Annotated in this window: 55 protein-coding genes (2 of these 55 only partly in view); 32 read left to right on the top strand and 23 right to left on the bottom strand. The window is 73.2% G+C overall.

The features are described from left to right. Positions 1–255, bottom strand: the 5' portion of a protein-coding gene (locus tag IEY98_RS21595; protein WP_189212373.1) for a hypothetical protein. It extends 93 nt beyond the left edge of the window; only the first 255 of its 348 coding nucleotides appear in the window; it begins with the start codon at positions 253–255; the stop codon falls past the left edge of the window. Between the two features lie 70 nt (positions 256–325). Beyond that, the gene (locus IEY98_RS21590) at positions 326–1,930 is read right to left on the bottom strand and encodes a peptide chain release factor 3 (protein WP_189212372.1); all 1,605 of its coding nucleotides are present in this window, start codon (positions 1,928–1,930) and stop codon (positions 326–328) included. Positions 1,931–2,050: 120 nt separating this feature from the next. Here IEY98_RS21590 and IEY98_RS21585 point away from each other — a divergent pair, with 120 nt between their 5' ends. Further along, a complete protein-coding gene (locus IEY98_RS21585) occupies positions 2,051–2,995 on the top strand; it encodes a helix-turn-helix transcriptional regulator (RefSeq protein WP_189212371.1) in 945 nt (314 codons plus the stop codon). A 60-nt stretch (positions 2,996–3,055) separates the two neighbouring features. Here the strand turns inward: IEY98_RS21585 and IEY98_RS21580 are convergent, their stop codons facing one another. After that, a complete protein-coding gene (locus tag IEY98_RS21580) occupies positions 3,056–5,038 on the bottom strand; it encodes a S8 family serine peptidase (RefSeq protein ID WP_189212370.1) in 1,983 nt (660 codons plus the stop codon). 197 nt (positions 5,039–5,235) lie between these two features. Between IEY98_RS21580 and murJ the strand changes: the two genes are divergently transcribed. Together murJ and IEY98_RS21570 are read left to right on the top strand one after the other, a co-directional pair. Continuing rightward, a complete protein-coding gene (gene murJ, locus IEY98_RS21575; protein WP_189212369.1) occupies positions 5,236–6,753 on the top strand; it encodes a murein biosynthesis integral membrane protein MurJ in 1,518 nt (505 codons plus the stop codon). Positions 6,754–6,810: 57 nt separating this feature from the next. Beyond that, positions 6,811–7,239 carry an uL11 family ribosomal protein gene (locus IEY98_RS21570; protein WP_189212368.1) on the top strand — a complete coding sequence of 143 codons (429 nt, stop codon included), beginning with the start codon at positions 6,811–6,813 and terminating at the stop codon, positions 7,237–7,239. A 52-nt stretch (positions 7,240–7,291) separates the two neighbouring features. Here IEY98_RS21570 and IEY98_RS21565 read toward each other — a convergent pair whose 3' ends face one another. After that, entirely contained in the window at positions 7,292–8,089 is a 798-nt protein-coding gene (locus IEY98_RS21565; protein ID WP_189212367.1) for an MOSC domain-containing protein, read from the bottom strand. 23 nt (positions 8,090–8,112) lie between these two features. Here IEY98_RS21565 and IEY98_RS21560 point away from each other — a divergent pair, with 23 nt between their 5' ends. Further along, positions 8,113–8,955 (top strand): class I SAM-dependent methyltransferase, encoded by an 843-nt coding sequence (locus IEY98_RS21560; RefSeq protein WP_229787148.1) that lies wholly within the window; start codon positions 8,113–8,115, stop codon positions 8,953–8,955. Here IEY98_RS21560 and IEY98_RS21555 read toward each other — a convergent pair. Then, positions 8,906–9,331 carry a MarR family winged helix-turn-helix transcriptional regulator gene (locus IEY98_RS21555; RefSeq protein ID WP_189212366.1) on the bottom strand — a complete coding sequence of 142 codons (426 nt, stop codon included), beginning with the start codon at positions 9,329–9,331 and terminating at the stop codon, positions 8,906–8,908. The two genes, IEY98_RS21560 and IEY98_RS21555, sit on opposite strands and share 50 nt — an antisense overlap. A gap of 65 nt (positions 9,332–9,396) precedes the next feature. Here IEY98_RS21555 and IEY98_RS21550 point away from each other — a divergent pair, with 65 nt between their 5' ends. Next, positions 9,397–9,807, top strand: coding sequence for a PaaI family thioesterase (locus IEY98_RS21550; protein ID WP_189212365.1), 411 nt, complete (start codon positions 9,397–9,399; stop codon positions 9,805–9,807). On the opposite strand, the gene IEY98_RS33160 is transcribed toward IEY98_RS21550, so the two are convergent. The 6 genes from IEY98_RS33160 to IEY98_RS21520 all read right to left on the bottom strand — a co-directional run bounded on the left by IEY98_RS33160 (position 9,769) and on the right by IEY98_RS21520 (position 15,886). Further along, positions 9,769–11,259, bottom strand: a complete 1,491-nt coding sequence (locus IEY98_RS33160; protein WP_189212364.1) for a flavin-containing monooxygenase — start codon at positions 11,257–11,259, stop codon at positions 9,769–9,771. The two genes, IEY98_RS21550 and IEY98_RS33160, sit on opposite strands and share 39 nt — an antisense overlap. Continuing rightward, positions 11,256–12,143 carry a patatin-like phospholipase family protein gene (locus tag IEY98_RS21540; RefSeq protein ID WP_189212363.1) on the bottom strand — a complete coding sequence of 296 codons (888 nt, stop codon included), beginning with the start codon at positions 12,141–12,143 and terminating at the stop codon, positions 11,256–11,258. Before IEY98_RS21540 ends, IEY98_RS33160 begins: the two co-directional genes overlap by 4 nt. A gap of 62 nt (positions 12,144–12,205) precedes the next feature. Further along, the gene (locus tag IEY98_RS21535) at positions 12,206–13,342 is read right to left on the bottom strand and encodes a glycosyltransferase (RefSeq protein WP_189212362.1); all 1,137 of its coding nucleotides are present in this window, start codon (positions 13,340–13,342) and stop codon (positions 12,206–12,208) included. A 41-nt stretch (positions 13,343–13,383) separates the two neighbouring features. Then, entirely contained in the window at positions 13,384–13,818 is a 435-nt protein-coding gene (locus IEY98_RS21530; protein ID WP_189212361.1) for a YiiD C-terminal domain-containing protein, read from the bottom strand. After that, the gene (gene idi, locus IEY98_RS21525) at positions 13,815–14,435 is read right to left on the bottom strand and encodes an isopentenyl-diphosphate Delta-isomerase (RefSeq protein ID WP_189212511.1); all 621 of its coding nucleotides are present in this window, start codon (positions 14,433–14,435) and stop codon (positions 13,815–13,817) included. Before idi ends, IEY98_RS21530 begins: the two co-directional genes overlap by 4 nt. A 56-nt stretch (positions 14,436–14,491) precedes the next feature. Further along, positions 14,492–15,886, bottom strand: coding sequence for an aminotransferase-like domain-containing protein (locus IEY98_RS21520; RefSeq protein ID WP_189212360.1), 1,395 nt, complete (start codon positions 15,884–15,886; stop codon positions 14,492–14,494). An 82-nt stretch (positions 15,887–15,968) separates the two neighbouring features. Here IEY98_RS21520 and IEY98_RS21515 point away from each other — a divergent pair, with 82 nt between their 5' ends. The 10 genes from IEY98_RS21515 (at position 15,969) to IEY98_RS21470 (ending at position 26,774) form a co-directional block, all read left to right on the top strand. Continuing rightward, positions 15,969–17,108: an aminotransferase class V-fold PLP-dependent enzyme gene (locus tag IEY98_RS21515; protein WP_229787146.1), complete on the top strand. Its 1,140-nt coding sequence runs from the start codon at positions 15,969–15,971 to the stop codon at positions 17,106–17,108. Between the two features lie 330 nt (positions 17,109–17,438). Continuing rightward, a complete protein-coding gene (locus tag IEY98_RS21510; protein ID WP_189212358.1) occupies positions 17,439–18,764 on the top strand; it encodes a glutamine synthetase family protein in 1,326 nt (441 codons plus the stop codon). Continuing rightward, positions 18,745–19,473: a gamma-glutamyl-gamma-aminobutyrate hydrolase family protein gene (locus IEY98_RS21505; protein ID WP_189212357.1), complete on the top strand. Its 729-nt coding sequence runs from the start codon at positions 18,745–18,747 to the stop codon at positions 19,471–19,473. The genes IEY98_RS21510 and IEY98_RS21505 overlap by 20 nt, the downstream gene beginning before the upstream one ends. Then, on the top strand, positions 19,470–20,831 hold the full coding sequence (locus tag IEY98_RS21500) for an aldehyde dehydrogenase family protein (RefSeq protein WP_189212510.1): 1,362 nt from the start codon (positions 19,470–19,472) through the stop codon (positions 20,829–20,831). Before IEY98_RS21505 ends, IEY98_RS21500 begins: the two co-directional genes overlap by 4 nt. Continuing rightward, entirely contained in the window at positions 20,832–21,596 is a 765-nt protein-coding gene (locus IEY98_RS21495; RefSeq protein ID WP_189212356.1) for a 3-oxoacyl-ACP reductase, read from the top strand. Next, the gene (locus IEY98_RS21490) at positions 21,580–22,302 is read left to right on the top strand and encodes a FadR/GntR family transcriptional regulator (RefSeq protein WP_189212355.1); all 723 of its coding nucleotides are present in this window, start codon (positions 21,580–21,582) and stop codon (positions 22,300–22,302) included. The genes IEY98_RS21495 and IEY98_RS21490 overlap by 17 nt, the downstream gene beginning before the upstream one ends. Before the next feature lie 1,117 nt (positions 22,303–23,419). Next, complete coding sequence (locus IEY98_RS21485) at positions 23,420–24,472, top strand: class E sortase (protein WP_229787144.1); 1,053 nt, start codon at positions 23,420–23,422, stop codon at positions 24,470–24,472. Further along, positions 24,469–25,155, top strand: coding sequence for an SDR family NAD(P)-dependent oxidoreductase (locus IEY98_RS21480; RefSeq protein WP_189212353.1), 687 nt, complete (start codon positions 24,469–24,471; stop codon positions 25,153–25,155). Before IEY98_RS21485 ends, IEY98_RS21480 begins: the two co-directional genes overlap by 4 nt. A 155-nt stretch (positions 25,156–25,310) precedes the next feature. After that, positions 25,311–26,027 carry a class I SAM-dependent methyltransferase gene (locus IEY98_RS21475; protein WP_189212352.1) on the top strand — a complete coding sequence of 239 codons (717 nt, stop codon included), beginning with the start codon at positions 25,311–25,313 and terminating at the stop codon, positions 26,025–26,027. 93 nt (positions 26,028–26,120) lie between these two features. Further along, entirely contained in the window at positions 26,121–26,774 is a 654-nt protein-coding gene (locus IEY98_RS21470) for a 4'-phosphopantetheinyl transferase family protein (protein ID WP_189212351.1), read from the top strand. On the opposite strand, the gene IEY98_RS21465 is transcribed toward IEY98_RS21470, so the two are convergent. The 5 genes from IEY98_RS21465 to IEY98_RS21445 all read right to left on the bottom strand — a co-directional run bounded on the left by IEY98_RS21465 (position 26,771) and on the right by IEY98_RS21445 (position 31,978). Next, entirely contained in the window at positions 26,771–27,274 is a 504-nt protein-coding gene (locus IEY98_RS21465; RefSeq protein WP_189212350.1) for a methylated-DNA--[protein]-cysteine S-methyltransferase, read from the bottom strand. The two genes, IEY98_RS21470 and IEY98_RS21465, sit on opposite strands and share 4 nt — an antisense overlap. Positions 27,275–27,304: 30 nt before the next feature. Then, a complete protein-coding gene (eda, locus tag IEY98_RS21460; protein ID WP_189212349.1) occupies positions 27,305–27,889 on the bottom strand; it encodes a bifunctional 4-hydroxy-2-oxoglutarate aldolase/2-dehydro-3-deoxy-phosphogluconate aldolase in 585 nt (194 codons plus the stop codon). After that, complete coding sequence (gene edd / locus IEY98_RS21455; protein WP_373292420.1) at positions 27,886–29,754, bottom strand: phosphogluconate dehydratase; 1,869 nt, start codon at positions 29,752–29,754, stop codon at positions 27,886–27,888. Before edd ends, eda begins: the two co-directional genes overlap by 4 nt. Before the next feature lie 203 nt (positions 29,755–29,957). After that, a complete protein-coding gene (locus IEY98_RS21450; protein WP_189212347.1) occupies positions 29,958–31,217 on the bottom strand; it encodes a DUF6923 family protein in 1,260 nt (419 codons plus the stop codon). Then, positions 31,214–31,978, bottom strand: a complete 765-nt coding sequence (locus IEY98_RS21445) for a bestrophin-like domain (protein WP_189212346.1) — start codon at positions 31,976–31,978, stop codon at positions 31,214–31,216. The genes IEY98_RS21450 and IEY98_RS21445 overlap by 4 nt, the downstream gene beginning before the upstream one ends. A 184-nt stretch (positions 31,979–32,162) precedes the next feature. Here IEY98_RS21445 and IEY98_RS21440 point away from each other — a divergent pair, with 184 nt between their 5' ends. The 10 genes from IEY98_RS21440 (at position 32,163) to IEY98_RS21395 (ending at position 39,080) form a co-directional block, all read left to right on the top strand. Then, a complete protein-coding gene (locus IEY98_RS21440) occupies positions 32,163–33,215 on the top strand; it encodes a hypothetical protein (RefSeq protein ID WP_189212345.1) in 1,053 nt (350 codons plus the stop codon). Between the two features lie 181 nt (positions 33,216–33,396). Next, a complete protein-coding gene (locus IEY98_RS21435; RefSeq protein WP_189212344.1) occupies positions 33,397–33,855 on the top strand; it encodes a winged helix-turn-helix domain-containing protein in 459 nt (152 codons plus the stop codon). A gap of 74 nt (positions 33,856–33,929) precedes the next feature. Then, positions 33,930–34,385, top strand: a complete 456-nt coding sequence (locus tag IEY98_RS21430) for a rhodanese-like domain-containing protein (RefSeq protein ID WP_229787142.1) — start codon at positions 33,930–33,932, stop codon at positions 34,383–34,385. 98 nt (positions 34,386–34,483) lie between these two features. Next, entirely contained in the window at positions 34,484–35,365 is an 882-nt protein-coding gene (locus tag IEY98_RS21425; RefSeq protein ID WP_189212342.1) for an SIS domain-containing protein, read from the top strand. After that, entirely contained in the window at positions 35,365–36,201 is an 837-nt protein-coding gene (locus IEY98_RS21420; protein WP_189212341.1) for a class II fructose-bisphosphate aldolase, read from the top strand. Before IEY98_RS21425 ends, IEY98_RS21420 begins: the two co-directional genes overlap by 1 nt. Continuing rightward, entirely contained in the window at positions 36,198–37,112 is a 915-nt protein-coding gene (locus tag IEY98_RS21415; protein ID WP_189212340.1) for a 1-phosphofructokinase family hexose kinase, read from the top strand. The genes IEY98_RS21420 and IEY98_RS21415 overlap by 4 nt, the downstream gene beginning before the upstream one ends. Positions 37,113–37,266: 154 nt before the next feature. Continuing rightward, positions 37,267–37,593 carry a YidH family protein gene (locus IEY98_RS21410; protein WP_189212339.1) on the top strand — a complete coding sequence of 109 codons (327 nt, stop codon included), beginning with the start codon at positions 37,267–37,269 and terminating at the stop codon, positions 37,591–37,593. Continuing rightward, positions 37,590–37,850 carry a DUF202 domain-containing protein gene (locus IEY98_RS21405; RefSeq protein ID WP_189212338.1) on the top strand — a complete coding sequence of 87 codons (261 nt, stop codon included), beginning with the start codon at positions 37,590–37,592 and terminating at the stop codon, positions 37,848–37,850. The genes IEY98_RS21410 and IEY98_RS21405 overlap by 4 nt, the downstream gene beginning before the upstream one ends. Positions 37,851–38,195: 345 nt before the next feature. Further along, a complete protein-coding gene (locus IEY98_RS21400) occupies positions 38,196–38,651 on the top strand; it encodes a helix-turn-helix domain-containing protein (RefSeq protein ID WP_189212337.1) in 456 nt (151 codons plus the stop codon). An 81-nt stretch (positions 38,652–38,732) separates the two neighbouring features. Next, the gene (locus tag IEY98_RS21395) at positions 38,733–39,080 is read left to right on the top strand and encodes an STAS domain-containing protein (RefSeq protein ID WP_189212336.1); all 348 of its coding nucleotides are present in this window, start codon (positions 38,733–38,735) and stop codon (positions 39,078–39,080) included. A 677-nt stretch (positions 39,081–39,757) separates the two neighbouring features. Here the strand turns inward: IEY98_RS21395 and IEY98_RS21390 are convergent. From IEY98_RS21390 to IEY98_RS21380, 3 genes are all read right to left on the bottom strand, one after another. Further along, on the bottom strand, positions 39,758–42,307 hold the full coding sequence (locus IEY98_RS21390; protein WP_189212335.1) for a Tex family protein: 2,550 nt from the start codon (positions 42,305–42,307) through the stop codon (positions 39,758–39,760). A 93-nt stretch (positions 42,308–42,400) separates the two neighbouring features. Beyond that, positions 42,401–42,607 (bottom strand): cold-shock protein, encoded by a 207-nt coding sequence (locus tag IEY98_RS21385; protein ID WP_189212334.1) that lies wholly within the window; start codon positions 42,605–42,607, stop codon positions 42,401–42,403. 153 nt (positions 42,608–42,760) lie between these two features. Continuing rightward, on the bottom strand, positions 42,761–43,333 hold the full coding sequence (locus tag IEY98_RS21380) for a TetR/AcrR family transcriptional regulator (RefSeq protein WP_189212333.1): 573 nt from the start codon (positions 43,331–43,333) through the stop codon (positions 42,761–42,763). A 45-nt stretch (positions 43,334–43,378) separates the two neighbouring features. Between IEY98_RS21380 and IEY98_RS21375 the strand changes: the two genes are divergently transcribed. From IEY98_RS21375 to IEY98_RS21345, 7 genes are all read left to right on the top strand, one after another. Beyond that, positions 43,379–44,476: an FAD-dependent oxidoreductase gene (locus IEY98_RS21375; RefSeq protein WP_189212332.1), complete on the top strand. Its 1,098-nt coding sequence runs from the start codon at positions 43,379–43,381 to the stop codon at positions 44,474–44,476. Further along, positions 44,446–45,162 (top strand): M50 family metallopeptidase, encoded by a 717-nt coding sequence (locus IEY98_RS21370; RefSeq protein WP_373292419.1) that lies wholly within the window; start codon positions 44,446–44,448, stop codon positions 45,160–45,162. Before IEY98_RS21375 ends, IEY98_RS21370 begins: the two co-directional genes overlap by 31 nt. 13 nt (positions 45,163–45,175) lie before the next feature. Then, on the top strand, positions 45,176–45,775 hold the full coding sequence (locus IEY98_RS21365) for a TetR/AcrR family transcriptional regulator (RefSeq protein WP_189212331.1): 600 nt from the start codon (positions 45,176–45,178) through the stop codon (positions 45,773–45,775). A gap of 51 nt (positions 45,776–45,826) precedes the next feature. Then, positions 45,827–47,071: an aldehyde dehydrogenase family protein gene (locus tag IEY98_RS21360; protein ID WP_229787140.1), complete on the top strand. Its 1,245-nt coding sequence runs from the start codon at positions 45,827–45,829 to the stop codon at positions 47,069–47,071. A gap of 139 nt (positions 47,072–47,210) precedes the next feature. Beyond that, positions 47,211–48,983 (top strand): aa3-type cytochrome oxidase subunit I, encoded by a 1,773-nt coding sequence (gene ctaD / locus IEY98_RS21355; protein WP_189212330.1) that lies wholly within the window; start codon positions 47,211–47,213, stop codon positions 48,981–48,983. A gap of 449 nt (positions 48,984–49,432) precedes the next feature. Beyond that, a complete protein-coding gene (serB, locus tag IEY98_RS21350) occupies positions 49,433–50,650 on the top strand; it encodes a phosphoserine phosphatase SerB (RefSeq protein WP_189212329.1) in 1,218 nt (405 codons plus the stop codon). 56 nt (positions 50,651–50,706) lie between these two features. Then, the gene (locus tag IEY98_RS21345; RefSeq protein ID WP_229787212.1) at positions 50,707–51,333 is read left to right on the top strand and encodes a peptidyl-tRNA hydrolase; all 627 of its coding nucleotides are present in this window, start codon (positions 50,707–50,709) and stop codon (positions 51,331–51,333) included. Positions 51,334–51,917: 584 nt separating this feature from the next. Here the strand turns inward: IEY98_RS21345 and IEY98_RS21340 are convergent. The 4 genes from IEY98_RS21340 to IEY98_RS21320 all read right to left on the bottom strand — a co-directional run. Beyond that, positions 51,918–52,244, bottom strand: a complete 327-nt coding sequence (locus tag IEY98_RS21340; protein WP_189212327.1) for a YciI family protein — start codon at positions 52,242–52,244, stop codon at positions 51,918–51,920. 423 nt (positions 52,245–52,667) lie between these two features. Then, positions 52,668–53,978, bottom strand: coding sequence for a family 2B encapsulin nanocompartment shell protein (locus tag IEY98_RS21330; RefSeq protein ID WP_189212507.1), 1,311 nt, complete (start codon positions 53,976–53,978; stop codon positions 52,668–52,670). A 34-nt stretch (positions 53,979–54,012) separates the two neighbouring features. Next, a complete protein-coding gene (locus IEY98_RS21325; RefSeq protein ID WP_189212326.1) occupies positions 54,013–55,431 on the bottom strand; it encodes a family 2B encapsulin nanocompartment shell protein in 1,419 nt (472 codons plus the stop codon). Between the two features lie 192 nt (positions 55,432–55,623). Next, positions 55,624–56,122 carry the 3' portion of an ATP-dependent DNA helicase gene (locus IEY98_RS21320; protein ID WP_189212325.1) on the bottom strand. Its footprint extends 1,517 nt past the window's final position, so only the last 499 of its 2,016 coding nucleotides appear in the window; its start codon lies off the right edge, out of view — the gene reads right to left on this strand; it ends in the stop codon at positions 55,624–55,626.

Genomic DNA, 56,122 nt, shown 5'->3' with positions numbered 1-56,122 from the left:
TGCGGCCGGGTCGTCCCGGGCGGCCTCCCACTCCGCGCGCAGGGCGTCGGCGAACTCCGGGTCGTCGGCCTCGGCCCTGGCCAGCTCCTCGGCCAGGGCCGCCACCTCGGGGGAGTCGGGCGCGGCGCCCTCGGCGGCCTCCAGCACGTCGGCCTGGCGGCCGCCGCGGGTGAACCAGGCCTTGACCGTGTCGTAGAGCGAGGTGGCCGAGCGGGCCGCGAGGGCGGCGGCGACATCGACCAGGATCGGGTCCATGGAGGGCTCCCCGCGACGGTGTGCTGGTGATCCAACGGTAGCAGGGTGGTCGCTGCGGGTCCCGTGATCGTCACGCTTGGTCGTCGGCGTTGTCCACCAGGCTGTCGTCGAGGGCGAGGTCCGGGTTGAGCCTGCGCGCCATGCCGAGGGAGATCTCGTCGAGGAACAGCGCCAGCAGCGTGCCGTCGGCGCGGACCAGGACCTCGCTGCGGGTGCCGGTGTTCAGGATCGGCGCCTGCGCCGGGTCCAGCAGCCGCCGGACGGTGCGGTACGGCAGGTGGTCCAGCCGGATCGGGGAGTTGAACTCCGCGTCCATCCGGTGCGCGGCGACCTCGAACTGCATCGGGCCGACGGCGGCGAACACCGGCGCGGCGTCGCCCCTGCGGTCGGAGGTCAGCACCTGCACCACGCCCTCGGCGCCGAGCTGCTCGACGCCCCTGCGGAACTGCTTGGCCTTGCCCAGGTCCGTCGGCCGGGCCACGGCGAACGCCGTCGGGGTGAAGGTCGGCAGCCTCGGGTACCGCACCGCGGGCTTGCCCGCGTACAGCGTGTCGCCCACCCGCAGCGCGGTCGCGTTGACCAGGCCGATGACGTCGCCGGGGTACGCGGTGTCCACCGTGGAGCGTTCGCGGCCGAACATCTGCTGGGTGTACTTGGTGGCGAACGGCCGCCCGGTGGTGGCGTTGGTGACGACCATGCCCCGCTCGAACACCCCGGAGCACACCCGCGCGAAGGCGACCTGGTCGCGGTGCGCGCGGTCCATGCCGGTCTGGACCTTGAACACGAACCCGGAGAACGGCGCGTCGACGGGGCGCTCGTCGCCAGCGGCGTCCGGCCGCGCCGACGGCGGCGGGGCCAGCGACACCAGCAGGTCCAGCAGGTGCCGGACGCCGAAGTTGAGCACGGCGGCGCCGAACAGCACCGGCGTCGCGCTCGCCTTGAGGTAGCGCTCGCGGTCGAACTCGCCGCCGGACATGGCCAGCAGCTCGGCCTCCTCGACCGCGCGCGTCCACTCCGGACCGACCTCGGCCAGCGCCCGCTCGGCGTCCAGGTGCTCCTCGGCGGCTGCGGTCGCCCCGCCCGCCGTGCGCTCGTAGCGGACGAACTCGCCGGTGACCAGGTCGACCACGCCGCGGAAGTGCCCGGCCTCGCCGACCGGCCAGGTCAGCGGCATGGGCTGCAGGCCGATGCGTTCCACCAGCTCGTCGCACAGCGCGAGCGCGTCGCGGCCGGGGCGGTCCCACTTGTTGATGAAGGTGATGACCGGGATGTCGCGGTGGCGGCAGACCTCGAAGAGCTTGAGCGTCTGCGGCTCCAGGCCCTTGGCGGCGTCGAGCAGCATGACCGCGCTGTCGACGGCGGTGAGGACGCGGTAGGTGTCCTCGGAGAAGTCGGCGTGGCCGGGGGTGTCGAGCAGGTTCACCACGCAGTCGCGGTAGCCGAACTGCAGCGCGGCCGAGGTGATCGAGATGCCGCGGGCCTGCTCCATCTCCATCCAGTCGGACACCACGCCCCGGCGGCCCGCCTTGCCGTGCACCGCGCCCGCCTCGGAGATGACCTTCGCGTGCAGGGCCAGCGCCTCGGTGAGCGTGGACTTGCCTGCGTCGGGATGGCTGATCACCGCGAAGGTGCGCCGCCGTCCCGCGGTCGCAAGCACATCTGTGTCGACGGCCACACACCCTCCTCGCCGAAACCGCCCGGACCCGCGAGTTTAGCCGCGCCCCGCTCACCCCCTCCGGGGAGGCGAGCGTGTCAAACGGGCCCGCGCGGCCTCGTCACTGGCAGGAGGTGCGCCATGTTCCTGTTGGAGCCCGTCGGTCTCGGCCGCGCCGAGAACGACGTCTACCTCGCCCTGCTCGACGCCCACCGGGCGACTGTGGACGAACTCGCCGCCCGGGTGGGCGGCAGCGGACCCGCGGTGCTGGCCACGCTCGCCCGGCTGAGCGCCACCGGCCTGGTGAACCGGGTCGGCCCCGCCGAGTACATGGCGGTCTCGCCGGAGGTGTCGGTGGCCGCCCTGGTCCGCCGCCGCAAGAGCGACCTCGCCCGGCTGCAGGAGCGCATCGACGACCTGGCCAGGCTGCGCCCGCGCGGCCCGGTCGACGGCGGCGGCTGCGTGGAGCTGCTCGACGGCGACGACGCGGTGCTCACCGGCATCAGCAGGCTGCAGTTCGCCGCCAAGTCCGAGGTGCTGGTCGTCGACGCCCCGCCGTACCTGGGCGGGGCGTGCAGCCCCAACATCGCCGAGCTGGCCCAGCTCGCCTCGGGCATCCGCTACCGGGTCGTCTACGCCCCGGAGGCGCTGGCCACCGCGGAGGACGCCGACCACATGCGCCGCTGCGCCGAGGCCGGGGAACAGGCCAGGGTGCTGGCCGACGGCGCCATGAAGATGGCCATCGCCGACCGGTCGATGGCGATCCTGCCCTGCTCCTACAGCCACCCCGACCCGAGCAGACGCTGGCTCGTGCGGCCCTCCGCGCTGCTGGACGCGGTCGTCGCCTGCTTCGAGTCGCAGTGGGCGCGGGCGGTGCCGATCAGCGCGCCCGCCGCCGAGGTGTCCGACCGCGACCGCGAGCTGCTGGCGCTGCTGTCCTCGGGCATGAAGGACCGCACGATCGCCAGGGCCATGGGGATCACCGACCGGACCGTCGGCAGGCGGGTCACCGAGCTGATGCGCCTGCTCGGCGCGGAGACCCGGTTCCAGGCGGGCGTGCTGGCCGCCCGCCGAGGCTGGCTCTGAGGACACGGCGAGGCCGGGCGGCTGCGCCCGCCCGGCCTCGTGTCCCCCCACCGCGGGGTTCTAGAAGACGTACCAGGTGAAGGTCGTCTTGCCCGACGCGCCGCCCGCGTTGGTCGCGGTGACGGTCACCGAGTACACGCCGGAGCGCGACGGGACGCCGCTGATGACCCCGGTCGAGGAGTTGACGGACAGACCCGGCGGCAGGCCCGCTGCCTGGTAGGTCAGCGCGGAGCCGTCCGACGACGACGCCTGGATCCGCAGCGCGGTGAACCAGCCGCGGAAGTCCAGCTGGTAGCCCGGGTCGGCCACGGTGACCGTGCCGCCGCCGTTGGCCGCGGTGACGGTCCAGGTGAACTGGGCCGTGCCGCGCTTGCCCGCGCTGTCGGTGACGGTGACGGTCACGTTCGACGTGCCCGCCGCGGTCGGCGTGCCGGAGATCAGGCCGCTGGCGGAGTTGACGGACAGCCCGGCGGGCAGGCCGGACGCCGCGTGCGACAGGGTCGCTTCCGGCGTGCTGGCGGTGGCCTTGACCTGCAGCGACACCGCGACGCCGACCTTGCCGGACTGGTTGCCCGGGTTGACGACCTCGACCTCGCCCGCCGGGGGCTCCTCGCCGCCGTCGACGGCCGCCACGGTCTTGACGGTGTCCACCAGGCCGGTGCCGCAGCCGCCGGAGCACGTCCCGGGCAGCGGGCGGGTGTTCTCCTTGAGCAGGGTCTCCACCTGCGCCGGGGTCAGCTCCGCGTTCCTCGCCACCATCAGCGCGGCGACGCCCGCCACGTGCGGGGCGGCCATGCTCGTGCCCATGTACGGCTCGTAGTTCTCCGAGCCGGGCGCGCGGTCGCCGGTGTTCAGCGTCGACCAGATGCCGTTCTCCGGGGTGGTGATGCTGCCCGGCGGGTCGCTCGCGCGGCGCACCTCGCCGCCCGGGGCGGCCACGTCGATCTTGGCGCCGTAGTTGGAGTAGAACGCCCGGTCGCCCACGCGGTTGCTCGACGCGACCGCGACGACGTTGTCGCAGTTGGCCGGGGTGAAGCCGGAGACGTCCATGTTGGAGTTGCCCGCGGCGATGACCACCGTGCTGCCGCGCCGGACCGCGCCGTTGATGGCGTTCTGGTAGGTCGACAGGCACGCCGACTGCCCGCCCAGGCTCAGGTTCAGCACCTTCGCCGGGTTCTGGTTGGCCGGGACGCCCGGCACGGCGCCGCCGGAGGCCCAGGTGATGGCGTCGGCGATGTCGGAGGTCATGCCGCCGCACTTGCCGAGCACGCGGATCGGCTGGATCTTGGCGTCGTAGGCGATGCCCGCCACGCCCTTGCCGTTGCCGGTCTGCGCGGCGATGGTGCCCGCCACGTGGGTGCCGTGCCAGGAGCTGTTGGTGTCGGCGGGCGGGACCGGCCTGCCGAGGTTGTCGGTGCCGCACTCGCCGCGGGTCAGCCAGTCGCCCGGGTCGGCGGGGTCGCTGTCGCGCCCGTCGCCGTCGTTGGCCACGGAGGTGTTGGAGATGAAGTCGTAGCCCGGGACCATCTGCGCGGCCAGGTCGGAGTGGCGCACGTACCCGGTGTCGATGACGGCGACGGTGACGCCCGCGCCGGTGGACTGCGCCCACGCGCCCGGCACGTTCATGCCCGCCTTGGCCTCGAACAGGTCCCACTGCTTGGCGTACTCGGGGTCGTTCGGCTCGGCCTGGCGCTGCACCATCAGGTCCGGCTCGGCGTAGGCGACCGACGGGTCGGCCCGGAACGCGGCCAGGGCGGCGTCGAGGTCCGCGCCCGCGCCGAGGTCGACCAGCGACGCGCCGGTGCCCAGCCTGCGCACGAGCCTGCCGTCGGTCTTGGCGTCGGCGTCGGCCGCGGCGGCGCTGAACGAGGTGGCCTCGGCCGCGCCCGCCTTGTAGCCGACGATGATCCGGGTGGCCTGCTGCTGGCCCGCTTGCGCCGGGGCGGGCGGGGCCGCGATCGCCGACTGGGCGACCACCACCCCGGTCGTCACCGAGGCGCAGGCGGCGAGTGCCGCGAGCACCTTCTTCCGCTTGGCTTCCACGTGCTGGAGTCCTTCCTGACTGCAGGGGTCAGGACGCGCGCCCTCGCGTCGTCCGGTCGCCGACGGCGGGATGTCGCAGGGGCAACGCCGTCGGCGGTGGCGGGACGCTAATCCGGTGAAATGGGCTCCGACCAGGGCGAAAGACGACAATGTCGGGTATCGGACAGCGTTATGGGCGGCCGCAATAGGGTGGCGGCGTGGGGGTTCGGCGCGCGGCGCTGCTGACCGCGGGGCTGACGCTGGCAGGCTCGGCGCTCGGCCTGGTCCGGGACGTGGTCATCGCCGCCGTGTTCGGCGCCGGGCCCGCGGTCGACGCGTTCCTGGTCGCGCAGGGCCTCATGAACCTCGTGCTCGGCCTGGTCGCGGGCGCGCTGGCCAAGGCGGCGATCCCGGTGGTCGCCCGGGCGGCGGCCGCGGGCCGCGCGGCCGACGGCGTGGCGAGCGTGCGGGCGGCGCTGGGGCTCTCCGGGGTGGTGCTGCTGCTCGGCGGTGTGGCCATGTGGATCGGCGCGCCCGCGGTCGTGGCGGTCCTCGCGCCCGGGTTCGACGCGGGCACGGCGGCGGTCGCGGTGGACCTGACCCGGGTCGTGCTCGTCGCCACCGTGTTGATCAGCGCGACCAACCTGCTGGCCGGGGCCGGGCAGGCGCTGGGCCGGTTCGCGCCCGCCGCCGTGCAGGGCCTGGGGTTCAACGTCGTGATGATCGCCGCCGCCGGGCTCGCCGGGCCGGTGTTCGGCGTGACCGCGCTGGCGTGGGGGTTCGTCCTGGGGTCCGCAGTGCGGCTGGTGATCCAGATCCCCGCGGTGCGGGGGGTCGTGGCCCGGCCGTGGCCGACCCTGCGCCTGCGCGATCCCGGACTGCGCGAGATGCTCCGGCTGCTGCCCGCGCTGCTGGTCGGCAGCGCCGCGGCCAACGTCAACTCCCTGGTCGACCGCGCGGTGGCCTCGACGGTCTCCGACGGCGCGATCGCCGCGGTCAACTTCGCCGCCCGGCTGGTGGCCACTGTGGACATGCTGGTGGTGGCGACCCTGCTGGCCGCGCTGTACCCGAGGCTGTCGGCCGCGGTGTCGGCGGAGCGGCGCGCCGAGTTGCGCGGGCTCGTGGAACGCGGCATGGGCGCGCTGACGGCCGTGCTGGTGCCGGTCGCTGTGGTGCTCTCGGTGGTGTCGACCGAGGTCGTGTCGCTGGTGTTCGGCCGGGGCGAGTTCGACGCCGCCGCGGTCGCGACGACGGGCTCGGTGGCCGCGGTGCTCGCCGTCGGGCTGCCGGTCCTGGCCGTGCGCGAGGTCGCGGCGCGCACCGCGTACGCGTTGGGCGACGGCCGGATCGCCGTGCGCTCGGCGCTCGCGGCGATGGCGGTCAACGTGGCTGGCGACCTCGCGCTGGCCCCGGCGTTCGGCGTGACCGGCATCGCGGCGGCGACGGTGGCCAGCGGCGTGGTCGGGACGGTGGTCGCGGTGCACGGCCTGGCAGGCAGGCATCAGGCCGTGCCGTCGGTGCCGGGGACGCTGGGCGGGGTGCTCGCGGCGGGTCTCGCGGCCGCGGCGCTGGCCGCGGGGACCCGCGCGCTGCTGGCCGGGGCGGGCGATACCCTGGTGGTCGCGGTTGTGGGGCTGATCACGCTGACCGGTTACCTGGTGGCGCTGCGGTTCACCGCGCCCAGGCAGTTCCGGCTGCTGGCGGACGTCCCGCGGGAGGTGCTGCGCGGGCGCTGATGGGCGGCAGGGTACCCTTGACCGGTTGGGTCCGTCGTAGAGAGAAGATATCGGGAAATGCCACCGAAGCAGAAGAAGACGTTCGAGGCGACGCTCGAACTCGAAGCGGGCAACGCCGCCATGGTCGACCTGGGCAAGATGCTCGGCCCGACCGGCGCCAACACGCGTGCGATCAAGCTGGAGTACGACGAGGCCACCGCCGCCCAGCGCGGCGACATCGTCCCGGTCGTGGTGACCGTCTTCGAGGACCGCAGCCACAAGCTGCGGCTGAAGACCCCGCCGACCTCCTTCCTGATCCGCAAGGCCCTGGGCGCCAAGTCCGGCTCGGCCACCCCCGGCCACAAGTCCGGCGGCACGCTGACCGCCGCGCAGGCGCGCGAGATCGCCGAGCGCAAGATGCCCGACCTGAACGCCACCACCATCGAGGCCGCCCTCAAGGTCGTCGCTGGCACCGCCCGCTCGATGGGCGTCACCGTCACCGACTGACCAGGGTTCTTCGACGGACTTCAGGGGCGCCCCCGCACGGGGGCGCCCCTCGTCATGCCCAGGCGGTGACGGTGAAGGCGTCGCCCACGGCCAGCGTCCCGGGGCGCGTCACCGAGAACTTGGCGCCGAACGCGACCCCGCCGCTCTCGTGGCGGCGGTATCCCGCCAGTGTGCGCAAGGGCTCCTTGCCGGTCTTCACCCCGGTCTCCTGGTCCACGACGGTGACCACGCACCGGATGGCGGGCTTGCAGAACGCGACCGCCGCCGTGCCCACCTCCGCGGCGAGCACGCGGTCCTCGCCGTGGGGGCCCGCGACGTCGTCGACGACGATGTTCGGCCGGAACCGCGCCATGGGCAGCGGCTCGGCCAGCCTGGCGTTGAGATCGGCCAGCGACGACTCGGCCAGCACGTGCAGCGCGGCGCTGTCCGCCCAGCCGGACGTGCCGGGCGTCGCGCCGCTGACGACCCGGTCGTGCTCCGGCGGCACCCGCACCAGCCTGCTCGGCACGCCCAACACCGTCGACAGCCACTCCGCGGCCTCCGCGCCCTGGTCGATGCCCAGGAAGTCCGCGGAGAACAGCCGCACGGACCGCCGTGGCCCCACGGTGTCCACGGGGACGGCCACCGGCTCGATCCCCGGCGCCCGCAGCCGCAGCTCGTCGCCGCGCACCTCGGGCCGGATCAGCGCGAGCCGGGGGTCCCGCCGCTGGCTGCGGAACACCCCGTCCGGCCCGGTGACCATGAACTCCCGGTCGTGGCGCAGCCCCGCGGGCGTCAGCTCGCCGTCGTCCAACGCCACCGGGGCGCAGCCCTTGATCGGATAGGTGAACAAGCCCACGACGCTGCCCATGCGCAGAAGCTAGCCTGGGCGGGGTGGAGGACGCGCGGGCATTGCGGGCGAGGATGTACGGCGAGGACGACCTCAGCTCGGTCCCCGTCTTCGCCGGGGGGTTCATCAACTACGGCTACTGGCGCGGCATCCCGGTCGACCGGCCGATCAGCGAGGCGGACCGCGTCAGGAGCCAGCTGGCGCTCTACCGGCTGGTCTACGCCGACCTAGCGGGCCGCAGGGTGCTGGAGGTCGGTCCGGGCACGGGTGTCGGCCCCGGCTGGGCCTTCGCCGAGTGCGGGCCGGCCGAGCTGCACGGCGTCGACCTGCACCCCGAGCAGGTCCAGCGCTGCGCCGAACGCAACGCCGCGGCTATCGCGGCGGCGGGCGGCCGGTTCACCTTCCGCCAGGGCGCGGCCGACGCGCTGCCGTTCCCGGACGCGGCCGTGGACGCGGTGGTCTCCGTCGAGGCCGCGCAGCACTTCGACGACCTCGCGGGCTTCGCCCGCGAGGCCCACCGGGTGCTGGTCGACGGCGGCGTGCTCAAGGTGGCGACGTTCTTCGTCCCGGACGCGGCCACCGTCGGTTCGCTGCCGAGGCTGCTGGAGCCCTTCGCCGAGGGCGTCGACCGCGAGCACCCGCTGCCCGCGTTCCTCGACGACCTGGCCGCCGCCGGGTTCGCCGACATCGCGGCGGAGTCCATCGGCGAGCACGTCTGGCCCGGCCTGGACGCCTGGGTCGCCCAGCTCGGCCAACCCGAGGGCACCTGGCCGCGCCGGTACCTCACGGCGTGGCGTGACGGGCTGCTGGACTACTTCGTGGTGACCGCCAGCAAGCTCACCCCTGCCAGTGCGCCAGCCGATGGAGCGCGTCCGCGGTCTGGCTGAACCCGCGCTCGCCCAGCAGGGCGCGCAGGTCGGCGTTGAAGCGGTCGATCTCGGGGCGGACGGCGTCGAGCGCGGCGACGCCCTTCTCGGACAGCTCCAGCACCACCGCGCGGTGCTCGCGCGGGTGGGCGGCGCGGGTGACGAGCCCGGCCGCGCTGATCCGGCCGACGAGCGCGGTGACCGCCGACTCGCGCAGCCCGAGCGCGCCCGCCAGCTCCCGCTGGGTGATCCCCGGCCGCTCCCGGACCGCGAACAGCGCCCCGACCTGGGCGGTGGTGACGCCCGCCGCCGCGACGCACCGGCGGTCCGCGGCGACGCGCAGGGTGTGGGCGGCGCGCTGGAGCAGGAAGAACAGGCGCTGGTCTGGTTCGGCCACCCCGTGATGTTGACAGCAGCCGGGCCCGCGCGCCATTCTCACTTCACTATCGAAGTGAGGTGGGGATGCAGACGCTCGACCTGTCCTTGGCCCAGGACGTCCTGGCGGCGCAGCCGTTCAGCAGGCTGCTCGGCGCACGCATGGTGTCCTTCGGCGACGGCGAGGCCGTCCTGGAGTTGGACGTCCGCGACGACCTGCGCCAGCAGCACGGCTTCGTGCACGGCGGGGTGCTGAGCTACCTGGCGGACAACGCGCTCACCTTCGCCGCGGGCGCCGCTGCGGGCGCGAACCTGGTCACGTCGGGGTTGTCCATCGACTACCTGCGCCCGGCCACCGGGCGGACGCTGCGCGCGCACGCCCGGGTCGTCCGCGCCGGTCGGACCCGGGTGGTGTGCCGCTGCGACATCTCGACGGTCGACGACGCGGGGACCGAAACGCTATGCGCGGTCGCCCAGGGGACGATCGCTGTGGTCTGACTCGGCGCGCACGGTGTAGGCGGCCGGGTCGAACACGCGGATGCGCTCGCGCATCCGGCCGGTCGACCACGGCCAGCTGAAGCTGTTGCGCCCGTTGACGTCGAGGTAGTAGCTGGAGCAGCCGCCCGCGTTGTAGACCGTGCTCGGCAGCGCGGCCTGCACCTCAGCGTCGTAGGCCGCCTGCACCTCGGGCCGGACGTCCACACTGGACCACCCAGCGGCGCGGATGGTGCGCACGGCGTCCATCACGTACGCCAGCTGCGCCTCCAGGATCATGAACGCCGAGGAGTGCCCGGTGCCCAGGTTCGGCCCCAGCAGCAGGAACGCGTTCGGGAAGCCGCTCACCGTCGTCCCCAGGTAGGCGCTCGGGCTGCCGCGCCAGTGGTCGGCGAGCGAGCGGCCATCGGCGTCGAAGACCCGCTCGGCCACCGGCATGTCCAGGATGCGGAAGCCGGTGCCCAGGATGACGCAGTCCACCTCGGAGCGGGACCCGTCCGTCCCGACCACGGTGGAGCCCTCGACCGACCGCACCGCGTGCGGGTGCACCCGCACGTTGGGCCGGGTCAGCGCCGGGTAGTACTCGTTGGAGAACAGCAAACGCTTGCACCCCAACGTGTAGTCCGGGGTCAGCGCGCGGCGCAGCGCCGGGTCACGGACGGTCGCCAGCAGGTGCGCCCGGCCGACCGCCTGGACCGCGCGCAGGACGGCCGGGTGCCGGAACCCGACGCCCAGCGCCTCCATCCCCAGGTACTCCGCCGACCGCAGCGCGCGCTGCAGGGCCGGGAAACGCCGCAGCAGATACCGCTCCACGCGCGGCACGTGGTGGTCCGGCTTCGGCAGCACCCACTGCGCGGTCCGCTGGAACAGGTGCAACGACGCCACGTGCGGCTGGATGCGCGGCACGAACTGCACCGCCGACGCGCCGCTGCCCACCACCGCGACCCGCTTGCCGCGCAGGTCGTAGTCGTGGTTCCACCACGCCGAGTGGAACACCTCGCCCGGGAAGTCCAGCAGCCCGGGCAGGTCGGGGATCAGCGGCTCGTTCCACGGCCCGGCCCCGGCGATCACCAGCCGCGCGGTGAACCGGCCCCGGGTGGTCTCCAGCACCCACCGCCGCGCCGTGTCGTCCCACTGCGCCCTGGTCAGCTCCGTGCCGAAGCGCACGTGCGGCGTGACCCCGTACCGGGTCGCCACGTCGCGCAGGTAGTCCAGGATCTCCGGCTGCCCGGCGAAGGCGCGCGTCCACGCCGGGTTCGGCGCGAACGAGAACGAGTACAGCGCCGACGGCACGTCGCAGGCGCAGCCGGGATAGGTGTTGGCCCGCCAGGTCCCGCCGACGCCGTCGGCCTTCTCCAGGACCACGAAGTCGCGCACGCCCTGGCCCAGCAGCTTGACCGCGGCCCCGATCCCGGACGCGCCAGCGCCGATGATCACCACGTCGTGGTCGGTCACACGGACTCCTTGGCGGACAGGGGGAGCGCGCGGCGGCCGGTGCGCAGCGCCGTCTCCAGCACGGTCAGCGCGCGGCGGCGCGCCATCGGGTTGGGGCCGATCGCGGCGAGGTCCTCCGGGCTCGGCGCGAGCCTCAGCACGGACACCCCGCGAGCGCGCAGCGCGTCCTCCTCGCGGTCCAGCCGGGCGGCCATGTACCGGCGCAGCGGGTCCCGGCCCGCGGCCATGGGGGCGAGCACGACCACGTGGTCGAGGTCCGCAGTGGACACCAGGTCGGCCGAGGTCGGCGAGTACGCGCCGCCGTCGAGGTAGCGCCTGCCGCGCAGGTCGACCGGCGGCATCCAGCCGGGGATCGCCCACGACGCCCGCAGCGCCTCGCCGACCGTGGCCTCGGGCGCGCCGGGGGAGCCGAACGCGACCCGCTCCCCGGCCGTGGCGTCCACCGCGACCAGCCAGGCGGCCGGGTGCGGCAGCCAGCCGCCCGGGCAGAGCCGGGCGGCCAGCGTGTCGAAGCGCCGGGCGTCACCGCGTCCGACGGGCGCGAGTCCGCTCAGCCGCGTCGGCCACGGCAGGTCGCGCCGCCGGGCCAGCCCCGGGGCGGTGAGCCGGGGCGCGGGCAGCGGCGGGAGCGGCGGCGGCGCCTCGGCCAGGTGCGCGACCAGCGCCGGGTGCGCGCCGGGGCGGCCGAGCCAGGCGTCGAGCAGGTCGGCGGTGCCGAGCCCGCAGGCCAGCGCGGTGACGAACTCCGCGCCCGCCGACGTGCCCACCAGCACGTCGGCGTCGCGGACGTCCCAGTCGAGCGCCTGCTCGACGGCGATCAGTGTCCCCAGTGTCCACGCGGCCCCCAGGGTGCCGCCGCAGCCGATGACCAGACCCCTGCGCATGCAGCCTCCTAGGATACCGGCAGGTTCCGGAGACTAGCAGTATTACCAACTCGCGGGTAGGTTCAGCGCGCGAGCGATTCCGCGACCTCGTCCGGCCCCGGCATCGCCGCGATCTCGGCCGCGACCCGCGCCACCGCCGCCCGTGCCTCGGTGTCCGACAGCAGCGCGCCCGCCGCCTCCGCGAGGGCGTCGGCGGTCGCCGCGTCGCCCTTCAGCGTCCGGGAGATGCCCGCCGCCGTCACCGCATCGGCGTTGACGAACTGGTCGGCGCCCTGCGGCAGGAACAGCTGCGGCAGGCCCGCGGCGAGCGCGCCGAGCGTCGTGCCGGACCCGCCGTGGTGCACGACCAGGTCGGTGTGCGGGAGCAGGTCGGCCTGCGGCACCCACGGCAGCACCGTCACCGCCGCGGGCAGGTCGCGCAGCTCCTCGGCGTCCACCGCGGGACCGGCGGCGACCAGCACGTTCACCGGCAGCCTCGCCAGGCCGTCGATGGCGGTGCGCAGCACCTCCAGCTTGCCGAACGCGGTGCCCAGCGTCAGGTACACCAGCGGCTTCTCGTGGGCGGTGACCCACGCGGGCAGGTCGCCGGGCTCGGCGAAGGCGACCGGGCGCAGCGGCTGCCGGTTCGGGCGCAGCGAGTCCTGCAGCGACGCCGGATAGATGTCGAGGTAGAGGTCGTCTTCCAGCAGCGCGTCCGTCGACAGGTCGACGCCGAAGTCCGCGGCGACGGCGCTCAGCAGCCCCGGCAGCTCGGGAAGCAGCTCGCCGAAGTCGCCCCGGCTGATGCCGTGGCCGACGGCCCGGATGCCCCGGGCCTTGGCCGCGATCGCCGCGCCCGGGTTGGCGACCTCGTAGACGACGAGGTCGGGGGTGTCCCGGTCGAGCACCGGGCCGAGGTCCTCGGCGAACTTCCTCGGCATCAGGCTGCCGAAGACCCGGCCGATCGCCCGCGCCGCTGCGGGGTCCTCCGGGTTGCGGAAGTCGACCTCGGCGCCCTCCTCGGCGACGGCCTGGCCGAACGCCGCGCCGATGTCCAGGCCGACCTCGGCGGTGCCGAACCCGAGTTTGGTCAGCAGCGCGGTGAACTCCGGCCCGGTGGCGAAGGTGACGCGGTCGCCGCGGGCGGCCATCGCGCGGGCGAGGGGCAGTAGGGGATAGGTGTGTCCGTACGCGGACAGCGATGAGAAGAGAACATGCACGACGTCCACAGTAGGGATGTTGATCAGCTCGCGCCCATGACTCACCGCGCGCGCAGCTGGTACGCCCCTTCCGTTGACGCCACAACGATTCCGGTGGTGTCCCGCAATGTGGCGTTCAGGGTGAAATCGGCCCGGCCGTGCGCCTGGACCTCGGTCCTGATCGCCTCGATGCCGTCCAGCGCCGCCTCCGCGACGACGTCCGTGCGCGCGGGCTTGGTGAAGTCGATCCGGACGGACCGCACCACCGGGTAGTAGCGGGTGAGGTCGAACGACGGGAGGCAGATCCCGCCGCCGAGCACCTCGGCCACGGTGAACAGCACCCCGGCGTACATCGTGCCGATGTGGTTCCCGTTGCCGTCCAACGGAACCCGGCACGCGATGCGCCCCGGCTCCAGCTCGACCGCGCGCACGCCCATCCGGTGGGCCTGCGGCACCAGGTGCGCCAGCGCGGCGTTGAAGGCGTCCCGGTGGGTCACCGCAGCGCGGGCGGCAGCTCGGCCTCGTCGCCCGCGGGCCAGGCCAGCGGGTCAGGGCCGAGCGCGGCCAGCTCGCGGACCTGCAGCGCGCACCACGGCGAGATCGGCCGCGTGCCCGCCAGCACGGCCTCGGCGAAGGGCTGCCACGGCACCCACTCCACGGCGTCCACCTCCTCGGCGTTCGGCGCCACCATGCCGTCGGTGACGACCCGGAACACCGGGCAGATCTCGTTCTCGACCACGCCGTTGTCCATCTCGGCGCGGTAGCGGAAGCGGGGGAGCACGAGATCGATCTTGGTGCTGCCGATCAGCCCGAGCTCGTCGGCCAGCCGCCGCGCGACCGCCGTGGCGGGCGGCTCCCCGGGCGCCGGGTGCCCGCAGCAGGAGTTGGTCCACACCGCGGGCCACGTCTTCTTGTGCGCGGCCCGCTGGGTCAGCAGGAACTCGCCGCGCTGGTTGAACACGTAACTGGAGAACGCCAGGTGCAACGGCGTCTCCCGGTGGTGGACCTCCGCCTTGGGCGCGGTCCCGACCGCGGCCCCGGACTCATCCAGCAGCACGACTTCCTCGCTCACCAGGCCCACCCTGCCCCACCCCCCGCACCCAGGCAAGGCCATCGCGCGCCGGTCCACCCATCCGGTGATCATGCCCACGCGCGCTACTGGCTTCGGCGCTAGGGACGAGTAGCGCTTCGCAGCCGCCGGACACCCTCGACCAGTTCGCCGACGTCGGCGGCCGCGGCGAAGGTCAGCCGCAGGTGGTCGCCGGGCGGCTCGGCGGCGAAGAAGCGGGTGCCCGCGTTGACGGCCACCCCGCGCTGGCGGGCCGCCGCGGCGACGGCCTGCGCGTCCTGCCCGGGACCGAGCCGGACCCACAGGTGCAGGCCGCCGGACGGCACCCGCTCGATCGTCCATTCCGGACAGTGCTCGCGCACCGACGCGACCAGCGCCGAGCAGCGCTCGCGGAGGGCGGCGGCCAGCGCGCGCAGGTGCCGGTCCCAGCCGGGCGAGCTGAGCAGCTCCAGCGCGGCCTCCTGCAGCGGGCGGGCCACGAAGAAGTCGTCGACCAGGCGGGCGGCGCGCATCCTGGCCATCACCGGGCCGCGGGCGATGAGCGCGCCGATGCGCATGCTCGGCGCGGCGGGCTTGGTCAGCGAGGTCAGGTGCACGACGGCGCCGTCGCGGTCGTCGGCCAGCAGCGGGCGGGGCGTGGGCGTGCCGTGGCCGAGGTGGCGGGCCACGTCGTCCTCCAGCACGAACGCGCCCGCGGCGCGGGCGGCGGCCAGCACCGCACCGCGGCGCTCGGCGGCGAGCACCGCCCCGGTGGGGTTCTGGTGCGCGGGCTGGCAGTACAGCAACCGGGCCCCGGTCATGGCGAAGGTGTCGGCCAGCAGGTCGGGGCGCAGGCCGTCGGCGTCCGTCGGGACCGGGACCGGGCGCAGGCCAGCGGCGCGGGCGGCGGCGAGCGCGCCCGGGTAGGTGGGCGACTCGACGAGCACCGGGCTGCCGGGCGCGGCGATGGCCCGGAACGCTACTGACAGCGCGCTCTGCCCGCCCGCAGTGATCAGCACGTCGTCCGGGCCGACGTCGGCGGCGGCCGCGGCGGCGAACGCGGTCCGCAGCGCGAGCAGGCCCGCGGCGGGCGCGCGGTCCCAGGCGTCCGGCCTGCGGGCCGCGCGGGCGAGGGCCGCGCTCAGCGGGCGCACCGGCTGCAGCGCGCGGTGCGGATAGCCGCCGTCGAGCCGGATCGTGCCCTCGGCGGGCGGGCCGAGCGCGTCGGCGAGGGACCCGGTGTCGACGGCGCGGTCGGCAAGGGCGACGGTCTGCCAGCCGGTGTCGGCGGGCGGCGCGGACCGGGGCGGGCTGGCCACGTAGGTGCCGCTGCCCGGCCGGGTGATGACGACGCCCTCGGCGGCGAGCTGGGCGATCACCCGCGCGACCGTCACCGGGCTGACCTGGTGCTCGCGGACCAGTTCACGGCTGGAGGGCAGTTTGTCGCCCGGGGCCAGCCTGCCGACCAGGGCGCGCATCCTGGTGGCGAGGAGATCCGAAGTGCTATCGTCCGACATGAGTGCCCACGATAGCGCTACTGACGCTGAGCGGATATCGCTCCTGGACGTCCCGGCCCTGCGGGCGGACACGCCCGGCTGTGTGAACGTGAACCACCTCAACAACGCGGGCTGCGGCCTGATGGCCACGCCGGTGCTGTCGGCCGTGCTTGATCACCTCAACCTGGAGGCCGCGATCGGCGGCTACGAGGCCGCCGCCGCCCGCGCGGAGGAGGTGCGCGGCTTCTATGCCCAGATCGCCGCGCTGATCAACGCCAGGCCGGAGAACATCGCCTTCTCGGGCAGCGCGACCCACGCGTACGCGACCGCGCTGTCGTCGATCCCGTTCGAGCCGGGCGAGGTCATCCTGACGACCCGCAACGACTTCGTGTCCAACCAGATCGCGTTCCTGTCGCTGCGCAAGCGCATGGGCGTGCGCGTGGTGCACGCCCCGGACCTGCCCGAGGGCGGCGTCGACCTCGACGCCATGGCCGCCCTGATCCGCGAGCACCGCCCCCGGCTGGTCAGCGCGACGCACATCCCGACCAACTCCGGCCTCGTGCAGCCGGTAGCCGCGATCGGCGACCTGTGCCGGGACGCGGACGCGCTCTACCTGGTGGACGCCTGCCAGTCGGTGGGCCAGTACCCGGTCGACGTCCAGCGGATAGGGGCGGACATGCTCACCGCCACCTGCCGCAAGTTCCTGCGCGGCCCCCGGGGCTCGGGCTTCCTCTACGTCTCCGACCGCGTGCTCGCCGAGGGCTACGAGCCCCTGTTCGTCGACATGCACGGCGCCCGCTGGACCGCCCCCGACCGCTACGAGCCCGCTCCGACGGCGGCGCGGTTCGAGGAGTGGGAGTTCCCCTACGCCACCCTCCTCGGCTGCGCTGCCGCCGCCCGCTACGCCCAGCAGGTGGGCCTCGCGGCGATCGCCGAACGCACCCCCGCCCTGGCCGCCCGCCTCCGGTCCGGCCTGGCCGGGCTCCCCGGCGTCCGGGTGCTCGACCGGGGCGCGGAACTCGGCGCGCTGGTCACCTTCGCGATCGCGGGCTGGCGCCCCGAGCCGTTCAAGGCGGCCATGGACGCCCGCGGCATCAACTCGGCCCTCAGCCACCGCGAATTCGCCCAATTCGACTTCACCGAGAAGGACGTCGACTGGTGTCTGCGCCTCTCCCCGCACTACTACAACACCGAGGAGGAAATCGACGAGGCGATAGCCGCCGTGGCCGACCTGGCCGCCTGACGGAAGCTGAAGGCGGTGGCCGCGTGGCGGCCACCGCCGTGAGCCCCGCTGGAACTGGCAGGGAGTCCGGGCCCAAGCCCTCGATCGGGCCGCGGACACAGGTCCAGCGCGATGATCGCCAGTATTTGTTAACGGCCGTGAACCGGGCAAGGCGGAGTTTTGAACAGATCGTTCACACTTGGCCGTCTGGGCTGGTCGTACGGTGCAATGGGAGCTGGTCGGGCCATTGCGCGGGAGGCAGCGGTTGCCCCGGTGGTGTGATCACTGCCACGATGCTCTGACGCGATCTGCCAATGGGCTCGTGCTGATCCTTTGGGGAGGGGTACCCGCATGCGTGAGCTATCCGTCGACCGGCTGCGGGAGCTGGTGGACGCCGGACGGGTCGACACCGTCCTCGTCGCGCTCACCGACATGCAGGGGCGGCTGCAGGGCAAACGCTGCGGCGCCCGGTACTTCCTGGAGGAGGTGCTGGCGCACGGCACCGAGGCGTGCGACTACCTGATGGCCGTGGACGTCGAGATGAATCCGGTCTCCGGCTACGCCACCTCGTCGTGGGACCGCGGCTACGGCGACTTCCTCCTCCGCCCCGACCCGGCCACCCTCCGGATGGTCCCCTGGCACGACGCCACCGCGATGGTGCAGGCCGACGTGCTCAACCTCGACGGCACCCCGGTCGCGCCGTCGCCGCGGCAGGTGCTGCGGCGCCAGCTCGACCGCCTCGCCGAGCGCGGGCTGGCCGCCTACGTCGGCACCGAGCTGGAGTTCATCCTCTTCGACGACACCTACGAGGACGCCGCCCGCCTCGGGTACAAGCACCTCACCCCCGCCAACCAGTACAACGTCGACTACTCGCTCCTCGGCACCGGCCGCGTCGAGCCCGTGCTGCGCGCGATCCGCAACGGCATGACCGGCGCCGGGATGTACGTCGAGTCGGCCAAGGGCGAGTGCAACCCCGGGCAGCACGAGATCGCCTTCCGCTACACCGACGCGTTGACCACCTGCGACAACCACGCCGTCTACAAGACCGGCGCCAAGGAGATCGCCGCCAAGCACGGCCGCAGCCTGACCTTCATGGCCAAGATCAACGAGCGGGAGGGCAACTCCTGCCACATCCACATGAGCCTGCGCCGCGACGACAAGCCGGTCCCCGACGCCGAGTTCCGGATGTTCCTCGCGGGCCAGCTGGCCTGCCTGCGCGAGTTCACCGCCTTCTACGCGCCCAACATCAACTCCTACAAGCGCTACGCCCCCGGCTCGTTCGCCCCGACCGCGATCGCCTGGGGGACCGACAACCGCACGTGCGCGCTGCGGGTCGTCGGGCACGGCGCGTCGCGGCGGGTGGAGAACCGGGTGCCCGGCGGCGACGTCAACCCCTACCTCGCCGTGGCCGCGATGATCGCCGCGGGCCTGCACGGCATCGACACCGGCGTCGAGCTGGAGGACGAGTTCCACGGCAACGCCTACGCCTCCGACAAACCGCGCGTGCCCGCCACCCTGCGCGCCGCCGCCGACGCGCTGGAGGGCAGTGCGATCGCCCGCGCCGCCTTCGGCGACGACGTCGTCGAGCACTACCTCAACGCCGCGCGGGTCGAGCTGGCCGCGTTCGACACCGTGGTGACCGACTGGGAGCTGGCGCGTGGCTTCGAGCGACTCTAAGCCCCCGGTCATCGGGATCACGACCTACCTGGAGCACTCGACGTTCGGGATCTGGGAGACCGAGGCGGCCGTGCTGCACCGCGCCTACGTCGAGTCCGTGCGCGCGGTCGGCGGCAACGCCGTGCTGCTGCCGCCGATCGGCGACTGGCGGGCCGAGACCGTGGACTGGCTCGACGGCCTGGTCCTCTCCGGCGGCGCCGACATCGACCCGGCCCGCTACGGCCAGATCCCGCACCCGACCACCGGAACGCCGCAGCCGATGCGCGACGACGCCGAGTTCGCCCTGACCGAGGCCGCGCTGGCCATCGACCTGCCGCTGCTGGCGGTGTGCCGGGGGATGCAGGTGCTCAACGTCGTGCTCGGCGGCACGCTGCACCAGCACACCCCCGAGCGCACCGGCACCAACGACCACCAGCCCGAGGTGGCGATGTACGGCAAGACCGAGGTCGCGCTGGCCCCGGGCAGCAGGCTGGAGTCGATCCTGGGCAAGCGCGTGCAGGTCGCCTGCCACCACCACCAGTCGCTGGACCGCGTGGGCGCGGGCATCGCGGTGACGGCGACCGCGGCGGACGGGACCGTCGAGGGCATCGAGCTGCCCGCGTCCCGCTTCGCCGTGGGCGTGCAGTCGCACCCCGAGCAGAACGCCGACGACACCCGGCTGTTCGCCGCGCTGGTCAAGGCGGCCGACCGCAGGAGGGCAGAGCGCTGACCGCACACGCCGTGCGCGACCCGGCCACCGAGGAGGTCATCGCCACCGTCGAGCTGGCCTCCGTCGACGACGCGGACGCCGCCATCGCCCGCGCGCACGCGGCGTTCCCGGCCTGGCGCGCGCTCGCCCCCGCCGACCGGGCCCGGCTGCTGCGCCGCTTCGCCGACGCCGTCGACGCCGACCTGGAGCACCTGGCGGGCCTGGAGGTCCGCAACGCGGGCCACACCATCGGCAACGCGCGCTGGGAGGCGGGCAACGTCCGCGACGTGCTGCACTACTACGCCGCCGCCCCCGAACGGCTCGCCGGACAGCAGATCCCGGCGCCCGGCGGGCTCGCGGTGACCTTCCACGAGCCGCTGGGCGTGGTCGGGGTGATCGCGCCGTGGAACTTCCCCATGCCGATCGCCGCGTGGGGGTTCGCGCCCGCGCTGGCGGCCGGGAACACCGTCGTGCTCAAGCCCGCCGAGGCGACCCCGCTGACCGCGCTGCGGCTGGCGGAGCTGGCCAGGGCTGCGGGCATCCCCGATGCCGTGTTCCAGGTGCTCCCCGGCGCCGGTCAGGTCGTCGGCCAGCGGTTCGTCACCAACCCGCTGGTACGCAAGGTGGTGTTCACCGGGTCCACCGAGGTGGGCAAACAGGTGATGGCCGGGTGCGCCGACCAGGTCAAGCGGGTGACGCTGGAGCTGGGCGGCAACAGTGCCAACGTGGTGTTCGCCGACGCGGACCTGGAGCGGGCCGCGGCGTCCGCGCCTATGGCGGTGTTCGACAACGCAGGCCAGGACTGCTGCGCGCGTTCCCGGATCCTCGTGCAGCGGTCGGTGTACGACCGGTTCATGGAGCTGCTGGAGCCCGCGGTGCGCGCGGTCGTCGTCGGGCCGCCTGCCGACGAGGCCACCCAGATGGGGCCGCTGATCACCGCCGAGCACCGGGCGCGCGTGCGGTCCTATGTGGACGACGCGCCGATCGCGTTCCGGGGCAGTGCGCCGGACGGGCGCGGGTACTGGTTCCCGCCGACCGTCCTCTCCGGACTTCCCGCGGATCACCGCGCGGTCACCGACGAGGTGTTCGGGCCGGTCGTCGCCGTGCTCCCGTTCGACGACGAGGACGACGCCGTCCGGCAGGCCAACGACACCGAGTACGGGCTGTCCGGCTCGATCTGGACCCGCGACGTCGGCCGGGCGCTGCGCGTGGCGCGCGGGATCGACGCGGGCAACCTGTCGGTCAACTCGCACTCGTCGGTGCGCTACTGGACGCCGTTCGGCGGGTTCAAGCAGTCCGGGCTCGGCCGCGAGCTGGGACCGGACGCGCTCGCCGCGTTCACCGATGTCAAGACGGTGTTTCTCAGTTCGGAGGGCTGAATGGGCAGGCTGGATGGCCGGGTCGCGGTCGTCACCGGCGGGGCGAGCGGCATCGGGCTGGCCTCGGTGCGCAGGCTGGCGGCCGAGGGCGCGCGGGTCGTCGTCGGCGATGTGGACGTCGACGGCGGCGGGGCGGCCGCCGCGGAGGTCGACGGGCTGTTCGTGCGCACGGACGTCACCGAGGAGGCGGAGGTCGTCGCGCTGTTCCAGACCGCGGTCGACCGCTTCGGCGGCCTGGACGTGGCGTTCAACAACGCGGGTATCTCCCCGCCGGAGGACGACTCGATCCTGGAGACCGGGCCGGACGCCTGGCACCGGGTCCAGCAGGTCAACCTCACGTCGGTGTACCTGTGCTGCAAGCACGCCATCGGGCACATGCGGGCGCGGGGGCGCGGGTCGGTGATCAACACGGCGTCGTTCGTGGCGGTGATGGGCGCGGCGACCTCGCAGATCTCCTACACCGCGTCCAAGGGCGGGGTGCTGGCCATGAGTCGCGAGCTGGGCGTGCAGTTCGCGCGCGAGGGCATCCGGGTCAACGCGCTGTGCCCGGGGCCGGTGAACACGCCGCTTTTGCAGGAGCTGTTCGCCAAGGACCCCGAGCGGGCCGCGCGGCGGCTGGTGCACATCCCGCTGGGGCGCTTCGCCGAGCCGGAGGAGATCGCCGCCGCGGTCGCCTTCCTGGCCTCGGACGACTCGTCGTTCATCACCGCGTCGTCCTTCATGGTCGACGGTGGCATCTCCGGCGCCTATGTCACTCCGCTCTGACCCCGACCCGCTCGCCGACGCGCTCCTGCGGCCCGTCCGGGCGGGCAACGCCTTCGAGGAGACGCTGGCCAGGCTGCTGCAGGCCATCCGGCTCGGCCTGGCGGCCCCGGGCGAGCGGCTGCCCCCGGAACGCGACCTGGCCGCCCGGCTGGGGGTGAGCCGGGTGACGCTGCGCGAGGCCCTGCACGCCCTGCAGGAGGCGGGGTACGTCGAGAGCAGGCGCGGGCGCTACGGCGGCACGTTCGTCCGGTCCCTGCGCCCGACCCACCCGACCCCGCCCGCCCCGGCGTTCGCCGCGGACGTGGAGGACGTGATCACCCTGCGCCACGTCCTGGAGACCGGCGCCGCCGAGGCCGCCGCGTCCCGGTCGCTGGACCCCACCACCCGCCGCCACCTGCGCACCCGGCTCGCCGAGTGCACGGGGGCGGGCGTGGCGGACTACCGCCGCCGCGACGCCCGCCTGCACCTGGCCGTCGCCGCCGCGGCCGCCGCCCCGTCCCTCACCGCGGCGGTGGCCGACCTCCGCGCCCGCCTGGACGCCCTCCTCGACGCCATCCCCCCGATCGGCGCCAACATCGAGCACTCCGACCACCAACACCGAGCTGTGATCGACGCCATCCTCGACGGCGACCCGCAGGCAGCGCGCGCGGAGATGGCCGAACATTTGGCAGGAACGGCCACACTGCTGCGCGGATTCCTGACCTGAGGCCCCGCTAACAGCGCCCGAACCCCACGGTGCCCTATCTTGGCGGGGTCGGATCAGCGAGCGAGGGGGTGACGCGGTGGACCAGCCGCCCGCCCGCCACGCCCGCCTGCCGACCCCGCCCCCCGACCACCGGCCCCCGCCGAACGGCCACCCCCGCCCCGCGGGCGCGGGCAGGCACCACCCCGGTGTGCCGGACCGCCCCAGGCACGCCGCGCCCCCGGACCACCCCTCAGCCGGTGCGGACCGGCAGAGCGGCCCCGCGGGACACCCCCACGACGACACCGCCCTCCCGGCCGACCTTCCGGGACCGAGCGCGGGGGGAGCGCGGGGCAACGGCGTGCCCTACGCCCCCGAGCCTTCCGGGCCAGGTGGAGCACGCGGTAATGGCGCCCCCTTCGCCAGCGAGCCCACCGGGCCGAGTGGAGGTGGAGCACGGGCAAATGGCGCCCCTTACGGCAGCGAACCTTCCCGGCCGGGCGATGGGGAAGCACGCGGTATCGGCGTGCCCTACGCAGGCGGCCCTTCGGGACCGATAGGCAGGGGAGCGCGCCCCAACGGGACCCCTGTTGGCGGCGCTCCGACCTCGAATGGGCGTGCGGCTGCCCACGGGACGCCGCACGTCAGCGGCGCCTTGGAGAAGAACGGCGGCCCGAGGTCGAATGGCCATGGGGGTGCTGGCGGGCCTTCGCGTCTCAATGGCGCTCCCCAGCCGAACGGCTCGGCGGGCGTCAATGGCGCCCGGCCGCCGATGGGTGGGGCGGGTGTCAATGGCGCCCCCGGCCCCCGCCCGAACGGCGTGCCCGGCGCGGGCAGCGGCCCCCGCCGGAACGGCGCCCAGGCGCCGCAGCCCGCCGCCCGCTTCGGCGGCACCCTCGACGTCCCCGACGCCGCGCCGCACGCCGATCCCTCGGAGGTGTCGCGGCACTCCTATCCGGCCGAGGCTCCGCCGCGCCCGAGCTCGCCTGAGGCTGCGCCGCGTCCACACCCGGTTGGCGCTCCTCAGCACCCGGCCGAGGCTCCGCCGCGCCCGAGCTCGCCTGAGGCTGCGCCGCGTCCACACCCGGTTGGCGCTCCTCAGCACCCGGCCGACCTTCCGCCCCGCCCCCAGCCCGCCGGGGTGCCGCAGCGTCCGCAGCCGACCGAGCGTCGTCCCCAGCCCACCGGGGTGCCGTCGCGTCCGCGCCCCGCTGCCCTGCGGCCGCACCCTGCTGAGGCGCCTACCGAGGTCATCCGGCCCCTCACCCCCCAGGACGCCCCCACCGAGGTCATCCGGCCCGTCCTGCCCCCGCGCCGCCCGGCCCCCGTCGATCCGCCCACCGAGTTCGTCGAGCCCGAGTACGACGACTACCCCGACGACGAGGACGACTACGCCGACGACGACTACGACGACCCCCCGCCCCCCAAGCCGACCACGGGCGCAGTCGTCGTCCGCTCCATCGGTGAGCTCATGGTCACCGCTGGCCTCGTCATCCTCCTGTTCGTCGTCTACGAGGTCTGGATCACCGACCTGATGTCCGCCCAGAAGCAGGCCGATGTCACCGCCGACCTCGACCGGCAGTGGGAGGTCGCCGACGATCCCGAGCGGGAGCAGAAGTTCGAGTACGCCGACGGCGAGGGCATCGCCAAGCTCTACATCCCCGTGTTCGGCCCCGACTACCACTTCACCGTCGTCGAGGGCACGTCCGCGGCCAACCTGGAGGTCGGCCCGGGGCACTACACCAAGTCCGCGCCGCCGGGGCAGCCGGGGAACTTCGCCGTCGCGGGGCACCGGGTGGGCAAGGGCGCGCCGTTCAACGACCTCGACCTGCTCAACCCCTGCGACGCCATCGTCATCGAGACGCAGACCGACTGGTTCGTCTACCGGATGTTGCCCACCTCCGACCAGCCGGTGGACCCGGCCGACCCGCGCTGCAAGGGCGTGGAGGCGCAGGAGGGCGAGTACGCCGCCGCCGTCGGCCGCCGGATCGTCACCCCGGACAAGGGCGAGGTGGTCCTCCCCGTCCCCGGCAACGCCGACGCCCAGGTGCCGAAGGACCAGCTCAAGCGCATGATGACCCTGACCACCTGCCACCCCAAGTTCTCCAACGCCCAGCGCATGATCGTGCACGCCGTCCTGGTCCGCGAGCAGCCCAAGGGCGACGACCTCCCCCCGGAGCTGAGCGAAGGATGAAGACCGCACTGGTGACCGGCGGGACCGGCGGCCTCGGCAGCGCCGTCACCGCGGCCCTGCTCGACGACGGCTGGCGGGTCGTCGTGCCGTGGATCGCCGAGGCCGAGCTGGCCCGCCTCCCCGAGCACGACCACCTCGTCGCCCACCGCGCCGACCTGTTCAGCGAGGACGACGCCGCCGCCTGCGCCGCGCTGGCCTCGGGCGACCCGAACGCGCCGCTGGGCGCGGTGGTCAACCTGGTCGGCGGCTTCGCCATGGGCGGACGCCTGCACGAGACGCCGGTCGCGGAGTTCGAGCGGCTGCTGCGGCTCAACCTGCGCCCGACCTACCTGGCCACCCACGCCGCCCTGCCGCACCTGATCGCGGGCGGCGGCGGGGCGGTCGTCTGCGTGTCGGCCCGCGCCGTCGAGCGGCCGTTCCCCGGCGCGTCGGCCTACATCACCGCGAAGACGGCCGTGCTGGGCCTCGTCGCCGCCCTCGCCGCCGAGTACGGCCGCGACGGCGTGCGCGCCAACGCGATCCTGCCCGGCGTGATCGACACCCCGGGCAACCGCGCGGCGATGCCCGACTCCGACCGCGCCGACTGGGTCTCGCCCGAGCGGATCGCCGCGACCGTGCGCTTCCTCTGCGGCGAGGACGCCTCGGCCATCAACGGCGCCCGGGTGCCCGTCGCTGGTCCTTAATGGACCACTGAGGGTGATCGCGACTCACCCTGTGTCGACTATCGAGTTACCGCGATTCACCCTAAAAGATCAAAAGTGAGCCGACCTCTTGCAAGATCATGTCGCTGGGACGTAGACCGTACACGCTTCTGGGCTACCCCCAACCGGAGGACGACATGGACAAGACGGTCAACGACAACTGGGAGAGTTACTGGCGTGATCTCCCGAGGGAGCGCGGCCTGCCGGTGTGGGACAGCGACGGCGCGGTCACCGCGACCGCGCAGCTCCCGGTGTTCCGGCCCTATTTCGACGCCGCCCTCCCGGTGCTCGACATCGGCTGCGGCAACGGCACCCAGACCGCCGCGCTGGCCGAGCACTTCCCCCGGGTGATCGGGATGGACTTCGCCCAGTCCGCCATCGAGCACGCCCGAACGCTCCAGGCGGGCACGGCGGCCACCTTCCGCACCTTCGACCTGACCGACGCCGACGCCGCGCGCGCCGTCCACGACGAACTCGGCGACGTCAACGTCTACCTGCGCGGGGTCCTCCACCAGATGCCCGACGAGGACCGCCCCCGAGCCGCCGCCGCGCTCTCGGTGCTGCTCGGCGACTCCGGCCACGCCTTCGCCGTGGAGCTGGCGCCCTCGGCGTCGGCGTCCATGAAGACCGCGCTCGGCCAGAGCCCGGACGCCGTGCCGAAACTTCAACGGGTGTTCAGGTACGGCCTCACCCCGGCGGCCTGGGACGAGGGCAAACTGGACGCCGTGCTCGACGGCGCCGGGATGGCGGTCGTCGCCCGAGGCGAGGTCCCCCTGCACGGCACCGACCGGCTGCCCGACGGGTCCCCGCTGCGGCTGCCGATGGTGTACGTCGTGGCGCGCAACCAGCGCTGAGATGCGCCTGACAGCCCGGTCGGCCCCGCTGTCGGCCGGGCCGGGGTTCGGGCATCATCGGCGCACGGGTGTCGAGCGATAGGGTTTCAGGACGTGATCGAGAGCATCCTCCCGGCCGCCGTCGTCGCGGTCGAGGTCTACGACGATCCGCCGGAGGCGGTGCTGCTCCCGGAGGAGGAACCGGTCATCGCCAAGGCGGTCGACAAGCGCCGCCGCGAGTTCACCACCGTGCGGCACTGCGCCCGCCGGGCGCTGGCCCGGCTCGGCCGCCCGGCGACCCCGATCCTGCCCGGGGACAAGGGCGCCCCGCAGTGGCCGGACGGGATCGTCGGCAGCATGACGCACTGCGCGGGCTACCGGGCCGCGGTGCTGGCCCTCGACACCGACCTGCACACCGTCGGCATCGACGCCGAACCGCACGTGCCGCTGCCGGAGGGCGTCCTGGCGGCGGTGTCCCTGCCCGAGGAGCGCGCGCACCTGGCCGCGCTCGGGTCCGATGTGCACTGGGACAAGCTGCTGTTCGCCGCCAAGGAGAGCGTCTACAAGGCGTGGTTCCCCCTGGCGCGCAAGTGGCTGGGCTTCTCCGACGCGCGCGTCGAGTTCGATCCGGCCGGAACGTTCCGCGCCACGCTGCTCGTGCCGGGACCGGTGGTGGAGGGCGTGGAGATCACCGGATTCAGCGGCCGCTGGGTCGTCGACAACGGACTGGCCGTGACCGCGATCGCCGTGCCGACCAAAGCGGACTAGAACAGCGCTTCCTGCCCGTTGGGGTCGGCGGCGCCCTCGATGGCCAGCATGCGCAGCTTGGTGGTGGTGCCGCCGGGCGCGGAGAACCCGACCATCCGCCCGTCGGCCCCCATCACCCGGTGGCAGGGCACGATGATCGGGTACGGGTTGCGGCCCAGCGCCCGCCCGACGGCCTGCGCCGACCCGGGCGCGCCGATGCGCTGGGCCACCGTGCCGTAGGTGAGCACCTCGCCGGGCGGGATGGCCCGGGTGACCGCGTAGACCCGCAGGTTGAACTCGGGCACGCCGGTCGGGTCGAGCTCGATGTCGGCCAAGTCGTCCTTCACCCCGCTGAGCAGCGCCTGGACGCGGGTGATCGCCGCGCGCACGGCGGGCGGCGGCTCGGCGGGCGCGGGCTGGAACCGCATGGGCCCTGGCAGCCGCACCGCGGTGATGCCGCGCGGGCCCCACGCCAGGCCGCATTCGCCGATGGCGGTGTCGAACAGCGTGTGCCCGGTCATGCCGTCCAGGTTACGGCCGGGCACCGACACTCAGCGCAGCGCGGCCGCCTCCTTGGCGAGGGTCTCCACGTCGCCGGAGGTCAGCCAGCTCCCGCCGACGCAGCCGACGTTCGGCAGGGCGAGGTACTTCGGCGCGGTGGCCGCGGTGATGCCGCCGGTCGGGCAGAACCGCAGGCCCGGCAGCGGCCCGGCGATCGACTTCAGGTACGGCGCGCCGCCCGCGGCCTCGGCGGGGAAGAACTTCAGCTCGGTGAAGCCGCGCTCGGCCAGCCGCATCGCCTCCGACACCGTCGCCGCGCCGGGCAGCGAGGGCAGCCCGGTGTCGGCGACGGCGTCGAGCACGCGGTCGGTGGCGCCGGGCGTGACCAGGAAGCGCGCGCCCGCCTTCGCGGCCTCGGCCGCCAGCTCCGGCGTGGTCACCGTGCCCGCGCCCACCACGGTCTCCGGCACCTCGGCGGCGATCCGCTCGATGGCGCCGAGCGCGGCGGGCGTGCGCAGGGTGACCTCGATGATCCCGATCCCGCCGCGCAGCAGCGCCTGGGCCAGGGGGACGGCAGCGTCGGCGTCGTCGATCACCACGACCGGCACGACCGGCGAGATGTCCAGCAGGCTCATACCGAGTACTCCAGCTCGTCGAGGTCGGCGTCGGCGAAGGTCGGGCCGAACACCGTGGCGCCGTGGTCGGCCGGGCCGACCGCGTGCCGGAACGCGGCGAACAGCTCCCGGCCGGTGCCGGTCCAGCCCGCGTCGTCGCGCGGGGCGTCGACCGGGCGGCGCGCGGCGAGCACGTCCGACTCGACCAGCAGCGACAGCGTGCCCGCATCGGCGTCCAGCCGCACCGGGTCGCCGTCGCGCACCAGGCCGATCGGACCGCCCGCCGCCGCCTCCGGCGTGCAGTGGATGGCGGTCGGGATTTTCCCGGACGCGCCCGACATGCGCCCGTCGGTGACCAGCGCGACGCGGTGGCCGCGGGCCATGAGCGCGCTCAGCGCGGGGGTGAGCGCGTGCAGTTCGGGCATGCCGTTGGCGCGCGGACCCTGCTGGCGCAGCACGATGACGACGTCGCGGTTCAGCTCACCGGCCTGGAACGCCGCGCCGACGGCGTGCTGGTCGGTGAACACCCGCGCGGGCGCCTCGACGACCCGGTGCTCGGGGGCCACGGCCGACACCTTGATCACCGCGCGGCCGAGGTTGCCCGCCAGCATCCGCAGGCCGCCGTCGGCGGAGAACGGCTCGGCGACCGGCCGCAGCACGTCGCGGTCGCCGGAGACCCGCGCGCCGGGTCGCCAGGTCAGCACGCCGTCGTCCAGGAAGGGCTCCTGGCGGTAGCGGTCCAGCCCCGGACCGGCCACAGTGGACACATCGCCGTGCAGCATGCCCGCGTCGAGCAGCTCGCCGACGAGGAACTGGACGCCGCCCGCTGCCGCGAAGTGGTTGATGTCGGCGGGCCCGTTCGGGTACACCCGCGCCATCAGCGGGACCACGGCGGACAGGTCGGCGAAGTCGTCCCAGGTGAGCCGGATGCCCGCGGCGGCCGCGATCGCCACCAGGTGCAGCGTGTGGTTGGTCGACCCGCCGGTGGCCAGCAGCGCGACCACGCCGTTGACGATCGAGCGCTCGTCGACGACCTGCGACAGCGGCGTGTACTCCGGGCCCTGCGCGGAGATCTCGACCGCGCGCCGGGCGGCGGCGTCGGTGAGCGCGCGGCGCAGCGGGGTGCCCGGCGCGACGAACGTGGTGCCCGGCAGGTGCAGGCCCATCACCTCGACGACGAGCTGGTTGGAGTTCGCCGTGCCGTAGAAGGTGCAGGTGCCGGGCGAGTGGTAGGCGGCGGACTCGGCGGCCAGCAGGTCGTCGCGGGTCGCCTTGCCCTCGGCGTAGGCCTGGCGCACGCGGGCCTTCTCGCCGTTGGGCAGCCCGGAGGCCATCGGCCCGGCGGGCACCAGGATCGCGGGCAGGTGCCCGAAGGCGAGCGCGCCGATCAGCAGCCCGGGGACGATCTTGTCGCAGACCCCGAGCAGCAGCGTCGAGTCGAACATGTCGTGGGAGAGCGCGACTGCCGTGGCCATCGCGATGACCTCGCGGCTGAACAGCGACAGCTCCATGCCCGCGCGGCCCTGGGTGATGCCGTCGCACATGGCGGGCACGCCGCCCGCGAACTGCGCCACGCCGCCCGCGTCGCGCACGGCGGCCTTGATCCAGTCCGGGTACTCCTGGAACGGCTGGTGCGCCGACAGCATGTCGTTGTACGCCGACACGATCGCCACGCCGGGCTTGGTCACGCCGCGCACGGCGAGCCGGTCGGGGCCCGAGCAGGCGGCGAAGCCGTGGGCGAGGTTGCTGCACCCGAGCCCGGCTCGGGTGGGGGTGCTGGAGGCGGCCTCGGCCATCCGGGCGAGGTACGCGCCGCGGCCCGCGGCGCTGCGTTCGGCGATCCGGGCGGTGACCTCGGCGACGACCGGGTGCAGGGGGTTCGGCATGTCCGTCATCTCCGCGTGCGACGGGTGGGCAGATCCGGGAGACGACAGCGCTGGCGATCCACCGGCCGGTTGCGATTTCAACCGTACTGAGGTGTGACGCGGGATGTCAAAATCGATTCAGCAGCTCACTCTCCGCGCGTGTTCCGTCTCGATCGGAGCATGCGCGCCCCCGCTGACGGCCTGCTTATGACCGGCGGACGGGGTCAGTGCCTGCGCCGGTGGGCGGCGCTCGCGACCGCGCCTGCGCCGAGGATGAGGATCATCGTGGCCAGGCCCCAGCGCCGCTTCTCCGCGGTGGTCAGCGGGCCGGTCACCTCCGCCTCCGGCGGGCGCTTCAGGCCCCGGGTGAGCAGCGCGGGCGCGGGCTCCGGCGCGGGCGGGGGCACCCTCGGCGGTGGCCCCGGCGGCGGCGCGCCCGGCGGGAGGGTGCCCGGCGGGACGAGCCCCGGCGGCAGCGGCGGCAGGACGGGCAGCGCCTGCGGCGGCGTGGTCGTGGGGGGAACCCCGGGCACGCTCGTCGGCACCGTCGTCGGCGCCGGCGGGGTCGGTCCGGGCGAGGTGGTCGCGGGCGGGCTGCTCGGCGGCGGCGTGGTCGTGGTCGGCGGCGGGGTGGTCGGCGGCGGCGTGGTCGTGGTCGGCGGGTCCGGCGGCCGGGGGGCCAGGCAGCCGGTCATGTCGGTGTGCGTCGCTACCGGCCACGCCGCGATCTCCACGGAGACCGCGCCGCGGCGGGGCTCGACCCGGATCAGCCTGCTCCGCGCGGGCCCGCCGGTCCACGCGTGCGTCCGGTTGCTCGCGGCGAACAGCGCGCCGTCCGGCCCGAGCGCGGCGGAGCCGTACGTCCAGCCGCCGGGCAGCCTGCGCGTGTGCACGTGCTTGACCCGGCCGGAGCGCGGGTCGATGGTCACGACGTGCCCGTAGTAGCGGGTGTGGGTCGAGACGCCGTAGAGCAGGCCGCCGCGCGCGTCGAAGTCGTCCACGGTGCGCGGCAGGGCCGCGGGCCACAGCCGCACCGACGCCACCACGGTCAGGAACCGGGGGCTGTCCGGGTCGATCGACACGCTGCGCAGGTGGCGGCCGACGCGCACCACCAGCAGATCGCCGAGGACGGCGCCCCCGGACGCGCCGTGCACCTGCGGCACCCGGCCCAGGTCCAGCAGCGTCCCCTCGCGCGTCAGCGACACCACGTGCGAGCCCGACACGCCGTAGACCAGGCCCTGGCCCTTGTGGTACCCGATCGCGTCCACCCGCCGGTCCAGCGCGCGGACGCGGCTCATCGCGCCGCTGGCGAGATCGACTTCGTACAGAGTGGACGATCCCCCGCCGGTCGCGGCCACCCGCAGCACCGAGCACGTCGGGTACGCCGCCGGGGCCGCCTCGCCGGCGCCGGAGCCGACCGCCAGCACGCCTGCGCCCACCAGGCCCGCCACGGCGAGCCCGAGCGCGGCGAGCCGGACTCTCATCGCAACCGGGCGATCGCGGCCTCGAAGGCCTCGGGCTCCAGCGCCGGGCCGCCGCCGTAGGGGTTCTCCATCTGTTGCGTGGCGAACAGCAGCAGCGCCAGCGTGCCCGCCAGCACCGACACGATGAAGATGTGCACGCGCGGGCGCGGCCCGCCGAACACCAGCGGCAGCGAGATCGACATGATGCTGCCCGCGATCAGGGCGAACCACACGACCGTGCTGACGCCCGCGCTGCCCGCCGCGTCCAGCCGGGCCTGGCGGGCCTCGTAGACGGTCCACAGCTTGCTCGTGGCCTCGGCCTTCTGGTCGTTCTGCCACAGCTCGGCGACCGGGGCCGCGGCCACCAGCGAGCGCATGCGCTCCAGCTCCGCCCAGCCCGCGTCACTGACGTCGGCGCTGTCGGCCTGCATGGCGGGCCACTCCTCGTCGACGACGCGCGTCGCGTAGGACATCGCGAGGTCGTGCATCTGGCTGCGCACCGGCTCGCCGAGCGACTCGGTGGCCCAGTACGCCCCGACCAGGCCGTCCGCCTCCCGGAAAGCACCGTCCTCCGCCGCGCCGACCGAGTCGAACAGCGAGATCAGCACGAACGCGAGCAGCACCGCGTGCAGGCCGCCGACGATGGTGAACACCTGTCCGGCGGCCTCGTTGTTCTCCACGATGCCGTCGGTCTCACCGATGCGGCGCACGGCGTACGCCGCTACGCCCGCGACCGCCGCCGCCCCGAGCACCCAGAGCAGACCGGACAGATAGATGTTCATGCTTGCCTTCCGACGAGAACCGTCGGGTGCACAATGCGCCAATACCGCGCCGACCGGCACACCCTGCCAACCGGTTTGACTCGTCCGGACGCACAATCCGACCCGACCGAGTGAAGACGATCACTGCCTGTCCCCCTGCCCGCCTGCCGTCGGCCCCCGGCCGGGACGCTCCTAGACTGCGCGCGTGGAATACCAGCTCACCGCCGACCTGATCCCCGCCGACGGCACGCCCGACCTCGACCCGCTGCAGCGGCACGGGGTCGCCGCCCTGCTCGACGAGCGCCTCGACCTGCTCGCGGGCATCGAGGGCCCCGACGGCGTCGAGGTCGAGCCCCTGGACCACCGGGTGGCGGTGCACCCGGGCGGCGCCGTGATCACGTGGCTGGTGGACGCGCCCGCGCTGAGCTTCGCCGAGGACGCTGCCCGGCACGTGCTGGGCGAGATGCTGGAGCAGACCGAGCTGCTGCCCGGCTGGACCGTCGGCCGCTGCGAGGTCATCGCCAGCGACGACGACCTCGAGGCCGCGCTCGGCGCGCCCGCCGACGACGCCGACGACGAGGACGTCGACCCGGGCGAGCTGACCGACGAGGAGATCGAGGCCCTGCGCGCCGAGCTGCTGCGCTCGGCCCCGACGCTGGCCGCGTTCGGCCCCGAGGCGTTCGGCCACCGCGCCGACGACCCGGACTGCCCGGTGTCCGCCGAGGCCGCCGCGCTGGTCGCGGGCGCGTTCGTGCAGGGCATGGAGATCCTGACCGACGAGCTGTTCGCCGACGTGCAGGAGCTCGACGACGCCGAGGCATCGGCCAGCGAGGTCGAGGCGCTGAGCGTGCTCAACCAGCTCCCGCAGCGCTACGCCGACCACTACGGCCCGCTGTTCGCCAAGCAGTTCCTCGTGGTGAGCGCGATCCTGGGCCACCGGCTGGCCCAGCCGACCTGGACGCCGCCGCTGTGCACCGCCGAGGCGCTGGCGCTGCACGTGCTCAAGTCCGAGGCGGGCGTCCAGCTGCACCTGGCGAACCTGCTCGACGAGCTGCCGATGAAGGAGATCCTGGCCGCGTTCGACCGGCACGCCTTCGCCGACATGGACCACGAGCGGCTCTACGAGCTGCCCAGCGAGGCCGGTGAGGACGACATCGATCTGTTGGGGACGCCCGGTTTGGACTTCGACGAGTGGTTCCTCCCGCGCGGGCACGGGGTACTGCACCCCTACCTCGCTGTCGAGCAGCCGTTGGAGTGAGGGCGAAGGTCCTCTCCCTGTTCCCAGTGACCGGGATGACGTTGACGCGTCTGTGATCCAGTGGTCGAGTAGACACTGTGCGTCCCGATGTGGTGACTCTAAGGCGATGTCGACGCTGACCAAGCTCCGGCACCGCATCGCTCCCACCATCACCTTCGGTACACGACTGGGAATGACAGACATGGCAGCGCCGCTCCTGATCGAGCCCTCGTCCAACCGGGTCAACCTGACCCTGCACATCACGGCCGACTCCGACCAGGTCGCCGGACTCGTGCACGCACTGCGCGCCCTGGGCGCCGTCGCCGACGAACCCGACGCCGACCGGGTCGTCGCCGTGCCGCGCCCCGCGCCGCTGCGGCTGGACGCGGCCGCCCGGCGGGCGTTCTGGCACGGCGCGGAGATCACCCTGACCCGGCTGGAGTTCGACCTGCTGCACCACTTGGCGTCCGCGCCGCACCAGGTGCACCGCCGCCGCACGCTGATGCGCGAGGTCTGGCACACCGCCTACATCGGCGAGCGGACCGTCGACGTGCACGTGCGCAGGCTGCGCGGCAAACTCGCCCCCGGCGAGGAGCTGATCAGGACGGTGCGCGGGGTCGGCTACCAGCTCACCGACCCGCGCCTGGTCGAGCTGACCTGATTGGCGGGATCTCGTCCGTAGAGGACATATCTGCCACTTCTGCACCCCGACGGTCGCCGGCCAGGATGGCCAGCATGACCGCTGTGAACCGTGTTCAGCCCGCCGACCCCGCCGACGCCGTCGCCCACTTCGCCGCCCGCCTGGCCTTCGAGACCGACGTCAGCGACGTGCACACCGACCTGGAGGCGGGCGTCCCCGACCTGGTCGTCGTCGACTCCCGCTCCCGGGAGAGCTGGGACCAGGGGCACGTGCCCGGCGCGCTGCACCTGCCGACCGCCGAGATCGCCGCGCGGGCGGGCGCGGAGGTGCCGCTCTCGTCGGTCGTCGTCACCTACTGCTGGGGTCCCGGCTGCAACGGCGCCACCCGTGCCGCGCATGAGTTCGCGAAGCGGGGGTACCGGGTCAAGGAGATGATCGGCGGCTTCGAGTACTGGGCGCGCGAGGGCCTGCCGGTCGAGCGCGCGGACGGCGTGGCCCGAGGCGCGGTCGACCTGCTGGTCGCCCCGGCGGGCATGGCCTGCGCCTGTTGATCGCGATCGGGTGGTCCAGACAAGCAGCCCTTGTCAGAATGTGCTCGGAACTGCATGATGACGCGCAGAAGTGAGCACTATCGAGCAGGGGAGTCCGGATGTCCGAGTCGTTCGTGGCCGCCGAGATCGTCAGCCAGCCGCAGTGCTGGCGACGGGCCGCCGAAATCGGGGCGGCAGGCCTCGGCGTGGCGGCGGGGGAGAGCGTCGCCGTCGTCGGCTGCGGCACGTCCTGGTTCATGGCGATGGCCTACGCGGCCCTGCGGGAAGCCGCTGGCCAGGGCCGCACCGACGCGTTCGCCGCGTCGGAGATCCCGGTCTCGCGCGACTACGACCGCGTCGTGGCGATCTCCCGCTCGGGCACCACGACCGAGGTCGTGGCCGTGCTCAGGGCCTTCGCCGGGCGGGTGCCCACGGTCGTGATCACCGGCGTGGCGGGCACGCCCGTCACCGAGATCGCCGACCGCACCATCGTGCTGGACTTCGCCGACGAGCGCTCGGTGGTGCAGACCAGGTTCGCCACCTCGACGCTGGCGCTGCTGCGCGCCTCGCTCGGCGAGGACGTCAGCGCCGCGGCCGCCGACGCCGAGACGGTGCTCGACCTGCCCGTGGACGAGCTGGCCTCGGCCGAGCAGATCACCTTCCTCGGCCGGGGCTGGACCGTCGGGCTGGCCATGGAGGCCGCGCTGAAGCTGCGCGAGGCCGCGAACGCCTGGACCGAGGCGTACCCGGCGATGGAGTACCGGCACGGCCCGATCAGCATCGCCGAGCCGGGCCGGGCGATCTGGATGTTCGGCGCGGCGCCGGAGGGGCTGGCCGCCGAGGTCGCCGCGACCGGCGCGCTGTTCGTCACCAGCGACGTCGACCCGATGGCGCACCTGGTGCTCGCCCAGCGGGTCGCGGTGGCGATGGCCGCCCGGCGCGGCCTCGACCCGGACCGCCCGCGCAGCCTCAGCCGCTCGGTCATCCTGGCGGGCGCCTGATGCCGATGGTGCCCATGGCGTCGATCCTGGCCGCCGGTCGCGGCGTCGGCGCGTTCAACGTCATCCAGCTCGAGCACGCCTACGCGCTGGTGGAGGGCGCGTCCCGGGTCGGCGCGCCGGTGATCCTGCAGATCAGCCAGAACTGCGTGCGCTACCACGGCTCGCTGGAGCCGATCGCGCTGGCGTGCATGGCGGTGGCGCGGTCCGCCGACGTGCCCGTCGCCGTGCACCTCGACCACATCGAGTCCACGGACCTGGTGGGGGAGGGCATCGCTCTGGGCGTCGGCTCGGTCATGTTCGACGCGTCCCGCCTGCCGTACGCCGAGAACGTGGCCGCGACCCGGGACGTGGTGCGGCAGTGCCACGCCGCAAGCGTTTTCGTCGAGGCTGAGCTGGGGGAGATCGGTGGCAAGGACGGCGTGCACGCGCCCGGCGCCCGCACCGACCCGGCGGAGGCGGCGGCGTTCGTCGAGGCCACGGGCGTGGACGCGCTGGCCGTCGCGGTCGGCACCTCGCACGCCATGACCACCCGCGACGCCGTGCTCGACCTGGAGCTCATCGCCGCGCTGCGCGCCGCGGTCGGGGTCCCGCTCGTGCTGCACGGCTCCTCCGGCGTCCCCGACGAGACGCTGGCCGCGGCCGTGCGGGCGGGCATCACGAAGGTGAACATCGCCACACACCTCAACAAGGTCTTCACCTCGACGGTGCGCGCGGCACTAGGATCAAGCGAGTCTCTTGTGGACACTCGAAAGTACTTCGGCCCGGCGCGCGACGCCGTGGCCGCCGAGGTCGCCCGGCTGCTCGGCGTGCTGGGCGCGGAGGTGAACGCGCGGTGATCCTGACCTGCACGCCCAACCCGGCGCTGGATGTCAGCTACCAGGTGGACCGCGTCGTGCCGGGCACGACGCACCGCATCCGGTCGGTGCTGGAGCGGGCGGGCGGGAAGGGCTTCAACGTCAGCCGCGTGCTGACCCAGATGGGCGTGCCCACGCTGGCCGTCGGCCCGGTCGGCGGCATCCTCGGCGACTCGCTGCGCGCCGACCTGATCGAGTCCGGCCTGCCGCACGAACTCCTCCCGGTCACCGCGGCCACCCGCATGACCGTCGCCGTCGTCGCCGCCGACCCGCCGGACGCCACGATGTTCAACGAGCCCGGCGGCCCGATGTCCGAAATGGACTGGGCGAGGCTGCGCGACCTGATCGCCAAGCACCTGCGCCGCGCGTCCGTGCTGGTCTGCTCGGGCAGCCTGCCGCCGGACGCACCCGAGGACGCCTACGCGGGCTTCGTCAAGCTGGCGAAGGACTTCGGCGTCCCCTCCGTGGTCGACGTCGGCGGCCCCGCCCTCCGCGCCGCGGCGGCCGCGGGCGCCGACATCCTCAAGCCGAACGCCGAGGAACTCCGCTCCGCGGTAGGCGTCGACGACCCGTTGACGGGCGCCCGCGAACTGCTCGCCCTGGGCGCCTCCGCCGTCGTCGTCTCCCTGGGCGCGGACGGCTCGATCCTCGCCACCCCCACCGCCACCTGGCGCGCCGTAGGCCCCCGCATCGACGGCAACCCCACCGGCGCGGGCGACGCCGCCGTCGCCGCCCTGGCCGACGGCCTGTCCCGCGCCACTCCCTGGCCCGACCGCCTCCGCACCGCCGTCTCCTGGTCGGCAGCCGCAGTAGCGGCCCCGGTGGCAGGCACCATCGACGAAGACGTGCTGGCCGGGGTCGAGGTCGAGATCACCGAATACCCCACCCCCTGACCCAGCCCCCCATCACCATCCCCACGGCCGCCCCTGCGCAACGCTAGGCACGCCGACCCCCCTCAGCGCCTGCTCCCAGCGGCCTCGGTGCGCGGGTGTCTCGGTGCGCCGGGGGGCGGGTGTCGCCATACGATCTCGGGGACAGGGGAGTGGCATGACCGAGCCGGACTACCGATTCACGCTGGCCAACGAGCGGACGTTCCTCGCGTGGGTGCGGACGGCGTTGGCGTTGGTGGCCGCGGGGGTCGCGGTGGCGCAGTACTTGCCCGATCTGGGGCCGCCGGTCGTGCGGACGGTGCTCGGGGTGGTGCTCGTCCTGTTCGGGGCGGGGGTGGCCGGGCTCAGCCATCGGCGGTGGCGGCGGGCGCAGGAGGCGATCCGGGCGGGGCGGGCGCTGCCGTCGGCGCCGGAGTTGGCGGTCATCGCGTACGGGGTGGCGTTGGTGGGGGTTGTCGTGCTCGTCCTGGTGTTGGTGTCGTGAGCGGGCTGCAGGCCGAGCGGACGCGGCTCGCGTGGAACCGGACGGCGTTGGCCTGCGCGGGGGTGGGGGCGCTCATCGTGCACGGGGCTCGTGGGCCGCTCGGGTTCGTGCTCGCCGGGGTGGTGTTGGCGTGCGCGGCCGCGTTCGGCGTCATCGGGGCGCGGCGGCGGTATCGGTCCGTGATGGACGGTCGGGTGGCGGTGGTGTGCGCGGTGCTGCCCGGGCTGGTCGCCGCGGTGGCGCTGCTGCTCCGCTGAAAGAGCGCCCCGGAACCGGTACGGCACGGACCGGCCCGGGGCGCGCACGGCGGTCGCTGCCCCCGCCCCGCCGAGGAGGGTTGCGGCGGGCCTCGATGCGGGGGTGCGAAGGCACGGTGCCCAGGCAGTATCTGCCGCGCCCGGCCGCGCGTCCAGGTCTACTGGCCGGTAATCGGACAGGTGACGGGGTTCCCACTGACCGTGCTCGGTCCTCACTCGATAGTGCGAGAGTTCGCTTGTCGCGGCTCGGTTGGGCGACGAAGGCCGTAGCGTTTCCCTCGTCGGAAAATTGCAGGTCAGACTGCTGTCGGGGACGGCGTCGCCTTGGCAGGCCGGGCAGGGGACATGGACGGTGCGGCATATCAGCGCGCGCTAGGGCGGGAGCTGCGCAGGCTGCGCCTGCGGCGCAAGTGGACACGGGCGCAGCTGGTGCAGCGCCTGCCCGGCGAACTGTCGGCGCAGGCCCTGGCGTCCTATGAGACGGGCACGCGCTCCTGCACGGTCGTGCGCTTCGTCGAACTGTGCGGCGCGCTCGACGCGTCGCCGCACGACCTGCTGGAGCGGGTCCACCGGCGGCTCATGAACGAGGAGTTCCCGGCCACCCTGCGGGTCGACCTGCACCGGCTGGCCGCCGACGACCGGCCCGAACTGGTGCCCGCCCGCCGCTGGGCCGCCGCCGAGGTCGGCCGCCACGCGACGGCCGTGCGCGAGTTGGACTACGCGGCGCTGGAGTCGCTATCGGCACTTTGCGGGTTGCCGGTCCTGGAACTGATCCGCATGTTGAGGAGCGAGCCGGAGTAGGTTTCTCACTCGTTCGTGGGTCGTAACGCCGGGCGGACAGCGGGTAGCGTCGTACTTCCGACCCGATCCAGGGGGTGGCCCGTGGAACTGCGTTTGGACGATTCACCCGCGTACGGGGTGGTCCAGGTCGCTGTGGGTGGAGAGATCGACCTGGTGGCCGCCGGAGTCCTCGAACGCTTCCTCTTGGGCGCGGTGGCCGACCGGCGGGTGCCCGAGCCGGGGCTGGTGGTGGACCTTTCGGACACCGAGTTCATGGGGTGCGCGGGCGTCAACGCCCTCCTGGCGGTGCAGGCCCGCCTCCACCGCATGGGCGGCTGGCTCCTGCTGACCGACCTCTCCCCAGCCGCCGCCCGAGTGCTCCAGGTGACCGGCATGAACACGATGCTCACCATAGGCACCATGTCCGACCTCGAACTGGTCGACGACTGACCACGTCAGATGACGCGATCATCCAGATGGCGAGACCATCCGAAATCCAGATGATCCGATCACTCGGATGACAAGGCCATCCCAGCTTCAGATGACGGCATCATACGGATGATGAGGTCATCTGGATGATGGCGACATCTGGATGATCACGTCATATGATCGCGTCATCTGAGTCGTGGGACGGCAAGGTTGGTGCCTATGAGGACCCGCGGACGAGGTGGCGACTCGTGGTGCGGGGCACCGAGCTTGGCTTGCGGTGGAAGGCGCGGCCCGGAGCCGGTCGACCGGCGCATGGTGGTCACGCGGGCACGGTCGACCGGCCGCCGTTTGCGGGCGGGCAGCCAGTGGACTTGGAGTCCGACAGGCAACGATCGGGTCGGGCAGGGTGGTGCGAGCGGGGGGCCGACCGGCACCGGTCGGGTCGGGCTGGGCGGTGGGGGCTTGGGGTCTGACGGGCATCGGTCGGGTCGGGCTGGGCGGTGGGGGCTTGGGGTCTGACGGGCATCGGTCGGGTCGGGCTGGGCGGTGGGGGGCTTGGGGTCTGACGGGCATCGGTCGGGTCGGGCTGGGCGGTGGGGGCTTGGGGTCTGACGGGCATCGGTCGGGTCGGGCAGGGTGGTGGGGGCTTGGGGCCCGACCGGCATCGGTCCGGTCGAGCAGGCGGTGCGGGCTTGGGGTTAGCCCTTGTAGCCGGCTCGGCGGAGGGCTTCGGCCATGGCGCCGGAGGGGGCGGGGGCGTCGCGGCGGTCGCGGTTGGGTTTGGTGCCGCGCTGGCCGGTGCGGTGGCCGTCGCCGTTTCGGTTCTGGCCGCGGTTGGCTCGGTCGCCTTGGCCTTGACCGCGGTCGCCCGGGCTGCCGTGGGCGCCGCTGCTGCCCTGGCCGCCGCGGCCGCCGCTGCTCTGGCCGCCAGCGTTGCCCTGGCCGCCAGCGTTGCCCTGGCCGCCGGCGCCGCCCTGGCCGCGCTGGGTTCGGTCGCCCTGGCCGCGTCGGCCTCGGTCGGGCTGGGAGCCCTGGCCGCGGCCGCGCTGGCCGGAGCCGTTCGCGCCACCGGGCTGCACCTCGTCATCCAGGCGCAGGGTCAGGGAGATGCGCTTGCGTGGGATGTCCACGTCCAGCACCTTCACCTTGACCACGTCCCCGGACTTCACCACGTCGCGCGGGTCCTTCACGAACGTCTTCGACAGGGCCGACACGTGGACCAGACCATCCTGGTGAACGCCGATGTCCACAAAGGCGCCGAAGGCGGCCACATTGGTGACCACGCCTTCCAGGGTCATGCCGGGGCGCAGGTCGGCCAGGGTTTCGACGCCTTCGGCGAAGGTCGCGGTGGTGAAGGCCGGGCGGGGGTCGCGGCCGGGCTTCTCGAGTTCGGCGAGGATGTCGGTGACCGTCGGCAGGCCGAAGGTCTCGTCCACGAACGACGACGGCTTCAGCGAGCGCAGGGTCGCCGTGTTGCCGATCAGGCCCGTCAGGTCACCGCCGGTGGAGGCCAGGATGCGGCGGACCACCGGGTAGGACTCCGGGTGGACGCTGGAGGCGTCCAGCGGGTCGTCGCCGCCGCGGATGCGGAGGAAGCCCGCGCACAGCTCGAACGCCTTCGCGCCCAGCCGAGGCACCTCCTTCAAGCCCGTGCGCGAGCGGAACGGCCCGTTGGCGTCGCGGTGGGCGACGATGTTCTCCGCCAGCGACGCCCCGATGCCCGACACCCGGGTCAGCAGCGGGACTGACGCGGTGTTGACGTCGACGCCGACGCCGTTCACGCAGTCCTCGACCACCGCGTCCAGCGAGCGCGACAGCTTCACCTCGGAGATGTCGTGCTGGTACTGCCCGACGCCGATCGACTTCGGGTCGATCTTCACCAGCTCCGCCAGCGGGTCCTGCAGCCGCCGCGCGATGGACACCGCGCCGCGCAGCGACACGTCGAGGTCGGGCAGCTCCTGGGTGGCGTAGGCCGACGCCGAGTACACCGACGCGCCCGCCTCCGACACCATCACCTTCGTCAGCCGCAGCTCGGGGAACCGCTTGATCAGGTCGCCCGCCAGCTTGTCGGTCTCCCGCGACGCCGTGCCGTTGCCGATGGCCAGCAGCTCAACGCGGTGCTTGGCGCAGAGCTTCGCCAGCACCGCCAGCGACTCGTCCCAGCGCTGCTGCGGCACGTGCGGGTAGATCGTGGCCGTGTCGACCACCTTGCCGGTCGCGTCGACGACGGCGACCTTGACGCCGGTGCGGAAGCCGGGGTCGAGGCCGAGCGTGGCGCGGGTCCCGGCGGGCGCGGCGAGCAGCAGGTCGCGCAGGTTCGCGGCGAAGACGCGCACGGCCTCGTCCTCGGCCTCCTGCCGCAGCCGCCCGCGCAGGTCGATGCCCAAGTGCACCAGGATGCGCGTGCGCCACGCCCAGCGCACCGTGTCCATCAGCCACTTGTCGGCCGCGCGGCCCTGGTCGGCCACGCCGAACCGGGCGGCGATGCGCACCTCGTAGTCGCTGCGGGCCAACGGGTCCGCGTCCGGGTCGGGGTCGAGGGTGAGGTCGAGCACCTCCTCCTTCTCCCCGCGGTACAGCGCGAGCACGCGGTGCGAGGGCAGCTTGGCCAGCGGCTCGCTGAAGTCGAAGTAGTCGGCGAACTTGGCGCCGTCGGTCTCCTTGCCCTCGCGCACCTTCGACACCATCGCGCCGCGGGTCCACATGCGCTCGCGCAGCTCGCCGATCAGGTCGGCGTCCTCGCCGAAGCGCTCGACCAGGATGGCCCGCGCGCCCTCCAGCGCGGCGGCCTCGTCGGCGACGTTCTCGCCGAGGTACGCCGCGGCCGTGGCGGGCGGGTCCAGCGTCGGGTCGCCCAGCAGCGCGTCGGCCAGCGGCTCGAGCCCGTTCTCGCGGGCGATCTGGGCCTTCGTGCGCCGCTTGGGCTTGTAGGGCAGGTAGATGTCCTCAAGCCGGGCCTTGGAGTCCGCCGCCATGATCTGGGCGGTCAGCGCGTCGTCCAGTTTGCCCTGTTCCCGGATGGACTCCAGGATCGCCGTCCGCCGTTCCTCCAGCTCGCGCAGGTAGCGCAGGCGCTCCTCCAGGGTGCGCAGCTGCTCGTCGTCCAGCGCGCCGGTGACCTCCTTGCGGTACCGGGCGATGAACGGCACGGTCGCCCCGCCGTCGAGCAGGTCGACGGCCGCGACGACCTGTCCTTCCCGCACCCCGAGCTGCTCGGCGATCCGACCGGTGATGCTCTGCACTGTCATGGTGGTTTCTTTCGGCGAAAGGACTGGCGAACGAAACGATCGGGCCCCACACGGCACGTGGAGCCCGATCGGAAGTATCTCGTGGAACGGTTGTCAGCTGATCACGGTCACGCCGGTTGCCTGGGGGCCCTTCGTGCCCTGGCCGATCTCGTAGCGCACCTTCTGGTTCTCCTCGAGGGTGCGGAAGCCGCTCGACTGGATCTCCGAGTAGTGGACGAAGACGTCCGAGCTGCCATCCTCCGGCTGGATGAATCCGTAGCCCTTCTCCGAGTTGAACCACTTCACGGTGCCCTGGGCCATGCCTGTCTCCTAGCTGTCCTGCTGTGGCCGCGGGGGCGGCCGTACATGTGTCGGCGGACGCGGGTTTCGATGCCGGGCGAACACGGCGGCGAAGCGAGCGACCACGGCCAGTCAACCACAGCGCCGGGGGCATGGCGAGGATCGAGCGCGGGTTCATGACCCGGACGGGTGGCCCAGGATGCCGGTCAGGGACTCCCGCACCGACTGCCGGATCTCCTCGGTGGCAAGCGCCCGCGCGCCCGCCCCGGCGATCCGGTCGTAGATCAGCCCGTCGAGGAAGGCGACCAGCGCGCGGCCCTTCCGCTCGGCGTCGCCTGCCCCGGTCGCGGCCACGATCCGCATGGCCAACTGGCGGTACCGCTCGCCGACGGCGGTCAGCGCTGCCCGCAGTTCCGGCCTCCGCGTGGCCTCAATGGACAGCTCGTACCGCGCGAGCATCCGGTCCCGGTGCGTTGTCGAGGCCTGCTCGACAAGGTCGGCGACGAGCGCGGCGAGGTGGTCGACGTCCATCGGCGGCAGATCGGCGGGGACCAGGTCGACCGTGTCCAGGTCGGCCATGCGCGTCACGGTGCCGACGAGAAGCGCGTGGCGGGTGCGGAAGTAGTACGAACACGACCCTTCGGGCAGTCCGGCGGCCCGGTCGACGGCCCGGTGCGTGAGCCCGCGCAGGCCGTCCCTGGCGAGGGTGGCGATCGCGGCGTCGGTCACCTGGTCCCGTCGAGTCACTCTACGAGTGTAGAGTTGCTCTACACCTGTAGAGGGAGGATGGCTATGCGAACGGCGGCGATCGTCGGCGGCGGCATCGGCGGCCTGGCCACCGCGGCGGCCCTGGTCCGGCGCGGCTGGGACGTGCGGGTCTACGAGCAGTCCCCGGAGTTCGGCGAGGTGGGCGCGGGCATCTCCCTGTGGTCCAACGCGCTGTCCGCCCTGGACTCCCTCGGCGTGGGCGACCAGGTCAGGGCGGCGGGCGGCCACCCGGGCAAGGGCGGCTTCCGCGACCGCGCGGGCCGGTGGCTGGTCCGCGGGACGGGCTCCGACGACGAGGTCGTGATGCTGCACCGCGCCGACCTGCTGGCGATCCTGCGCGCCGCCGTCCCCGCCGAGTGCCTGGTCCCCGGCACGCGGATCGACGACCCGCGCGTCGAGGACGGCAGGCCGGTGGTCGACTCGACGCCCGTGGACCTGCTGGTCGGCGCCGACGGCATCCGCAGCCGGGTCCGCGCCGTCTTCTGGCCGGACGCCCCGGCCCCGCGCCCGGCCGGGTACACCGCGTGGCGGATGGTGGTCCCGCACGCGGGCATCCCCGCCTTCGACGGCAGCGAGACCTGGGGCGACGGGCTCGTCTTCGGCGTCTTCCCGATGGGGGAGGACACCGTCTACTGCTACGCGTCCTCCGCCCAGACAGCGCCCGTCGACGACGAGCTGGCCCTCCTGCGCCGCCGGTTCGCGGGCTGGCCGGACCCGATCCCCGCCGTCCTCGCCGCCGCGGACCCGGGCGCCGTGCTCCGCCACGACCTCTACTACCAGCCGGACCTGCCGTCCTTCGCGCGCGGACCGGTCGCCCTGGTCGGCGACGCCGCGCACGCCATGACCCCGAACCTGGGCCAGGGCGCCTGCCAGGCCCTGGAGGACGCGGTGACCCTGGCCGCCCACGCCCACGAGCCCGACGGCCTGGCCCGGTACGACGCCGTGCGCCGACCCCGCGCGCAGGGCATCGTCAAGCGGTCGCGGCAGGTCGGGGCGATGGTGCACCGCCGCAGGGGCCAGGCGCTGCGCAACCTCGTGGTGCGCGCCACGCCCCCGATCGTGATGCGCAGGCAGCTGCAGTCGGTCGCCGGATGGACCGCTCCGGGACAATCGCCTGCGTGATCTCCGACATCTTCGGCGAGCAGTTCCAGCCGCCCGCGGCGATGGTGCTCATCACCGCGGCCGCCGCCCTGCTCGTCGTGCTGTGGGACGCGCTGTGGCGGCCCGCGCGCAACGTCGTCACGATCGTGCACGAGGCGGGCCACGCGCTGGTCGCGCTGCTGGCGGGCAGGCGGCTGTCGTCCATCCGCCTGCACTCGGACACCTCCGGCGTCACCGTCTCCCGGGGCCGCACCGACGGCCCCGGGATGGTGTGCACCGCGCTCGCGGGCTACCTCGCGCCGTCGGTGCTCGGGCTCGCGTTCGCCGGGCTGCTGCTGTCCGAGCGCGTCGGCGTGGTGCTGGTGACCTGCGCGGTGCTGCTCCTCGGGGTCCTGGTGATGATCCGCAACCTCTACGGCGTGCTGTCCGTCCTGGTGACCGGCGGCGTCCTCTTCGCCGTGTCGTGGCTGGCCACCGAGGAGGTCAAGGCCGCGTTCGCCTACCTCATCACCTGGTTCCTGCTCGTCGGCGGCGTGCGCCCGGTGTTCGAGCTGCAGCGCAAGCGCCGCCGCGGCCGCGCCCGCGACTCCGACGCCGACCAGCTGCACCGGCTCACCGGCGCGCCCGGGCTGTTCTGGGTCGGGATGTTCGCCGTCATCAACACCGGCGCGCTCGCCGTCGCCGCGGCCTGGCTGCTCGTGCCCTGATTACGCTGCCGGTATGGCACGACTGACCAGGGCGCAGAGCCAGGCCCGCACCCGCGAGCGGCTGGTCGCCACCGCCCGGCAGATGTTCCTGCACGACGGGTACCACGCGACGTCACTGGACAAGGTCGCCGACACCGCGGGCTTCTCCAAGGGCGCGGTCTACTCCAACTTCCGCAACAAGGACGAGCTGTGCCTGGCCGTCCTCGACGACATCCACGCTGGCCACATCGAGGAGATCGCCGCCCTCGTCGTCGGCAAGACCCCCGACGAGGCCGTCACCGCCCTCGCAGAGTGGGCCGAGCGGATGGTCGGCGACGAGGGCTGGACGATGCTGGAGGTCGAGTTCGCCGTCCACGCCCACCGCGACCCCGGGCTCCGCGCCGAGCTGGCCGCCCGCGACAAGGCGGTGCGCGGCGCCATCGAGGCCCTGGCCAGGGACTGGGCCGAGCGCACCGGCCCGGCGGGCCTGCCCCCGGCCGACCTGGCCACCGCGCTGCTCAGCCTCGGCATCGGCCTGGGCATCCAGCGGGTCATCGACCCGGGCATCCCCGTCCGCGTGCTGACCGACACCCTGCGCGCCCTGCTGGCCGCCCCGGACCGCCAGCCGACCTAGCGGCACGGCACAATTGGCCTCCTGACCAGCACGGACGAGAGGGAAGCCCGCGTGACCGAGATCCTCGACCTCGTCAGAAGCTGCGCGACCAAGGCGAAGGGGGCAGCCCCGGCGCTGGCCGCCGCCACCGACGAGGCGATCGACGCGGCGATCGGCGAGATGGCCGCCCGGCTGTCGTCGGCCCGCGGCGCGGTCCTCGCCGCCAACGCCGAGGACGTCGCGGCTGCCGAGGCGGCGGGCATGAGCGGCGGCCTGCTCGACCGGCTGCGCATCACCGAGGAGCGCCTCGACGGCATGGCCGAGCAGCTGCGCCTGCTCGCGTCCGTCCCGCACCCGGCCGCGAGCCGCAAGGTGGGCACGCTCGACGGCGGGTTCGACCTGATCGAGGTCCGCAAGCCGGTCGGGGTGATCGGGGCCAACTACGAGGCCCGGCCCAACGTCACCATCGATGTCGCCTCCCAGCTGGTCAAGTCCCGAAACGCCGGGGTGCTGCGCACCGGGTCGGCCGCGCTCAGGAGCGCCCAGGCGCTCCTCGACCGGGTCATCGCCCCCGGCCTGTCCGACGTCGGCATCGATGAAGACGTCATCCAGCTCGTCCCCACCCCCGACCGGGCCGCGGCGGGCGCGCTGGTCGAGCTGCCCGACCTGATCCCGCTGGTCATCGTGCGCGGCAGCGGCGAGACCACCCGCGAGCTCGACCGCAGGGCCGCCCAGCACGGCGTCCGCACGCTCGCGCACGCCGACGGCGGCGGCGTCCTCTACTACGACGCCGAGGCCGACCCCGACTTCGCCGCCGACCTCATCACCCGCAGCCTCGACCGGCTCGGCGTCTGCAACCGCCTGAACCTGCTGCTCGTCCACAAGGCCGTCTACGACGCCGCCCTCCCGGGCATCACCGCCGCCCTGGAGAAGGCGGGCGTGCGGGCGTCGCTGCCGCCGCACGAGCACCCCATCGGCTACGAGTGGGCGCTCGACGGCGACAACGAGGCGACCGTCACCATCGCCCCGGTCGACGACCTCCAGCACGCGGTGCGCGTGGCCAACGAGGACACGTCCGGCCTGGCAGCGGGCATCGTCACCACCGACGAGAAGGCGGCGGAGGCGTTCTTCGCCGCCTACACCGGCACCGGGGTGTTCTGGAACGCCCCGACCCGCCTGCTCGACGGGTTCAAGCTGCTCGGGGTGCCCGAGACCGGCATCAACCTCGACCGCGTCCCCGGGCCCCGCGGCCCGGTCACCTTCACCGACCTGGTGTTGCGCCAGTACGCGGTACGGCCGGGAGGCGGCGCGGCGTGATGTGGTGTGACCTGGGCAACTGGACCGAAACCGGTCAGAGCCCAGCCGCGCTCGGCCCCACCCGGAGGGCTACGATCCTCCCGGGTGCTCGTCGGGTACCCGCGAGTAGTCCCACCACAAGGCAGTGCAGGAGGCAGGAGTGACTGCAGTAGCCCCCAAGCCGATCGCCACGCGGCCGTACCCGGCCAGCGCGAAGGCCAAGGGTTCGTACCTGCTGCGGCTGTTCCGCACGACGGACCACAAGCAGATCGGCATCATGTACCTGGTCACGTCGTTCGCCTTCTTCATGGTGGGCGGCGCGATGGCCATGCTGATCCGCAGCGAGCTGGCCGTGCCGGGACAGCAGTTCCTGTCCCAGGAGCAGTACAACCAGCTGTTCACCATGCACGGCACCGTGATGCTGCTGCTGTACGCGACGCCGATCCTCTTCGGCTTCGCCAACTTCGTCCTGCCGCTGCAGATCGGCTCCCCGGACGTCGCCTTCCCGAGGCTCAACGCCTTCTCGTACTGGCTGTACCTCTTCGGCGGCCTGATCGTGATGGCGGGCTTCCTCACCCCGGGCGGCGCCGCCGACTTCGGCTGGTTCGCCTACACCCCGCTGTCGGACAAGATCCACTCACCCGGCGTCGGCGCCGACCTGTGGATCACCGGTCTGGCCGTCGGCGGTCTCGGCACCATCCTGGGCGCGGTCAACATGCTGACCACGATCGTCTGCCTGCGCGCCCCCGGCATGACCATGTTCCGGATGCCGATCTTCACCTGGAACATCATGATCACCAGCATCCTGGTGCTGCTGGCGTTCCCGATCCTGACCGCGGCGCTGTTCGGCCTGCTGGCCGACCGCCAGCTCGGCGCGCACGTCTTCGACCCGGAGAACGGCGGCGTCATCCTCTGGCAGCACCTGTTCTGGTTCTTCGGCCACCCCGAGGTCTACATCGTCGCGCTCCCGTTCTTCGGCATCGTCTCGGAGATCATCCCGGTGTTCAGCCGCAAGCCGCTGTTCGGCTACCGCGGTCTGATCTACGCCACCCTGGGCATCGCGGCCCTGTCGATGACCGTGTGGGCCCACCACATGTACGCCACCGGCGCGGTGCTGCTGCCGTTCTTCGCGTTCATGACGTTCCTCATCGCCGTCCCGACCGGTGTGAAGTTCTTCAACTGGATCGGCACGATGTGGAAGGGCCAGCTCACCTTCGAGACCCCGATGCTGTTCAGCGTCGGCTTCCTGGTGACGTTCCTCTTCGGCGGCCTGACCGGCGTGCTGCTGGCCGCCCCGGCCATCGACTTCCACGTCTCGGACACGTACTTCGTCGTCGCGCACTTCCACTACGTGCTCTACGGCACCATCGTGTTCGCGACCTTCGCGGGCATCTACTTCTGGTTCCCGAAGATCACCGGCCGGTTCCTCGACGAGCCGCTGGGCAAGCTGCACTTCTGGACCACGTTCATCGGCTTCCACGGCACGTTCCTCGTCCAGCACTGGCTGGGCAACGAGGGCTTCCCGCGCCGCTACGCCGACTACCTGGCCACCGACGGGTTCACCACGCTCAACATGATCTCCACGATCGGGGCGTACATCCTGGGCGCGTCGACGCTGCCGTTCATCTGGAACGTGTTCAAGAGCTACCGCTACGGCGAGATCACCACCGCCGACGACCCGTGGGGCTACGGCAACTCCCTGGAGTGGGCCACCAGCTCGCCGCCGCCGCGCCACAACTTCACCGAGCTGCCCCGGATCCGCTCCGAGCGCCCGGCGTTCGATCTGCACTACCCGCACATGATCGAACAGTCCCACCACGACAAGTACGTGGGCGTCGGCTCGGCCAAGCACCGGCCTGCCCCGTCGGAGATCGTCGCCGAGAAGATGAACCCGGACGAGATCTCCAAGGGCGATCCCACGCTGCCGAACTAGACCGTCGAGGCCCCGCCCAGTGCGGGGCCTCGTCGCGTCAGCGGCTGCTGTTTGACTGTGTCGGTGGGACGGCGTGGGTACGGTTGGAGCGTGGACGTGACTCCGCGGCGGGACCGGCGTCGGCCGTTCGCCGCGCTGGGCGCGGCCGAGCGGCTCGTCGGCGACGCGCGGGGTCGCCTGCGCCGTCCAGTGACCAGTGAGAACCGCCATGACGCCGTATCGGCGGCGGAAGGCGGCGCCGCCCTCGGGCACGGACCGACCAGGCCGGTGCCGGAGGGCGGGCAGGAGCCCGCAGCCCCGTCGCGGTCCGCGCACACGATGCGCCCGGCCGGACGGGGACCGACCAGGGACCGCGGGCGACCAGCGCACCCACCACCGTTCGGGACGCGCGCAGTGCCAGGACCAGGGCTCGAGCCCACCCCTCACCACTGAAAAGGAACGGTTCTCCAGTGGCATCCACACCTGTCCTGATCACCGTCACCGGCCCCGACAAGCCGGGTGTGTCCTCGGTGCTGTTCGCCGTGCTCACCCGCCACGGGGTGGACATCCTCGACGTCGAGCAGGTCGTCATCCGGGGGCAGCTCGTGCTCGGGGTGCTCGTCGCGGCCGGGCACGACGCCGAGGGGCTGCAGGAGTCCGTCGAGCAGGCGATGGCGTCGGTGGCGATGCGCGTGGACGTCGAGATCGGGGTCGACCCGGGCTCGCGGGCGCGGATCGGCTCGTCGCACGTCGTGGTGGTGCTGGGGGCGCCGATGACGGCGCGGGCGTTCACCGAGGTGGCCCGCAGGCTGGCCGCCCTGGGCACCAACATCGACGCGATCCGCAGGGTGGCCGACTACCCGGTGACCGGGCTCGAACTGCGCGTCTCGGTCGACGACGACACCGAGGCGGGCGACGCCGCGCTGCGCTCGGCGCTGGTCGAGGTGGCCACCCGGGTCGGCCTGGACATCTCCGTCGAGCGCGACCTGCTGGCCCGGCGGGCCAAGCGCCTGATCGTCTTCGACGTCGACTCCACGCTCATCCAGGGCGAGGTCATCGAGATGCTCGCGGCCAAGGCGGGCTGCGAGGCCGAGGTCCGCGAGGTCACCGAGGCCGCCATGCGCGGCGAGCTGGACTTCGCCGAGTCCCTGCGCCGCCGGGTGGCGACCCTGGCTGGCCTGCCGGAGTCGGTGCTGGACGAGGTCGCCGCTGACCTGGAGCTGACGCCCGGCGCCCGCACCACGATCCGCACGCTCAAGCGCCTCGGCTTCCGCTGCGGCGTCGTGTCCGGCGGCTTCACCACCATCATCGACCGCCTGGTGGACGACCTCGGGCTGGACTTCGCCGCCGCCAACGAGCTGGAGGTCGTCGACGGCAGGCTGACCGGCAAGGTCGTCGGCGAGATCGTCGACCGCCCGGGCAAGGCCGTGGCCCTGCGCCGCTTCGCCGACCAGTACGACATCCCCCTCGCCCAGTGCGTGGCGGTGGGAGACGGCGCCAACGACATCGACATGCTCTCGACGGCGGGTCTGGGTGTCGCGTTCAACGCCAAGCCCGCTCTGCGCGAGATCGCCGACACGGCGGTGTCCAGCCCCTACCTGGACGCGGTCCTGTTCATGCTGGGCGTGACGCGGGCAGAGGTGGAAGCCGCCGACCTCGCGGACGGCCTGACCCCGTCGCGGCTGTGAGCGTTCTGTCGGGGCTGTTCGACCGGGATGGCGCCGAGCCCAGCGTGGTGCGCGCCATGCCGGTGATCCTGCGCGTGGAGCGGGACCTTCCGGGTCGTACGCCGCTGCTGGAGGCCGCAGCGGCCGCGGCCGTGGCGGTGTGCCTGGACGAACGCGCGCAGGAGGGCGGGGAGTGGCATCCGCTGGTGTCGGCGTGGATCGACGGGCGCATCCGCAAGGTCTCCCGTCGGGCGCGGGGGGCGCACTGGCACGCGGTGCAGGACCTCCCCGGGGTGACGGTGTCGGTCGACGGGGCCTCGGCGCGGGCGTTGCTGCCGTGGCCGGTGGACGAGACGCCGAAGACGGTCAGCAGGCTGCAGATCAGCGGCACGGAGCTGCCGATGGACGAGCCTGGACCCGTCGCGGACGGGGTTCCGGTGCTGTGGGTGAACCCGACGGTGGAGATGACGGTGGGGAAGCTGGCGGCCCAGGTGGGACACGGGTCGATGCTGCTGGCCGCCATGGCCGAGGCGGACGGGGTGGACCTGTCCAAGTGGGACTGCCACTGCGCGGTTCGGCTGTCTCGCCCTGGCGAGTGGAACCCCGACGTCTCATGGGAGAGGGACCGAGCGGTGGCGGTGCGGGATGCGGGGTTCACTGAGGTGGAGCCGGGGACGGTGACCGTGGTTGCCCAGTGGGGCTGAGGTCTGGTCGATGGGTTGGTTCTGTTGACAGAGTTCTATGTTGCACACGTGCTCTGGATGCGTGTTCTCCCCTCGGCCTCGATTGTTTAACCCTGGGATGGCGGAGTAAAGGGCGCCTTCGGCGTCGCTGCGCGACAGGCTTCGCCTGCCCTTGACACCGCCCTCCCAGGGTTAAAGACGGCCAGGACGAGGGGAAGGGGGTGGAAGGGTCGACTGCTTGGTGAGGTGACGGGGGGTGCTGTACCGCGCCGCACCGGACACCACCGCACTCCGCCGCGCGCACCAGCGCTCTGCACCGGTCGCGGGCACGCGCCATACCGCCCGCACCAGCACCCCGCCGCACGTGTGCTCTGCACCGGTCGCGCGCACGCGCCATACCGCCCGCACCAGCACCCCGCCGCACGTGTGCTCTGCACCGGTCGCGCGCACGCGCCACACCGCCCGCACCACCACCCCGCCGCACGTGCACTCCGTTCCGGCCGAGCGCACGGGCCACACCCGCCGAGCGCACGCTCCGCACCGGTCGCGCGCTACGCATCGCGCGCACGCGCTAAGGGGGTCGGTCCGCTGCCCTCGATCTCTGCCTAGGCTTCGAACTCCACCAAGGCTCGGACCTGGACCGAGCCGTAACGGGCGGTGGGGATTTTGCGGGCCCAGGTCAACGCCGTCTCCAGGTCGGGGACTTCGACCACCATGAAGCCTGCGATGGTGACGCCCTCGGTGCCCTTGACTGTGTCAGGGCTGGCTGCCGTGACCGTGTGGGCGTCGGCCGCCGAGTGGAAGCCTGCGGAGTAGACGTGGGCGCCTGCGTCCTTGACCTCCTGGTCGAGGGCCATCCACTCCTCGATCTCCGCCATGCCGCCCGGGGTCGCCTGGGCTGGGTCGTACTGGTAGATCAGGGCGTACTTCATCGGATCTCCCACCTGTCGTCACTCGGGCGCCCCCAGGGAGCCCCTTCATCGCGGACACCGTATCGGGCCGCACCGACAGAAAAGGAGAACCGGGTGGGCGGGAGCAGTGGCCGCCCACCCGGTCCGGATCAGTGGCCGACCTTGTCGGCGGCGATCAGCAGGTAGTGGAAGCTGCCCTCGCGGTAGGCCTGGAGGAAGGACTTCTCCACGCCAGTGACCACAAAGGACCGCTCGCGCAGCCCCAGTGCGGGATCGTCTGTGGGGCCACGTCGACCACGGTGCTCGGTGCCAGACCGTTGGCCTGCGATGCCTTGGAGCCGCTGCCGGTCGCGTCGTTGCAGCAGCCAGCAGCCAGTTCCGACTCCGTCGCGGGTGCGAAGACCCGGGACAGCACAGCCATGGTGCCTCCTCAACGGCCGGAGCTCAAAGCTGGACGCCGTCCAGCACGCCGAGCGCGTCCGGGACCAGGACCGCCGCCGAGTAGTACGTGGTGACCAGGTACGAGGCGATCGCCTTCTCGTCGATGCCCATGAACCGCACGCTGAGCCCCGGCTGGTGCTCCTCGGGCAGGCCCGTCTGGTACAGCCCGACGACGCCCTGGTTCTCCTCGCCCATGCGCATCGCGATGACGGCGCTGGTGCCGCCCTGGCCGATCGGGATCTTGTCGCACGGCAGCAGCGGGACGCCGCGCCACGACGCCTGCTCCGTGCCCTCGACCGACACGCTCGGCGGGTTGAGCCCGCGCCTGCTGCACTCCCGCCCGAACGCCGCGATCGTGCGCGGGTGCGCCAGGAGCACCTGCGTCTTGCGCCTGCGGGACAACAGGTTGTCCATGTCGTCCGGGGTCGGCGGGCCGGTGCGCGTGCGAATCCGCTGGCTCGGGTCGACGTTGTGCAGCAGCCCGAAGTCGCGGTTGGTGACCATCTCGCGCTCCTGGCGCTCGCGCAGCGCCTCGATGGTCAGCCGCAGCTGTTCCTCGGCCTGGTTCATCGGCGCGCTGTAGAGGTCGGACACCCGCGTGTGGATCCGGAGCACGGCCTGCGCGACGCTCAGCTCGTACTCGCGCGGGTGGAGCTCGTAGTCGGCGTAGGTGCCGGGCAGCGTCACCTCGCCGTCGTGCCCGGACGCGACCGCGATCTCCGCCTCGCCCCGCTTGTTGACCGCGGGCGGCCGACGGGACAGGTGCTCGCGCAGGTGCGGCGCGGCGTCCAGCACCGCGGCGACGGCGGAGCGCGGCAGGGTGAGCGCGGTGACGTCGGTGACGGCCTCCACGCGGTAGTTCGGCTCACCGCCGCGGAACACCTCCTGCCCGACGCAGCCGCCCTCGCCCAGCACGTCGATCACGACGGTGTCGCCGTACTCGCCGCGGCCGAGCTTGCTCACCTTGCCGTGCGCGACCACGGTGACGCCGTCGGCGGGCAGCGTGTCGCCCGCGGCGAACTCGCGCTGCTCGAACCGGTCCGACAGCGCCGAGAGCACGTCCTCGTCGGCGAACCCGGCCAGGACCTCGGCCAGTTCGCTCGGGATCACCCGGTAGAGCGAGCCGATGGCGGTGCAGCCCACCAGCCCGTCGCCCGCCACCGGGACGCGCCTGCGGTTGACCCGGTAGGCGCCGCCCCTGGCCTCCACCCACGGCAGCACGCGCAGCAGCCACCGGTCGGTGATCTCCTGCGACTGCGGCCGGGTCTTGGTCGTCGTGGCGAGGTTGCGGGCGGCCGTGGTGCTGAGGCTCATGCGCCATTCGGCGACGAGCTGGGCGACCACGGCCTCAGCCCTCCCGGCCGATCTCGACGTTCTCCAGGACCCCGAGCGCGTCGGGGATCAGCACCGCGGCGGAGTAGTAGGCGCTGACGAGGTAGGAGATGACGGCCTTCTCGTTGATGTTCATGAACCGCACGGACAGGCCGGGCTTGTACTCGTCGGGCAGGCCGGTCTGGTGCAGGCCGATCACGCCCTGGTTCTCCATGCCCGCGCGCAGCAGGATGATCTTGCTGGTCTGCGTCTCGCTGACCGGGATCTTGTTGCACGGCAGGATCGGCACGCCGCGCCACGCCGGGATCTTGTGGCCGGTGAACTCGATCGGGTCGGGGTAGATGCCGCGCTTGTTCCACTCCCGGCCGATGGCCGCGATCGTGCGCGGGTGGGCGAGGAACGCGGTCGGCTCCTTCCACACCACCGACAGCAGCTCGTCGAGGTCGTCGGGGGTCGGCGGGCCGGTGCGGGTCTGGATGCGGTTGGCGTAGTCGGCGTTGTGCAGCAGGCCGATCTCGCGGTTGTTGATCATTTCGTGCTCTTGGCGCTCGCGCAGCGCCTCGATGGTCAGCCGCAGCTGCTGCTCGACCTGGTCCATCGGCTCGTTGTAGAGGTCGGCGACGCGGGTGTGCACGCGCAGGACCGTCTGGGCGACACTGAGCGAGTACTCGCGCGGGGAGAGCTCGTAGTCGACGTAGGTGCCGGGCAGCTCGGCCTCGCCCTCGTGCCCGGCGGACATCTCGATCTTGGCTTCGCCGTGCTCGTTGCGGTTGCGGGCCTGCCGCGCCTGGAAGTCGTGCAGGTGGGCGCGCAGCGCGTCGGACTGGCGCAGCACCTCGTCGAAGCCCGCCTGCTGCAGCACGAGCACGGTGCAGGTGGTGGCGGCCTTGACCGTGTACTCCCACATGCTCTGCGGGTCGGCCAGGGTCTCGTCGCCGAAGTGGTCGCCGTCGGCGAGCACGCCGAGGTCGGTCGGCTCGCCGTACTGGCTGGTGCCGATCTTCTTCACCCGGCCGTGCACGATGAGGAAGGCGTGGTCGGAGGGGTTGCCGAACTCGACGATCACGTCGCCGGGCTGGTACTCGCGCTGCTCGAAGCGCTCGGCCAGCGCGGTGAGCACCTCGATGTCGTCGAACCCGCGCAGCAGCGGCAGCTCGCACAGCTCCGGCGGCACGACCTGGGCGCGGTCGCCGATGTTGGAGAAGGTGACCCGGCCGTCGCCGACGGCGTAGCTCATCCTGCGGTTCACCCGGAAGGTGCCGCCCTTGGCCTCGATCCACGGCAGCACGCGCAGCAGCCAGCGCGAGGTGATCGCCTGCATCTGCGGCACGGACTTGGTGGTCGTCGCCAGGTTCCGGGCCGCCGCAGTGCCCAGGGTTGATGGATACGGGTTGTCGGGGTCAATCCGGGGCTCTACGGGCTCGGTCACAGTCACTACGCCGCACCGCCAATTCGGGAATTGTCGTCGTCGATCACAGGACAAATCGCGGTGGTGATCACCGGGTCCCGAAGCTAGCAGCGGCCTGCGTCACCGGATAGTCGCACGAAGGTGTTCACCGACGCGCCCCATTCGGCACAGTGTCGGTCCTGCGCACAGTAATGGGCGTCACTCGGTCGAAACGTCGAGTCAGCCCTGGGCCGCCAGACGGGTGAGTGCGCCCCGGACAACCTGAGGATTCGTCGTTGTCCAGAACGGCGGCAGCGAATTGCGCAGGAATCCCCCGTACCGGGCGGTGGAGATCCGCGGGTCCAGCACGGCGATCACGCCGCGGTCCGACGTCGAGCGCAGCAGCCTGCCCGCGCCCTGCGCGAGCAGCAGCGCGGCGTGCGTCGCGGCCACGGTGAGGAACCCGTTGCCGCCGTGCGCCTCGACCGACCGCTGCCGCGCCGAGGCCAGCGGGTCGTCCGGGCGGGGGAACGGGATGCGGTCGATCACGACCAGCGAAAGTGACGGCCCCGGCACGTCCACCCCCTGCCACAGCGACAGCGTGCCGAACAGGCTGGTGGCCGGGTCCTCGGCGAACTTCTTGACCAGCAGGGAGGTGGAGTCCTCGCCCTGGCAGAGGATGTCGGTGCCGAGCCGGTCGCGCAGCGCCTGGGTGGCGTGCTTGGCCGCGCGCATCGAG

Origin of the sequence: Actinokineospora fastidiosa (genome assembly GCF_014648415.1) — a bacterium.
Lineage (GTDB): Bacteria > Actinomycetota > Actinomycetes > Mycobacteriales > Pseudonocardiaceae > Actinokineospora > Actinokineospora fastidiosa.
This window is presented reverse-complemented; position numbering and strand designations above follow the sequence as displayed.

Coding starts and splice junctions, on each gene's coding strand:
- IEY98_RS21585 (WP_189212371.1), top strand. CDS start 2,051: ATGTTCCTGTTGGAGCCCGTCGGTCTCGGCCGCGCCGAGAACGACGTC.
- IEY98_RS21570 (WP_189212368.1), top strand. CDS start 6,811: ATGCCACCGAAGCAGAAGAAGACGTTCGAGGCGACGCTCGAACTCGAA.
- IEY98_RS21565 (WP_189212367.1), bottom strand. CDS start 8,089: ATGGGCAGCGTCGTGGGCTTGTTCACCTATCCGATCAAGGGCTGCGCC.
- IEY98_RS21550 (WP_189212365.1), top strand. CDS start 9,397: ATGCAGACGCTCGACCTGTCCTTGGCCCAGGACGTCCTGGCGGCGCAG.
- IEY98_RS21540 (WP_189212363.1), bottom strand. CDS start 12,143: ATGCGCAGGGGTCTGGTCATCGGCTGCGGCGGCACCCTGGGGGCCGCG.
- idi (WP_189212511.1), bottom strand. CDS start 14,435: ATGGCCTTGCCTGGGTGCGGGGGGTGGGGCAGGGTGGGCCTGGTGAGC.
- IEY98_RS21520 (WP_189212360.1), bottom strand. CDS start 15,886: ATGTCGGACGATAGCACTTCGGATCTCCTCGCCACCAGGATGCGCGCC.
- IEY98_RS21510 (WP_189212358.1), top strand. CDS start 17,439: ATGCGTGAGCTATCCGTCGACCGGCTGCGGGAGCTGGTGGACGCCGGA.
- IEY98_RS21495 (WP_189212356.1), top strand. CDS start 20,832: ATGGGCAGGCTGGATGGCCGGGTCGCGGTCGTCACCGGCGGGGCGAGC.
- IEY98_RS21490 (WP_189212355.1), top strand. CDS start 21,580: ATGTCACTCCGCTCTGACCCCGACCCGCTCGCCGACGCGCTCCTGCGG.
- IEY98_RS21480 (WP_189212353.1), top strand. CDS start 24,469: ATGAAGACCGCACTGGTGACCGGCGGGACCGGCGGCCTCGGCAGCGCC.
- IEY98_RS21475 (WP_189212352.1), top strand. CDS start 25,311: ATGGACAAGACGGTCAACGACAACTGGGAGAGTTACTGGCGTGATCTC.
- IEY98_RS21465 (WP_189212350.1), bottom strand. CDS start 27,274: ATGACCGGGCACACGCTGTTCGACACCGCCATCGGCGAATGCGGCCTG.
- eda (WP_189212349.1), bottom strand. CDS start 27,889: ATGAGCCTGCTGGACATCTCGCCGGTCGTGCCGGTCGTGGTGATCGAC.
- edd (WP_373292420.1), bottom strand. CDS start 29,754: ATGCCGAACCCCCTGCACCCGGTCGTCGCCGAGGTCACCGCCCGGATC.
- IEY98_RS21450 (WP_189212347.1), bottom strand. CDS start 31,217: ATGAGAGTCCGGCTCGCCGCGCTCGGGCTCGCCGTGGCGGGCCTGGTG.
- IEY98_RS21445 (WP_189212346.1), bottom strand. CDS start 31,978: ATGAACATCTATCTGTCCGGTCTGCTCTGGGTGCTCGGGGCGGCGGCG.
- IEY98_RS21435 (WP_189212344.1), top strand. CDS start 33,397: ATGGCAGCGCCGCTCCTGATCGAGCCCTCGTCCAACCGGGTCAACCTG.
- IEY98_RS21430 (WP_229787142.1), top strand. CDS start 33,930: ATGACCGCTGTGAACCGTGTTCAGCCCGCCGACCCCGCCGACGCCGTC.
- IEY98_RS21425 (WP_189212342.1), top strand. CDS start 34,484: ATGTCCGAGTCGTTCGTGGCCGCCGAGATCGTCAGCCAGCCGCAGTGC.
- IEY98_RS21420 (WP_189212341.1), top strand. CDS start 35,365: ATGCCGATGGTGCCCATGGCGTCGATCCTGGCCGCCGGTCGCGGCGTC.
- IEY98_RS21410 (WP_189212339.1), top strand. CDS start 37,267: ATGACCGAGCCGGACTACCGATTCACGCTGGCCAACGAGCGGACGTTC.
- IEY98_RS21400 (WP_189212337.1), top strand. CDS start 38,196: ATGGACGGTGCGGCATATCAGCGCGCGCTAGGGCGGGAGCTGCGCAGG.
- IEY98_RS21390 (WP_189212335.1), bottom strand. CDS start 42,307: ATGACAGTGCAGAGCATCACCGGTCGGATCGCCGAGCAGCTCGGGGTG.
- IEY98_RS21385 (WP_189212334.1), bottom strand. CDS start 42,607: ATGGCCCAGGGCACCGTGAAGTGGTTCAACTCGGAGAAGGGCTACGGA.
- IEY98_RS21375 (WP_189212332.1), top strand. CDS start 43,379: ATGCGAACGGCGGCGATCGTCGGCGGCGGCATCGGCGGCCTGGCCACC.
- IEY98_RS21370 (WP_373292419.1), top strand. CDS start 44,446: ATGGACCGCTCCGGGACAATCGCCTGCGTGATCTCCGACATCTTCGGC.
- IEY98_RS21365 (WP_189212331.1), top strand. CDS start 45,176: ATGGCACGACTGACCAGGGCGCAGAGCCAGGCCCGCACCCGCGAGCGG.
- IEY98_RS21345 (WP_229787212.1), top strand. CDS start 50,707: ATGCCGGTGATCCTGCGCGTGGAGCGGGACCTTCCGGGTCGTACGCCG.
- IEY98_RS21340 (WP_189212327.1), bottom strand. CDS start 52,244: ATGAAGTACGCCCTGATCTACCAGTACGACCCAGCCCAGGCGACCCCG.
- IEY98_RS21330 (WP_189212507.1), bottom strand. CDS start 53,978: ATGAGCCTCAGCACCACGGCCGCCCGCAACCTCGCCACGACGACCAAG.